This window comes from Brucella pecoris (genome assembly GCF_006376675.1).
GTDB classification, from domain to species: Bacteria; Pseudomonadota; Alphaproteobacteria; order Rhizobiales; family Rhizobiaceae; genus Brucella; species Brucella pecoris.
Map to the genome: position 1 here is coordinate 57,107 of NZ_VEWK01000006.1, position 57,671 is coordinate 114,777.

Consider the following 57,671-nt stretch of genomic DNA (forward strand, 5'->3'; position numbering starts at 1 on the left):
GGAAGAAGGTGCCGTTCAGCTGGTCGACCATGAGAACGAGGATATTCGGCTTTTTCATTGTGCGGGACCGTTGGCAAGTGTGGGAACGCGAAACGGCGGGCGCCGGAACGCCCGCCTTCTATTTTTGTGTCTTTAACGGTCAGAGACCGAGGCTTGCCTTGACGGCTTCCGCGCCCGGTTCGCCCTTGAAAGTGGTGACGCCCGCAAGCCATTTGTCGATCTGGTCCGGATGCGCCTTCAGCCATTCCTTGGCGGCTGCAGGACCTTCAGCGCCCTCATCCAGAATCTTGCCCATCAGCTCGTTCTCGATATCGACGGTGAAAGTGAGGTTCTTGAAGAACGTTGCGGCATTCGGGCACTGTGCGGCCCAGCCGGTGCGGCCAAGCGTGTAAACCTCCGCCCCGCCGAAATTCGGACCGAAATAGTCATCGCCGCCCGCGAGATACTCGATGTTGAGCTTGTTGTTCATGGGGTGCGGCGCCCAGGCCAAGAACACGACCCATGCCTTGTCCTTATTCTTGCGGTCCACCTGCGCGAGCATGGCCTGCTCGCTCGATTCCACCAGCTTCCAGCCATCGAGCTTGAATTTCTGGTCCTCGATGATCTTCTGGATGTTCTGGTTGGCAGGCGCACCCGGCTCGATGCCGTAAATCTCCTTGCCGAATTTGTCCGCATGGGCGGCAAGGTCGGCAAAGTCCTTTACGCCTTCGCTTGCCACATAATCCGGGACGGCCAGCGTGAACTTCGCTCCTTCAAGATTTTTGACGATGACTTCGGCGGCCTTCGCCTTGTCGAGATCGTCGCGGAATTTCTGCTGTGCGGGCATCCAGTTGCCGAGGAAGACGTCAAGATTGCCGGTCTTGAGCGCTTCATAGCCGATCGGCACGGACATGGTCTTCACGTCGGGCTTATAGCCGAGACCTTCCAGCAGCACGCTGGCGACGGAGTTGGTGGAGGTAATGTCGGTCCAACCCGGATCGGACAGGCGGATGGTTTCGCAGGCCGCGGGATCGGCAGCAGAAGCCGCCCCTGAAAGCCCCGCCAGTGCCGTGAAAGCCAGTGCCGCAATCTTCAAATAGCGCATGTGGTGACCCCTCTGATTAATTAAAACCGGTTATGTCTCGTATTCCTACTTTAAGGAGAACATCATTTAGGCTAAGGAAAAACCCATTCATTTTTTATCGAAGCTATAGAGAATATTTATGGTTTCTCCTTCCTGGGAGCTTGGCAGTCTTGGCGTTTTCGAAGCGGTGGGGCGATTGGAAAATCTGACCCTTGCAGCGCGCGAACTCGGCATGACGCAACCGGCGGTCAGCTATCAGATAAAACGTATCGAGGAGCGTCTGGGCGTTGCATTGTTCGCCCGGCGGGCGCGTGGCGTCGAGATATTGCCAGAGGGCCGCATTCTGTATGAAGCGGTGCGCTCCGGTCTCGATGGAATCGACGAGGCCGTGCAGCGGATCAAACGCCGCCAGCGCGCGCCGGGATTACGCATAGCCACCGACTATGGCTTCGCGACGTTCTGGCTGATGCCGCGCGTCGCGCAGTTTCGCCCGAAACATCCGGAAGTGGATGTCCGCATCACGGCATCATCCATGCTTCAACCGCTCGACCGGCGTGATGCGGATATTTCGATCCTGTTCGGCGGACGGGAGGATTTTCCGAAGGATGCCATCGCCTTCATCGGCGAAAAGGTCGTGCCGGTCTGTTCCCCGGCCTATCTTGCTGCGCATGGTCCGTTTCCGGATGGGAAACGGCTCGGTACGGCCTCGCTGCTGCATCTCGATACACTGCAGGGCGATCGCTGGTTCACATGGCAGTCATGGCTCGGTGCTATCGGTGAAGACATTGACGACGGCAATTACGGGCTGGTCTTCAACACTTATAATCTGGTGATCGAGGCAGCCATTGCCGATCAGGGCGTGGCGCTCGGCTGGGCAGGGCTGATCGACGGGGCCGTGCAACGCGGACAGCTTATCCATGCCTGCGAGGTGTCGCAGACAAGCGACAAGGGGTATTGGCTGATTTTCAATCCGGATATTTCCGCCGGGGCGCGCAAGCTCGCACTGGAATTACTGCAGGCAGCAGACGGAAGCTGATGCTTCAATAGACAAGCTAATTTAGTAGAGTTGATCGCAATCAATGAAATCCGGCCCCGATATGGGTTGATGGGGCAGGCGCGTGTTCCATATCGCTTTTGGGATGCGTTGCATTGCCATTCACCAATCACGCAGGAAAGGATGAATCATGTCGGCAAACGGTAAGGTTGCTCTTGTCACGGGCGCAGCACAGGGCATTGGGCGCGGGATCGCGTTGCGGCTGGCCAAGGACGGTTTTGATATCGCGCTGGTCGACCTGAAGGCCGACAAGCTTGATGCGGTCAAGCAGGAAATCGAAGCGCTGGGCGGCAAGGCATCCACCTTCTCTGCCGATGTCAGCAAGCGTGACGATGTTTACGCCGCGATTGACCATGCGGAGAAGACGCTTGGCGGTTTCGATGTCATCGTCAACAATGCAGGTATTGCGCAGGTTCAACCCATAGCCGCCGTCAAGCCGGAAGAAGTCGAACGGATTTTCCGCATCAATGTCGATGGCGTTTTGTGGGGCATTCAGGCGGCTGCCGCCAAGTTCAAGGCGCGCAAGCAGAAGGGCAAGATCATCAATGCGTCTTCCATTGCGGGCCATGACGGGTTTGCGATGCTTGGCGTCTATTCGGCCACAAAATTCGCGGTGCGCGCGCTGACCCAGGCTGCGGCCAAGGAATATGCGAGCGCCGGGATCACGGTGAACGCCTATTGCCCCGGCATTGTCGGCACCGATATGTGGGTTGAGATCGACGAGCGCTTCTCGGAAATCACCGGTGCGCCGAAAGGGGAGACCTACAAGAAATATGTGGAAGGGATCGCGCTTGGCCGTGCCCAGACGCCGGACGATGTGGCGGCACTTGTGTCGTTCCTCGCAAGCCCGGATTCCGATTACATCACCGGTCAGGCCATCCTGACGGATGGCGGTATCGTCTATCGCTGATTGTTCCGGTCCCGCACCTTTCGGGGTGCGGGGCATCCGGCGTTTACGCTGTTCAGCTCTGTGTTAGACTGTCCTTCTTTGAGAGGAAGGGCTGACCATGACACGTCTGACGGCGAAGGATTTTCCGCAAGAACTTCTCGAACTTTATGATTTCTATGCCCATGGCCGGATAACCAAGCGCGAGTTTCTGGATCGGGCCGCGAAATTTGCGGTCGGCACCATGACGGCAACAACCATACTGGCATCGCTCAGTCCTGATTATGCGATGGCGCAGCAGGTCGAATTCACCGATCCCGATATCCATCCCGAATACATCACTTATCCCTCACCGGAAGGAAATGGTGAGGTCCGTGCTTATCTGGTGCGACCGGCCAAGCTGCAGGGTAAGCTGCCAGCCGTCGTAGTGGTGCATGAAAATCGGGGCCTTAATCCCTATATCGAAGACGTTGCCCGCCGCGTTGCAAAGGCCGGTTTCATCGCGCTTGCGCCTGATGGACTCACTTCGGTTGGTGGTTATCCGGGCAATGACGACAAGGGCCGCGAATTGCAGCAGCAGGTTGATCCGACCAAGCTGATGAACGACTTCTTTGCAGCGGTCGATTTCATGATGAAAAGCGATCTGACGACCGGAAAAGTTGGCATTACCGGCTTCTGCTATGGCGGTGGTGTTGCCAATGCGGCGGCGGTTGCCTTTCCAGAATTGGCAGCAGCCGTGCCCTTTTATGGCAGGCAAGCTCCGGTGGATGAAGTGCCGCGCATCAAGGCGCCCATCCTGTTGCACTATGCCGAACTCGATACGAGCATCAACGAGGGCTGGCCCGCCTATGAGGAAGCGCTGAAAAAGAACGGCAAGACCTACGAGGCTTACATCTATCCGGGCGTCAATCACGGCTTTCATAACGATTCCACGCCGCGTTATGACGAAGCGGCGGCGAAGCTCGCATGGGACAGGACCATCGAGTGGTTCAAGCGCTATCTGGCCTGAAGTCAGGCCTTGGCTTTGAACGATTTGAAGGTGTTGACGGCGATCACCACGACAATGCCGATCAGGACGGCAAGCACGGCCTGCATGAAAGATGTGGCGACCCATTCGAAGGCGGCTGAAAACCGGGTGCCTTCGCTCGGCAAATGCGAGACGATGGAATGGATGAAGGCTTCAACGCTGTGGATGCCGATTGAATCGAGACCATGAACGATGATGCTGCCACCGACCCAGAGCATGGCGATGGTGCCGACGGTGCTCAGAACCTTCAATATGATAGGCATGCCCGCGACCAGCCCCTTACCGAGCTGCCTGCCGAAAGCCGTGTGGCTGTTGCGCACAAGCGCAACGCCCATATCATCGAGCTTCACGATAATGCCGACCACGCCATAAACGGCGAAGGTGATCAATATGCCAACGGCGGCGAGGATGGCCGCCTGCGTATAGATACTCGACGGGGCAAGTCCCGCCAGCGTCAGCGCCATGATTTCGGCAGACAGGATGAAGTCCGTGCGGATCGCACCGTTGACGGTCGTTTGCTCGATCTCTTTAGGCGTCGCGCCCTTGCTCTCCTCATGTTCCTCTTCCTTGTGCGGGATGAAAAACTCGACCAGTTTTTCTGTCCCTTCGAAGGCCAGGTAGACACCGCCGATCATCAAAAGCGGCATGATGAAAGAGGGGGCGAAATAGCCGAGAATGAGCGCCAGCGGCAGCAGGAAGATGAGCTTGTTGCGCAGCGATCCCTTGGTGATTTTCCAGATGACGGGTAATTCGCGTTCGGGCTTCAGCCCTACCACATATTTCGGTGTGACGGCTGTATCGTCGATGACGATGCCCGCCGCCTTGGCGCTGGCCTTTGCCGTCTGTCCTGCAACATCATCAAGCGAGGCTGCCGCCATTTTTGCAATGGCTGCGACATCATCAAGAAGCGCGAACAAGCCGGACGCCATGGGGAACCTTTCTATGTTGCTGTTGCAGGTAGCTAAACTTTGAAGGGGCACTACGTCTAGATAGAAATATTCATTCCCTGTGACTGTATCTGGAATCGATACAATCTGTGCATGATTGTCAATATTTCAATGATCATGCCGATGGTTATATTGACGGTAACACAACAGGAGAGATCGCCATGCTTAATCAGATCAAGGGCCTCCACCACGTTACCTCACTTGCCGCCGATGCGCGTTCCAACAACCGGTTCTTCACAGATGTACTGGGACTGCGCCGCGTCAAGAAGACGGTCAATTTCGATGAGCCGAGCGTCTATCACCTCTATTATGGTGATGAAGTGGGAACACCTGGCACGGTCATGACCTATTTCCCGTTCCCAGGCATGCCGCGCGGGCGCGACGGTACAGGTGAAGTGGGGACCACGGTTTTTGCCGTGCCGCAAGGTTCACTCGGTTTCTGGAAGGATCGCTTCGAACAGTCCGCCGTCAAGGTTGAATCCGAAGACGAGGCATTCGGTGAAAAGCGTATCCATTTCCGTGGGCCAGACGGTGACAGCTTTGCTTTGGTGGAAGTGAGGGATGATCCGCGTGCGCCGTGGGCGCATGAAGGGGTCGATGCAGACCACGCCATTCGTGGTTTTCACTCGGTCTCGATGCGGCTTCGCGACGAAGGCGCGACCTCGGAACTGCTCAAATATATGGGATACCAGAAGCTTGATGTGAAAGACGGCATCACCCGCTTGATCATGCCGGAAGGCAATGGTGCGGGCGTCATCGATCTGGAAACCCTGCCATTAGTCGGTCGCAACCAGCAGGGTGCCGGTTCCGTGCATCACGTGGCATTCGCCGTTGATAATCGCGAAAAGCAGTTGGAAGTGCGCAAGGCGCTGATGGATACGGGCTATCACGTCACGCCGGTCATCGACCGCGATTACTTCTGGGCGATCTATTTCCGTACGCCAGGCGGTGTGTTGTTCGAGGTGGCCACCAATGAACCCGGTTTCGACCGCGACGAGGATACTGCGCATCTCGGTGAAGCGCTGAAGCTGCCGGCGCAACACCAGCATTTGCGCAATTATCTCGAAGAACATCTCGACAAGATCTGAGGATGTCGGGACAGGAGATCGAACATGACTATCCAAACCTATGAGCACCGGCTGAAGGCTGGAGCGAACGGAGCACCGCTCTTCATCGTGTTTCACGGCACAGGCGGCGATGAGAACCAGTTTTTCGGCTTGGCGGAACAGCTCTTGCCGGACGCGACCATCGTATCGCCGCGTGGTGACGTTTCGGAATTTGGCGCTGCACGCTTCTTCCGTCGCACGGGCGAGGGCGTCTACGACATGGAAGACCTTGCTCGCGCCACCGACAAGATGGCCGGGTTCATTGCTGGCCTTGTGTCTGAACACAAGCCGTCCGAAGTGATTGGGTTCGGCTATTCCAATGGCGCCAATATCATGGCGAACCTGCTGATCGAGAAAGGCAGAGTGTTCGACAAGGCAGCACTTCTGCATCCGCTGGTGCCGTTCAGGCCGAAGGACAATCCGGCGTTGGAAGGCGCGAAAATTCTTATGACCGCCGGGCGGATGGACCCGATTTGTCCGCCGGATCTGACAGAAGCGCTCGCACATTATTTCGAACGCCAGAAAGCCGATGTCGAGCTTGTCTGGCATCCGGGCGGACACGAATTACGCCAGACGGAACTGGCCGCTGTTCAGTCACTTCTCGGAAATGCGTAAAAACAAAAATGCCGCCATTCGATCCTGAACGGCGGCATTTTTGTTTTGGCCCCTCTTGTAATTTTCATTATATATTATACTTAATTGTATATTGATGATGAGGTGACGAGATGGATGTGATTTCGGGCGGCCTGCCCGCCCATAAAAACAAGATGACGCGGGCGGAAATGGAGGGGCGGGCAACCGAAGTTGCCGAACTCCTCAAGACGCTGTCGCATCCGGCGCGCCTCATGCTGGCTTGTACCCTTGCGGAACGGGAATATTCGGTCGGAGAGCTGGAGGAAGCGCTTGGCATTCACCAGCCGACGCTGTCGCAGCAGTTGGGCGTGCTGCGTGAAGCAGGCATCGTGGAAACCCGTCGCGAAGCGAAGCAGATTTTCTATCGACTGACGGAAGCCAAGGCCGCACAGCTCATCGAGGCGCTCTACGGCATTTTCTGCGCACCGGAGGGCCGGTCATGATCGTAACCTATCTGCAATCGCTGGCGGGCGGCATGCTGCTCGGTCTTTCCGCAGTCCTGCTTCTCGTCTTCAACGGACGCATTGCCGGTATCAGCGGCATTGTCGGGCGGCTTCTGGGTGGCAAACAGGTTCCAGCCAATGTGGTCTTTGTCGTGGGCCTCGTTCTCGGACCGGTCATCTATGCAGCGATTTATGGTTCCTTTCCACCGGTCACGATGGCCATGTCATGGCCTGTTATCGTTGTTGCAGGGCTTCTGGTCGGTATCGGAACCCGTATGGGGTCGGGTTGCACCTCCGGCCACGGCATTCTGGGCATGGCGCGGTTTTCCAAGCGTTCGATAGCCGCGACGCTCACCTTTCTCTTAACCGGCATTTTGGTGGCCAGCATTTCGGGAGCATTGCTATGAAACAGTCGGCATATGCTCGTCTCGCCATGACGCTGCTTGCGGGTGCGATTTTTGGCTTCGGCCTGTCGCTGTCGGGCATGATCGATCCGTCGCGCGTGACGGGCTTCCTGAATATTACCAGCGGTCATTGGGACCCGAGCCTTGCCTTCGTGCTGGGCGGCGCTCTGCTGGTGGCTATCCCCGGCGTGATGCTGCAGCGGCGTATGGCGCGGCCTGTGCTGGACCAGTCTTTCCATCTGCCGGAAAAGACCGAAATCGACCGGCGGCTGATCACCGGCGCTGCCATCTTCGGCGCAGGCTGGGGGCTGGCGGGGTTCTGTCCCGGTCCCGTCGTGTCCGCACTTTCCATGGGGCTGCCGCAGGTATGGCTCTTCGTTGCGATGATGGTTATGGGAATGATTTTCCACGACCGCGTCATAGCAAGGTCCTGACAGGAAAATCATTCCGGGCAGCGAAATTGCGGACAAATGACAGTGGAAGCATTCAAATCTTGAACTCTTTGGTCAAATTACCCTTTTAATAGGGAGATGAATGAGTTAGGCACCCTGTGAATAATCTCGAGGGAGCCCCGCCATGGCTGGATTGCTGAAACGCTTTGCCGGATATTATCGTCCGCATCGCGGGCTGTTCGCGCTGGATTTTACCAGCGCCGTGGCCTCCGGCCTGCTTGAGCTTGCCTTTCCGGTCGCCGTTACGCTTTTCATCGACAAGCTGCTGCCGACGGGTCAGCTTGGCGTGATCGCCATTGCTGCGGTCGGTCTGCTCGCCATTTATGTCGTCAATGCCTTCCTGCAGGTCATCGTGACCTATTGGGGGCATATGCTCGGCATCAAGATCGAGACCGAGATGCGCCGCAAGGCCTTCGATCATCTGCAGAAACTCTCCTTTGGCTTCTTCGACAATCAGAAGACCGGCCATCTTGTGGCGCGACTGACCAAGGATCTGGAAGAGATCGGCGAGGTTGCGCATCACGGGCCGGAAGATGTCTTCATTGCGATCATGACCCTGATCGGCGCGTTCGTCCTGATGCTGTGGGTGCATGAACCTCTGGCGCTGATAACTGCGGTCATCGTTCCGCTGTCGGCCTATGTTACCACCCGCTACGGCGGGCGCATGACGCACACCTGGCATGCGCTTTACCGGCGTGTTGGCGATTTCAATGCCCGGATCGAGGAAAATGTCGGCGGAATCCGCGTCGTTCAGGCCTTTACGAATGAAGACCACGAACGCCAGCTTTTCGCGGAGAGCAACGACAAATATCTGACCACTAAGCTCGCTGCCTACAAGATCATGGCGGCGTCGATGTCGCTGTCCTATCTGTCGATGCGCTTCGTGCAGGTCGTGGTGATGCTGGCAGGTGCATGGTTCGTGGTGCGCGGCGAACTGACGGCTGGCGGGTTTGTCGGCTTCCTGCTGCTGGTGAATGTGTTCTTCCGCCCGATTGAAAAGATCAATTCGGTTATCGAAACCTACCCCAAGGGGATTGCCGGTTTTCAGCGTTATACGGAGTTTCTCGATACACGACCGGATATCGCCGACCGTCCCGGCGCGCAGACCGTTGCCCGTCTGACCGGCGACATCGAATACCGGAATGTCAGTTTCGGCTACAGTGTCGAACGTCCCATTGTCGATGGTCTCGACATTTCCATTCATGCTGGTGAAACGATTGCCTTCGTTGGCCCGTCAGGTGCGGGCAAGACGACGATCTGCTCGTTGCTGCCGCGCTTCTATGACGTGACGCAGGGCGCCATTCTCGTCGACGGTATTGATATTCGCGATATGACCCTGAAATCTCTGCGGTCGAATATCGGCATTGTCAGTCAGGACGTATTTCTGTTTGCCGGAACCATCCGGGAAAACATCGCCTATGGCCGTCTTGATGCGACCGACGCGGAAATCGTCGAGGCTGCGCGCCGTGCAAGGCTTGATGGCGTGATCGCCAATCTGCCGGAAGGTTACGACACGGTTATCGGCGAGCGCGGCGTGAAGCTTTCCGGCGGGCAGAAGCAGCGCATGGCCATTGCGCGCATATTCCTGAAAAACCCGCCGATCCTGATACTGGATGAGGCGACGTCTGCGCTCGATACGGAAACCGAACGCGCCATTCAGCAATCGCTCGCGGAGCTTTCACAAGGCCGCACGACGCTGGTGATCGCGCATCGCCTGGCAACCATCGTCAATGCCGACCGCATTCTGGTGGTGGAAGGCGGGCGAATTGCCGAACAGGGCAGTCATGCCGAGCTTCTGGCTATGAAGGACGGACGCTACAAGCGCCTGCATATTGCACAGGCCAGTCTGGATCAGGGGCATTATTCAGCGGCGGAATAGGCCCGATCTGCATATCAGGACGTATTCACGGAAGACGGCCTTTGGCCGTCTTTTTGTTATCTCGCGGCGAGACGAAGAGTTTCCATTGATATCTGATGTATCAGACATTGACATATCAGTTCCGCTGTTTCAGGATCGTCGTGTTAATTCCGTGACAAACAGGTGTTGCCTTGGGTGATAACGTTTCCCCCCTTTCTCCGATCAAGGTGAAGAGCCTCAGAGACCATGTGCATGACAATCTGCGGGAGGCAATTATTTCCGGTCGGATCAAGTCCGGTGAAAAGCTGAACGAAAGACAATTGGCATCCGATCTCGGTATCAGCACGAGCCCTTTGAAAGAGGCTCTGCGCCAGTTGGAAGGGGAGGGGCTGGTTAGAACGGAGGCGCGTCGTGGGACATTTGTTTCGTTCAGTGCGCGGCAGGCTGAAGAGATGACACTCGCTCGCGCCGCGCTGGAAAGCATCATTGCGCGGCAGGCGGCCAAGCACGGCGACGAGGAGGCGTTCGGCTTTCTTCGCGCAGTGATCGAGGAAATGCGGGCGGCGGTTGAGGCGGGCAATGTCGATCAGTTGATCGAACTGAACGAGAAGTTCCACGATGGCATTCATGAGGCATCGGGATGCGAATATCTGCGCCGGTTGCAAAATGCGCAGCGCATGTACGACCACGCCGCAAGGGTGACTGTCCTGTCACGCGAGGATGTGCGTCGCCAGTCATTCAATGAGCATGAAGCAATCATGCAGGCAATCACGGCGCGCAACGGCGATCTGGCCGAGCGCCTGATGCGCGAACACATCGTGAAAGCGGGAGATACGCATATCGAACTGGTCTTCTGACCGGTACATTGGGAGGGAAGAATGGATTTAGCGGGCTACCGCCGGGTGCTTCGAGGTATTTCGGGCGTGCATGCGACTGCCTATGACGCAAAGGGTGAGGTCGATGCCGATCTGACCGGTAAAATCGTTAAGCGTATTGCTGAAGCGGGTGTTCATAATATCGTCACTGGCGGGAATACCGGCGAATTTTACAGTCTCACCGAGGAAGAAGTCATTCGCCTGCAGGCGATTGCCATTGCTGCGGTCGACGGAAAAGCCGCTGTAACGGCTGCCGCCGGACGTTCGGTGCGTGAGGCGATCAAGGTCGCACGAGCGGCAGGTAAAGCCGGAGCCGATGGCGTGATGATCCATCATCCGCTCGATCCCTTCGCTGCGCCCCATGCGCAGGTGGACTATTTCATTGCGATTGCCGAAGCCATCGACCTGCCTATTGTTGCCTACATCCGGTCGGACCTGATCCCGCTTGATGAGATGGTGCGCCTTGCCACCCATCCGAAGGTCGCGGGCGTCAAGTTTGCATCGCAGAACACGATGCTTTTCTTCGAATGCTGCCGGGCGACGAAGGGCATGGATGCGACCTGGATCTGCGGCTTGGCGGAAAGCTGGGCCTTGCCATTCTATGCCCTTGGTGGGCGCGGGTTCACGTCGGGCCTCGTCAATGTCGCGCCGAAACGCTCGCTTGCTGTCTGGAATGCGCTGGAGGCAGGAGATTTCGCAAAAGCGCGGACAGTGGTCGAGAGCATCGCCGATTTCGAGACCATGCGTACCAAATACCGCAACGGCGCCAATGTGACAGTTGTTAAGGAAGCATTGCAAATTCAGGGATTTGGGGTCGGCAAAGTACGACTTCCCGGATTGCCGCAGCTTGAAACGAATGACCGCGAGACGCTCCAGAAAATCGTCTCGGGCTGGGAGACTGATGGCATTGTCTGACAAATGAAACCTGGGCGTCCTGACAGGGAGAAGAGGGACGCGCCGGAAAACCAAAAAGTGGAGGAGAACATGAATAAGGGAATTTCACGCCGCACATTCATGGCGGGAGCCGGGATTGCGACCGGCATGGGTATCATGCTGCCGAAAGGTGCGTGGGCACAATCGGCGAAACTGCCGTCTTCGCCGGTGGCGCTCAACGTCATCGATGCGGCAGGCAATCTGGCTTTGACCCAGCCGATTTTCGACAATTTCGCGGCTGAGCAAAAGGCGCTTGTTTCGCGCTTCACCTTCAACAAGGCACCGGCACCCGAACTGCCAGGGAAGATCAAGGCGCAGCAGCGCGCCAATCGGATCGATATCGATATGGTGATCGTCGGGCCGGATGCGCTTTCCGCCGGACTTGCCGACGATATATGGACCGACATTATTGCGCTGCCGGATAACGGCCTGCCGAAACTTCAGGATATCTATCTGGAACCCGCGTGGCGCATGCAGGAAATGTCGAAGGGTAAGGGCGTCGTGGTGTCCTATTATCCATCCGGCCCCTTGCTTGAATTTCACCCCGACAAGGTGAAGACGCCGCCCAAAACCGCTGAAGAATTGCTGGCCTGGGCGAAGGAAAATCCAAACAAGTTCATCTATGCCCGCCCGGCCAATTCCGGTCCGGGACGCACCTTCCTGATGGGGCTTCCCTATCTTCTGGGTGACAGCGATCCGAAGGACCCGGTCAAGGGCTGGGACAAGACCTGGGCCTATTTGAAGGAACTGCACAAGAATATCGAATACTACCCGGCAGGCACAGGCGCGCTCATGAAGGAACTGGGCGAGGGCACGCGCGATATGACGGTGACGACCACCGGCTGGGACATCAATCCGCGTGCGCTCGGCGTGGTGCCGAAGGAGATGGGTGTCAGCAAGCTGGAAGGTTTCCACTGGGTTTGCGATGCGCATTATTTCGCCATTCCCAAGGGCGTGTCCGAGGAAAAGGTCGCGGTGCTGATGGAGTTCATCAAGTTCTCGCTCAAGCCCGACCAGCAGGCCTATTCCTATGATGCCGGCTATTTCTATCCGGGCCCTGCGGTGAAGGACGTCACCATCGAAATGGCGCCCAAGGAAAGCCAGAACATTATCGCTGAGTTCGGCCGTCCGGAATATGCCGAGTGGATCGCCAACAATCCGATCGAGCTGCCGCTCGAACCGGAGGCGCTGGTCGCTGCATTCCGTCGCTGGGACGAAGACGTCGCCGCTGGCTGATTGACCAAGGCCGGGTGGGTGGCGAGCCGTGAACGGCTCGCCATTGGCCGCTGATAGTCGCCAATTCTAAATCATGGTGTTTGCGTCAATGTCCTTTCAAGAACTCCGGCTAGACCGGATGAGCCGATCATTCGGAACTTTCAATGCGCTGAGGGAAATCAACCTCACCATTCGGAAAGGCGAATTCATTGCACTTCTCGGCCCTTCCGGCTGCGGAAAATCGACGGCTCTCAATTGCATTGCCGGTCTTCTTGGTACGACGGGTGGTGGTATCTATATCGACAACCGTCGCGTCGACCAGCTTAAGCCGGAGGATCGTGGCTTCGGCATGGTATTCCAGAACTATGCGCTGTTTCCGCATATGAATGTTCTGCAGAATGTCGGTTTTGGCCTCAAGATGCGCGGTCTGGCAAAGAGCGAGATCGAAAAGCGCGCGCGGGCTGCATTGGCTTTGGTGCGCCTGCAAGGACAGGAAGAAAAACTGCCCGGACAGCTCTCCGGCGGTCAGCAGCAGCGCGTGGCGATTGCCCGCGCCATCGTCATCGAACCGCCTGTGGTTCTCATGGATGAGCCGCTTTCCAATCTCGATGCGAAGCTGCGCCTTGAGATGCGGGCCGAAATTCGCCGTATTCATAACCAGCTTGGCTCGACGACGATCTATGTGACCCACGATCAGGATGAAGCCCTGTCGCTCGCCGACCGCATCGTGGTCCTGCGCGATGGTGAAATCCGCCAGGTCGGCAAGCCGCATGATCTTTACGAAGAGCCGCGCTATCGCGATGTTGCCGCCTTCATGGGCTTCCGCAACGCTTTGCCGGGCAAGGTTGTGCGCGTCGAAAACGGGCAGGCGGTTATTGCCGTTGCCGGAAGCGAACTCGTTGGCCGTGCGATGGATGAGCTTAAGCCGGGCGACGATGCCGTGTTGATGGCCCGCGGCGATGATGTCGTGTCGGGTTCTGGTCACCGCAACGATCTGCAGGCGACCGTCGAGACCATCGAATATCGTGGGCGCGAATATGTCGGCACGGCCCGTACCGAAACCGGGATGGAGCTCGTCTTCCATGGGCCGCAGGGCGTGGAACCCGGCAGCCGCATTGTGCTGGGCGTCGATGCTGGCCATGCGCTGGTTTTTCCGGCGGAGGGCTGACCAATGGCGGTAGAGAGTTATGCAGATGCGCCGCTCAAGCCCGATTTGCGGCCCAACTTGCGACAACGCCTCGCCAATCGCGGCTTCGACGGCGTTACCCTTCTGATCCTGCCCGCGCTGCTTTTTGTGGTGGGCGTCTTCATCTACCCGTTTCTTTACGGGCTGGTCCTGTCGTTCAATCCGCTCGATGGCGGTGGGGCGCTGGCCAATTACCGCAAGTTCTTCTCCGATCCCTATCTCTACAAAACCATCGGCGCGACGCTGTGGCTGGCGGTTCCCGTCACCATCATCAGTGTACTTTTCGCGGTTCCCATTGCCATGCGCGTGCGCCTGATGCCGCGCCAGCGCCTGCTGACGACGATCCTCGTTCTGCCGGTAACACTCGGTACTGTTTTGATCGCGGAAGGTCTGCTGAATTACTTGGGGCCGCAGGGCTGGTTCAGCCGCACACTGATCACTATCGGCCTGATCGACAGCCCGTTGAAACTCACCAACAATTACTGGGGTGTCTTTGCGTCGCTGGTCATCACGGTGTTCCCGTTCACCTTCCTGCTGACGCTTTCTTACATAACCGGCATCGATCCCGCGCTTGAACGCGCCGCCGCCACCCACGGCGCCAATAGCTGGCAGCGCTTCCGCCATGTCATGCTGCCCCTGCTGGTGCCGGGACTGGTCGTCGCGGCCTGCCTCACCTTCGTGCAGGCCTTTGCCGTGTTCCCGTCTGCCGTCCTGTTGGGTGCGCCTTCGGGGCCGACGCGCGTGATCTCGATTGCCGCAGCGCAGGCGGCCTTCGAGCAATATGACGACTCCATGGCTTCATCCATCGCCATGATCATGGCAGCGGTGCAATTGCTCGTGGTCGGTGCGCTTCTGGGCGTGCGTTCGCTCTTCTATCGCGGTTCCACCGCCGGCGGAAAGGGATAGGTCATGATCCGCGATACTTCCATACTTTCCAAGCTCTGGATCACCCTTGTCTGGCTTGTGACCGGCTTCTTCGTGCTGAATGTTCTGGCGGTCATCACTGCCGTGGTGGTTTCCAGTTTCGGCACGCGCTGGCTCGGCACATGGCTGCCGGATGCTTTTACCACGCGCTGGTATGCGGCGGCCTGGGCTGAATTCCAGCTCGATCAGGTGCTTCTGGTCACTTTTCAGGTCGTCTTTGCCGTGGTGATCCTGTCGGGCATTCTGGGCGTAATGGCAGCTTATGCCATGGCGCGCCGTGATTTTCCGGGCAAGAAGCTTGTGCTTCTGATCTTCCTGCTGCCGCTTCTGGTGCCGCCGATTACCTTCGGCATTCCGCTGGCGACCGTGCTTTACAAGTTCGGCGTGGGTGGCACGTTCTGGGGCGTCGTTCTCGCCAATCTCGTGCCGACGGTGCCCTTCGTCATTCTGGTAATGATCCCCTTCATCGAGCAGATCGACCCGAAGGTCGAGGCAGCGGCGCGCGTGTTCGGCGCAGGCACGTTCAAGCTCTTCATCCATGTGCTTCTGCCGATGCTGATGCCGGGCGTGCTCGCGGCCATGCTTCTGGTTCTGGTGCGCACGGTGGCTATGTTCGAGCTGACCTTCCTGACCGCGGGGCCGACATCGCAAACGCTCGTGGTTGCGCTTTATTACTCGGTGTTCGCTGCCGGGGTCCGCTCTGTCCAGTCCATCGACGCCATGGCGGTCATTTACATGGTCACCTCGCTGGTGTGGCTGCTTCTGGCACTGCGCTTCGTCAATCCGACGCAGATCGTTGCGCGTAACCGTCAACCATCCGCGCATTGAGGCACAATAGAATGAAAATCACGGCTATCGAAACGGTGCAGCTTCCGCACCTCAACAACATAGTGTGGGTGCAAATCCATACGGATGAAGGCATTGTTGGGCTTGGTGAGACTTTCCGCGGCGCGAATGCGGTCGCGGCCTATATCCACTGCGATATAGCGCCGCTGCTTGTTGGCCAGAACCCGTTGGAGATCGACCGTATCTCTAAATTGCTGCTGGAGCCCTATGTCGGCTTTCGGTCGTCGGGCGTGGAAATCCGCGCTGCCTCGGCAATCGACATTGCGCTGTGGGATATATTCGGCAAGGTGACTGGCCAGCCGATCCACCAGTTGCTCGGCGGCTTGTCTCGACAATCGATCCGGACCTACAACACCTGCGCCGGTTACACTTATAACAAGAGCGGTGCACGCCGTTATATTGGTGATGCCGACGAGGCGAAGGAAGGCCCCTACGAGGACCAGCTTGCCTTTCACAGGGATGCAGGCGCGCTTGCCGAAAGCCTTTTGTCGGAAGGCATCACGGCCATGAAAATATGGCCTTTTGACCCGTTCGCCGTCGCATCCGGCGGAAACTTTATCCATGCTGGCGATCTCGACAAGGCGCTGGAACCGTTTCGCCAGATACGCGATGCGGTGGGCGACCGGATGGAAATCATGGTCGAGTTCCACTCCATGTGGGACCTGACGTCGGCTCTGGCCATCGCGCGCGAATTGAAAGCTTTCAGGCCTTTCTGGTCGGAAGACCCGATCAAGATGATGAACCCGCAGGCGCTGGCCGTTTATGCGCGCCAGTCCGGCATCCCCGTCTGCGCAAGCGAAACCATGGCGACGCGGGCACAATTCCTCGATGTCCTGCGCGCCGATGCTTCCGATTATGTGATGCTCGATATTTCCTGGTGCGGCGGGCTTTCGGAGGCGAAAAAGATCGCCACCATGGCCGAGGCATTCCAGCGCCCCATTGCGCCGCATGACTGCACCGGCCCGGTGGTGTTTGCAGCCTCCATTCACCTGTCGCTCAACGCGCCGAATGCGATCTATCAGGAATCCGTCCGCGCCTATTACACGTCCTGGTATCGCGATCTGGTGACTGTGATGCCGCGTATCGAGAACGGCGTGATCTACCCGTTCGAGGGGGCAGGTCTCGGACTGGAACTCTCCGATTTCGTGCTCGATCATCCCGATGTCATCCGGCGGAAAACAAAGGCTGAATGATGGGGGCTGAATGATGGGACCGTTTCGCTGCATAGCCGATCTGCGCGGGCAATTGATGGAAAGTCCGGTCTGGGATGACCGCAGGCGAACACTTTTCGTCTGCGATATATACGGGCGCCGCATATATGAAATCGATATTGACGCCGACATAGATACCGGTCGGGGCGTGCTTCGTGAATGGACCTTTGTAAGTCAGGTGGCGAGCCTTGGATTGACCGAAAGCGGACGTCTCGTGGTGGCGCTTTCACGCCAACTCGTTCTGTTCGATCCTGAAACCGGCAGTCAGGAACCGCTGTGGTCCGCCTATGACGAGCCAGCCACCTCCCGCCTCAACGACGGCAAGGTCGGTCCCGACGGTGCATTCTGGATCGGCAGTATGGATGGCCGTCCGCAGCGTGAAACTATATCGCGGCTCTACCGGGTGACGGGTGACGGCAATGCATCGGTGAAGGCCGAAGGTTTCGAGATTTCGAACGGTCTCGCCTGGACGGCAGATGGCAGAACCATGTTCCATACGGATTCGCGCGGGCCGTGGATCGATCGTTACAACTTCGATCCGGAAAGCGGCAATATAAGCGGGCGCAAGCGCATTTGTGATCTCGATGAACTGAGCGGCAGGCCGGATGGCGGTGCCTGCGATGCCGAGGGTGCCTATTGGAGCGCGGGCGTGTCTGCCGGTGTCCTGAACCGCTTCGACCGCGAGGGCAATCTGCTTGAAAAAGTCCCGGTCCCGGTTCCGGCTCCGACAATGCCCTGCTTTTGCGGGTCTGATCTGACGCTTCTGGCCATCACCTCGCATCGTCAGTTGCCGGAAGCGACTCTGGAGACGGCCCCTCGGTCGGGGGGCGTGTTTCTGGCGCAGGCGTCTGTTGCCGGGGCTCCGGTGACCCGGATGAAGGGCGTCTAACGTGGTCGCGCGGACGCTTCGGAATGATTGTTTTGAACCGAATTCTATCCGGAGGCCGCTTTGCGCTCTTCGGCATCTATTCTGATCGGGAAGGTAGGGAAATGACCAGGAAGACCTATGGCGATCTGCGTTCGGCGCGCTGGATGCTGCCCGATGACCAACGATCGTTCGGCCATCGTTCGCGAACCATGCAGATGGGATACGACCCGGTTGACTGGGAAGGTCGTCCGATCATCGCCATCATAAATACATGGTCCGAGGCCCAGCCGTGCCACATGCATTTCAAGGATCGGGTGGAGTGGGTCAAGCGCGGCATCCTGCAGGCGGGCGGCTTCCCGATGGAACTGCCTGCATTGTCGCTGTCGGAAAACTTCGTGAAACCGACAACCATGCTTTATCGCAACCTGCTGGCGATGGAGACCGAGGAACTGCTGCGCTCGCATCCGATCGACGGCGCGGTGCTGATGGGCGGCTGTGACAAGACCACGCCGGGCCTCGTCATGGGTGCGGTCAGTATGGGACTGCCGTTCATCTTCCTGCCAGCCGGGCCGATGTTGCGCGGCAATTATGCCGGTAAATATCTGGGTTCCGGTACGGATGGCTTCAAATATTGGGACGAGCGCCGCGCAGGCACCATTTCCAAGGAGGAATGGCAGGGGATCGAAGGCGGCATCGCCCGGTCCTACGGCCATTGCATGACCATGGGAACCGCATCGACCATGACCGCGATTGCCGAAGCCATGGGGCTGACGCTTCCCGGTGCATCATCGATCCCGGCTGCAGATGCCAATCACCAGCGCATGTCCACGCAATGCGGCCGTCGTATCGTCGAGATGGTTTGGGAAGACCTGACGCCGGAAAAGATCATGACGCCCGCCGCGATCACCAATGCGGTCACTGTCGCAATGGCGACGGGTTGTTCGACAAATGCCATCATCCATCTGATCGCGATGGCGCGCCGGGCGGGCGTGCCGCTGGAACTGGACGATCTCGACCGTATCGGACGCACGACGCCTGTGATCGCCAATATCCGGCCTTCCGGCACGACCTATCTGATGGAGGATTTCTATTATGCAGGCGGGCTGCGGGCGTTGATGCGGCAGCTTGGAGACAAGCTTGATCCTTCCGCAGTCATCGTGACCGGCAAGCCGCTGACCGATGGTCTGGAAGAGGCTCACATCTGGAACGAGGATGTGATCCGCCCGCTTTCCAATCCGGTCTATCATGAGGGTTCGCTTGCGGTGCTGAAAGGCAATCTTTGTCCCGATGGCGCAGTGATAAAGCCCGCAGCCTGCGATCCCCGCTTTCATCGCCACAAAGGCCCGGCGCTTGTCGCGGACAGCTACCCGGACCTGAAGAAGATCATCGACGATCCGGATTATCCGATGACGCCGGACACGGTTCTGGTGCTGCGCAATGCGGGTCCGCAGGGCGGGCCGGGCATGCCGGAATGGGGCATGATCCCCATGCCGAAAGCGCTGTTGAAGCTTGGGCTGCGCGACATGGTGCGTATTTCGGATGCGCGTATGTCGGGAACCAGTTTCGGTGCCTGTGTTCTGCATGTTGCGCCGGAATCCTTCATCGGCGGCCCTCTTGCCCTGTTGAAGACCGGCGATATGGTCGAGCTCGACATTCCAGCCCGCAGTCTCAACATGCTGGTTTCGGATGAGGAACTGGCAGCACGGCGTGCAGCCTGGCAGACGCCACCACCCAAATATGAGCGCGGCTACGGCTTTGTCTTTTCCAAGCATGTCGAACAGGCCGACAAGGGCTGCGATTTCGACTTCCTGAAAACCGATTTCGGCCGTCCTGTCGACGAACCGGTCATTTATTGAGAGGCAGCCTCGATGTCAGATTATGTGCTTTCCGAGGAAACGCGGGTGAAGCTGAAGACGGTTTCGACGGCGTCCGTTGCAACGGCGCTTTACAAGCGTGGCCTGCGCAACCAGTTCATTCAAGGCGTGCTGCCGGTGGCGCGAAAGCGCGAGAATATGGTCGGTCAGGCCTTCACATTGCGCTACATCCCGGCGCGGGAGGACCGCAACCCCATCACGGTTTTCCGCAATCCGGACCACAAACAACGCGTCGCGATAGAGACCTGTCCGCCCGGTTGCGTGCTGGTGATGGATGCGCGCAAGGATGCGCGTGCGGCCACAGCCGGATCGATCCTCGTGACAAGGCTCGCCTTGCGCGGCGCGGCGGGCATTGTTTCAGACGGCGGCTTTCGCGATGTCAGCGGGATCGGCGAGCTTGATATGCCGGCCTATTGCGCAAAGCCTTCCGCACCGACCAATCTGACGCTGCATGAGGCGGTGGACATCAATGTGCCGATCGCCTGCGGTGATGCGGCGGTGTTTCCAGGTGATGTGCTGGTGGGAGATGCCGATGGCGTGATGGTCATTCCGGCTCATCTTGCCGATGAAATTGCAGCGGAATGCATAGGCATGGAAACCTATGAGGATTTCGTGCTGGAAGAAGTGCTGAACGGGGCCACCATTGTCGGACTCTATCCATGCACGAAGGAAGAGACCGAGCACAAGTTCCAGAACTGGCGCGAGCAGAACGGTCGCTAACAGAGCATTTCCAGCAAAAGTGCGAAGCGGTTTTGCGTTGGATAATGTGCAAAAACAAAAGGGAGGCTTTCGCCTCCCTTTCACGCATTTAAGCTGCCTTGGCTCAATAAAGCACGTTCTTGGCTTCCGGCTGGTCGATATTGTCCTTGGTCACGACAACGGCGCCCGTATCGACAACCTTCTCGACCTTTTCCTTGTTCAGCACCTTCAGCAGGGTTTCAATGCCCTTTTCGCCCATCTGGTAGGAACCCTGAACGACGATGGCGTTGAGCGTGCCGTCCTTGACGAATTCCTGCAGGTCCTGATTGCCATCAAAGCCGATGGCGGTCAGCTTGCCGGACTTGCCTGCCTGCTTGATCGCGCGGCCCATGCCGATGGCGGTCGGCTCGTTGGCGCCGAAGATGCCGACGAGATCGCCATTGGCCGCCAGAACGTCGGTGGTCTGGTTGAGGGCAGTCGCCATCTGCGACTGCGAATAGTAGGGGCCCACGATTTCCAGCTTGGAATTGGCCTTGATGTAATCCACGAAGCCGCCGACACGACCGATTTCCGAGCCAGCGCCTGCAACATAGGACATGACGGCGATCTTGCCGGTCGTGCCTGCCTTGTCGATCAGGGCCTTGGCTGCGGCTTCACCGGCCTTGCGGTTATCGGTGGCGAGGAACGACTGGTAGTATTTGTCGCTGCCATCGGCGAGCTGCGAGTCGATGATGACGACCGGAATGCGGGCTTCCCACGCCTTCTTTACGGCAGGCGTCAGCGCGTCCGGATCGGACGGGGCAAGCAGGATTGCATCCACTTTGCGGTTCACGGCATTTTCCACCATGTTCACCTGATCGGCGATGGCCGATTCAGCCGCCGGACCCTGAAAGGTCATGGTGTGATCCTTGGAATCCTTGATCGCAGCTTCGGCACCCTTCTGGACGTTCTGCCAGAAAGTCGAATTCACGGTCTTCACGATAACGGCGATTTCGCCCGCCGAAGCGCCTGCCGCTCCAGCAAGCACAAAGGCCGAAGCCATCAATGCAGAAACCAGTTTACGCATGTTTTCCTCCTGTTATCGAGCTCTTGGCTCTACCCTTTTCCGGAATGCCTGACGCATTCCGTCTCCCCTCTCATCGGCGGTTGCGCATCTGGTCGATCCATACCGTGACCAGAATGACGAGGCCGATGATGATCTGCTGTGTGAAAGCGGAAATGCCGTTCATGTTGAGGCCGTTCCGCAAGATTCCGATGACGAACGAGCCGATGAACGTGCCCGAAATCGTGCCGACGCCACCGATCAGCGATGTGCCGCCGATGACCGCGCTCGCAATCGCATCCAGCTCGTAGGCGACGCCTTCATTGGGCTGTGCAGTCACGAGGCGGGACATGAGAACGCAGCCCGTCAGACCCGCCAGCGTTCCCGAAACGACATAAGTGAAGGCCGTCACGCGGGCGACATTGACGCCAGAAAGCCGTGCTGCCTCCGCATTCGACCCGATGGCATAGATGTGCCGGCCGAGCACCGTGCGGTTCAACACGAGCGCTGCCGCAATCGCGATCACGATCATCAGCACCACCGGGTAGGGAATGCCGGGAAAGGTGACGACCGGAAAGCCCTGTTCGTCAATACTCTCGATGCGAAACAGCGAGCCGTTGCCCAGCACGCCGAAGGATTCGCCAAGGCCGGAAACGGCGCGTGCACCGGTGATCTGAAGGGCGACACCGCGCGCGATCAGCATCATGCCGAGCGTGGCGATGAAGGGCGGCAGCTTCAGCTTGGTGATGACGACGCCATTGATGAGACCGCAGAGCGATCCCGTCAATATGCCGAGCAGCATGGCGAGCGGGATGGGCAGCGAAAGGTCCTTGACGGCAAGCGCGGCCACAACACCGGCAAGCGCCAGAACCGAACCGACCGAAAGATCGATGCCGCCGGTAATGATGACATAGGTCGCGCCGATGCCGAGAAATGCGATCGACGTCACCTGCAAGGCGATGGTCATCGCGTTGTTGACGGTCATGAAGGCGCTGCTGGTGACGGAAAAGATCGCTGCCAGAATGATAAGGCTGCCGACAGCCGCAAATTTCTGGATGATATCCTTCTGACGGTCGCTGAGCCCCTTGGATTTTGCCGTCTGCTGGGGCTTGTCCGTAGTGATTTCGGCCATTACTGCGTCCTCATTTGTCCTGCCGGCCCCGACCGGAGGCATAAGTCATGATTTCTTCCTGCGATGTCGCAGCCGTGTTCAGGACAGCAGTGATGCGTCCCTCGTGAAAGACTGCGACGCGATCCGAAAGCCCGAGAATTTCCGGCAGTTCCGAGCTGATCAGCACGATGCCGATGCCCCTTGCCGCCAGTTCATCCATGATCTGGTAGATCGCGAATTTTGCGCCGACATCAATGCCCCGCGTCGGTTCGTCGAAGAACATGATGCGCGGCTCGCGGAACAGCCATTTGCCGATGATGATCTTCTGCTGATTGCCGCCCGAAAGCAGACGAACCGGCTGGGCCAGTCCCGGCGTCTTGATGTTGAGAAGATCGACATAGCGTTGGCTCGCCTGCCGCTGCCGTTCGAAATCAATCACACCATAGGAACTGCTGACCGCTTCCATATTGGCGAGCGTTAGATTGGCATCGACCGGCATCTTGACCGCCAGTCCTTGCGCCTTGCGGTCTTCCGACAGATAGGCGATGCCTGCCTCGATAGCGTCGCGCGGGCTGGATATGGAAAGCGTTTCGCCTTCAAGCACGATTGTTCCGGCGTCATGCGGATCGGCGCCGAAGATCGCGCGTGCCACTTCCGTGCGTCCCGCGCCCATCAGCCCGGCAAAGCCAAGGATTTCTCCGCGCCTGAGTTCAAAGCCGATATTCTCGAAGACGCCGCTCCGTGTGAGCCCCGCAACCGAGAAAATGACTTCCTCCGTTGGTTTTCTTGTCGGTTCCGGAAACTTTTCATCAAGCGAGCGCCCGACCATCCCGGCCACGATTTCATCGACGGTCACAGCGTCAAAGTCCTTAGTCCAGACATAGCGTCCGTCGCGCAGGATGGTGACGCGGTCGACGATCTCCGCCATTTCATCGAGACGATGCGAAATATAGACGATACCGGTGCCTTGCGCTTTCAGTTCACGGATGACCTTGAACAGAAGCTGCGCTTCCTGCTCGGTCAGCGAGGAGGTCGGTTCGTCCATGATAAGGACGGAGGCATTGAGCGAGAGAGCCTTGGCGATTTCAACCATCTGGCATTGGGCCACCGACAGGTTCAGCACCTGCGCAGACGGATCAATCTTGACGCCAAGCCGGTCGAGGCAGTGTTGAGCGTCTTCCTTCAGTTTACGCCGGTCGACAAAGAAGCCGCGTTTCGGCTCGCGGGCGAGATAGATGTTCTCGGCAACGCTTAAGTGCGGAACGAGGTTCAGTTCCTGATGGATGATGGCAATGCCTGCAGCTTCCGATTCAAGCGTTGAGGCAAAGCGAACAGTTTGGTTGCGATAATGGATCGTTCCACCGTCCGGCTGATAGACGCCGCTGACGATTTTCATCAGGGTCGATTTGCCAGCGCCATTCTCGCCGCAGACGGCATGGACTTCGCCCGCCCGCAATTCGAAGCTGACATTCGACAGGGCTTTGACGCCCGGAAATTCTTTGGAAACTGAATCGAGCTTAAGCAATACAGGCGCGGTATCCGCGCGCGCTGTCGCTGACGGTAATGCTCCCATCGCGCTTCCTCCCTCGCGCAAAGTTTCGTCACCTATGAATGAAGGAGTAGAAGGCTGCCGGTTTCTGGTCAAGCCAGTTTTGTGAGGGCGGCGAAAATATCATGCAACGGCGATTGGAATCTGCGGATTTTTTGCGATTGAACGCAATTGGCCTGACCAAACGGCGATTTTAAAGTTTTACCTGCATTGTGAATCATTTACTGGAACGAAGAGAAAAGCCTTTTGCTAACGGCTAGAGCGGTTCCGGTTAAAACGGAGTCGTCGGAACCGCTCTAGCTATTGGTTTCGTCGCATTATCCTACGCAAAACCGCTTCGCACTTTTGCTGGAAATGCTCTAGAAAAGAGCTTATCACTACTGCAAATATCACAGTATCGCAGTATTTTATGCGGCTGCCTCTGGAAAGAGGGGCGGTTCCTTTCTATCATTATATTCCGAATATCTGATCCTGAGGGGCAGTTTTGTATTTTGAAATAATTACGGTCGTGCTGTTGACCATCCTCAATGGCGTACTCGCCATGTCGGAGCTCGCAGTGGTGTCCTCCCGCCCTGCACGACTGAGGGTAATGGCCGACAAGGGTAGCCGGGGGGCCCGCATGGCCATTGAGCTTGCCGATAATCCCGGTCGTTTTCTGTCCACCGTCCAGATCGGCATCACACTGGTAGGCATTCTGTCGGGTGCGTTTTCCGGCGCAACGCTGGGCGCTCGCCTTTCCGGCTGGCTTCTGGGGCAGGGGTTTTCGCCTGCTCTCGCCGATGCGCTCGGCGTCGGTTCGGTTGTTGTGGTCATCACTTATCTGTCGCTGATCGTCGGCGAACTCGTACCGAAGCAGATCGCGTTGCGTGAACCGGAAGCGGTTGCAAGCCGCGTTGCCCCGACGATGGCGCTGCTGTCCAAGGCGGCCGCCCCTCTGGTCTGGCTTCTGGACATGTCGGGACGTCTGGTCCTGAAGCTGCTCGGTCAGTCGGGCAAGTCGAGCGACGGCGTGACCGATGAAGAGATCAAGTCCGTCCTCGCCGAGGCCCATAGTGCAGGTGTGATTGAAACCGGGGAATCCCGCATGATTGCGGGTGTGATGCGTCTGGCCGACCGAACGGCGCGCGGGCTTATGACGCCGCGCATGGATGTCGAAATGATCGATGTAGACGACAGTTTCGAGCAAATCCGCGAGCAACTGCGCAATACCGGTCGCTCCCGTCTTCCAGTGCGCGGCGAGAATTCCGACGAAGTGATCGGCGTTTTGCAAGTGCGCGACTTCTTCAACCAGCTATCCTCCAAGGGCAGTGTCAATCTGCGCGAGATCGTCAGGGATGTTCCGGTCGTGTCGGACTTTTCCGATGCGCTTGATGTGGTGGAGGCTATTCGCGGCACGCCCACCCATATGGTGCTCGTCTATGATGAATATGGCCATTTCGAAGGGGTGGTCACCGCAGGCGATGTGATGGAAGCGATCATCGGCGCCATGCAGGAGGATCATGTCGAGGAGAAAGCCATCGTGCGCCGGGCGGATGGTTCTTACCTCGTCTCGGGCTGGATGCCAATTGACGAGTTTTCGGAATTCCTGCGTTTCCCTATCGATGAGGATGCGGAATACAATACAGTTGCCGGGCTGGCGCTTGAGGAGATGAAGCATCTGCCGGATGTGGGTGAAACCTTCACCAAGAACGGTTGGGTGTTCGAAATAGTCGATCTCGACGGACGCCGGATCGACAAGCTGCTGCTGACCGCGGAAGTCTCGCAGACCGAATAATTTTCTGCGAGAGCCGTTCCGGTTTTGTCTGGATTATTGAAAATGCTCTGAAAGCGGCACGTCGGGCGATGTGCCGCCTCCGCCGAAGTGTCGTATTGCCCCAAGTATCGTATTGATTGAACCATTACGCTATTGGCATTTTAGATTGTATGCATGTTATACTTGCAAGTCGGGGGGCAGGTTTGCTGCCATTCCTTTTCGGCCAGGAACTGGAGGGGCGTTCCCGATTGGAAAAAGCTGAACGTGCTCTGGCCGGTGGTGGCGTATAAATGGGGTCGAGGACAGCATACTGGCTTCAACTGGCCAGGTCGGCATATGGCAGGCAAAACAGCCCGATAACCGACAAGATACTCGCGGACCAGCTCAGGGACATTTGCGAGGGCACACGCTTCTCGATGCCCATCAGCACGATTCTGTCGATGCTCATTTTGCTGGTTCAGGTGGCAGAAGGGCACTTCCGGGTATCCATTGTCTGGTTTGTGCTGGTCAATATCATCAACGCACTGCGCTTCATCGATGCAATAGCCTACTACCGGAGTTCGGCTGCGCCCGTTGAAGATGTTGCTGTTTTACAGCGCCAGCTCACTCGGTTCCAGTTGCTCGCGGCCTTGTCGGGCCTGCTATGGGCCGGCGTTGCAGTTCTTTCCCATGGATACACGGACCCGCAATCGTCGGTATATCTGGTCATTCTTGCCGGTATTTGCGCGGGCGCCGTTACCTACGGTTCCTCCTATGCTGCCGTGGCAATCAATTTCATAACGCTACCGCTTGTCGTGACGGCAGTTTGCCTGGCTTTACAGGCCGATCTGCAGCACGGCGTGCTTGCTTTTTCGGTCGTTCTTTTCTGGTTCGGAATCACCCGCGGCGCACTGCTTGGGCAGCACAGGTTTATCGAAACCAGCCGACTGAAGCACGAGGCCAAGCAGACGGCCGATGAAATGGCGCTCAAGTCCCAGGAAGATCCGCTGACGGGGCTCTTCAACCGACGTGGTCTTGAAACGTCCATTCGCCTGTTTCCGGTGAAGGACGGCCCGTTCATCGTCATGCTGATCGATCTCGACGGGTTCAAATCCGTCAACGATACCTATGGCCACAAGATAGGCGATGATCTCCTTGTCGCCATTGCGCAGCGCATCCGGCAGGTTTCGCCCGAGCGATCCGTTTTGGCGCGCATTGGTGGCGATGAGTTCATACTTCTTTATCCCGAGCCGGCGGCGAAGATCGAGGCTGGACTGGTGGCCGCGCGCATTATCGGTAGTTTGACCGCCCATTATCAGGGTATTCTGTCGGTCGAAATCGGTGCTTGTGTCGGCATCTGCCGGCTTGAGCGTCTTGATCCGGTTGAAATGCTGCTGCGGGCCGATTTCGCACTTTACGCGGCCAAAAAACGCGGCCGCAACGAGTATTACTTTTTCGAGAAGCGCCTTCAGCATGAGTGGGAGCGTAAACAGAGCATCGAGCGTGATCTGCGTATCGCGATCGAAACCGGACAGATACAAACTTACTTCCAACCGGTGGTCGAACTTTCCAGCGGGCGTATGATTGGTTTCGAGGCTCTGCTGCGCTGGGATCATCCACAGCACGGCGCAATCCCTCCACCGGAAATCATCGACGTTGCCTGTGAAGTGGGCGTGGTGCGACAGCTCACGCACAATGTGCTCTTCAATTGTTGCGAGATGATCGACAAGCTCACCGAGGGCGGGCGCAATGATCTGACAGTCGCAATGAACCTTTCCCCTCGTGAATTGGCAGGCGGGCGCATTCCGCATGAAATCCTGTCCCAGATGGAAAGACGCGATCTGCCGATTTCCATGCTTGAAATCGAGATTACGGAGGAGGCCCCCTTCGATCAGCGCGGGATGAGCGACAGCCTCGGCGCCCTGTCGAGCGCGGGTGTTTCCATTGCACTTGACGATTTCGGCACCGGCTTTGCCACCTTTGCTTCCTTGAAGAAGGGCCTCATCACCAAGATCAAGATCGACAAGGTATTTGTGCGAGGTATCGCCGAATCCGAAGGCGATCAGCACATCGTGCGCGCCATGGTGGAGCTGGGAGATGCCCTCGGCATCAAGGTCACTGCCGAAGGGATCGAAACGGAGGAAGACCGCGACACCCTTTGTAAACTCGGCTGCAACAGCGGACAGGGCTTCCTGTTTTCATCGGCTTTGCCGATGAATATGGCTCTGGATGCCCTTGTCAGGTCGAGCGCCGGGGCAGGGATCGATCAGGGTGTCCGCTAGAGCATTTCCAGCAAAAGTGCGAAGCGTCTACGCGGGGAAATCAGTTCACTGGACTGATTTCTGATCCCGCTTCGATGCGTCGGATAATGCGTGAAAACAAACAGATAGAGCATTTCCAATGATTCAATCAAAACAGGAAATGCTCCAGAGCGCCGTGCGTCCATTTGGACGCACAAAGGTCGCTCTAACTTATTGAATCTGCGCATCGTGCTTTGGTTCGATATGGTCCGGACCGAAACGGCTATTGCTCTGTCCCGTCACCCAAAGCTTGGTCCTATACAAAATGAGGTGTTATGGTCGCGTCAATGAGGGGATGGCGGAAGAGGCGCTTTGCGGAGGAAACTGAATGACCGATAAAAAACCCGATGGCCCGGTGCTTCTATCGGGCGGCAATCCCCAGATCGCCAAGGGTGAGGGCGATGCTCCGGTTCAGGCCTATATCGCGGCCATGCCTGGATGGAAAAGCGAAGCAGGTCGCCGCCTCGACGCTCTTATCGTGCGCACGGTTCCCGATGTTCATAAAGCGGTCAAATGGAATTCTCCGTTCTATGGCATGAAGGAAGAGGGCTGGTTTCTCAGCTATCATTGCTTCGAGAAATATATAAAGGTTGCGTTTTTTCGCGGTGCAAAGCTGAAGCCGATGCCGCCGGTCGAATCCAAGAGTCAGGACACGCGTTACGTCCACATCCATGAGCAGGACGACGTGGACGAAGCCCAGCTCGCGGACTGGATCAGGCAGGCAAGCCAGTTGCCGGGCGAGAAAATGTAGAGTGTATCCCGAAAAATGTGAAACGATTTTGGGATAAGATGCGCGTCAAAAAAATGGTTAGAGCACCGATCTGATTGAATCAGATCGAAACGCGCTCTGGCTAGAGGGAGGAATTTCATGGCAGGCGATGACGATGCTTCTCAGCTCATAGATGGGCGTATTGCCGAACTCGGCGACTGGCGCGGAGAGACGCTTGCCAGAATGCGTGCACTTATTAAACGGGCTGATCCAGAAGTCATCGAAGAATGGAAATGGCGGGGTGTCCCCGTGTGGTCGCATGACGGCATTATTTGCACCGGGGAGACTTACAAGAAGGTTGTAAAGCTCACTTTTGCCAATGGCGCAGCGCTTGAAGATCCGACCCGGATCTTTAACTCCAGTCTTGAAGGCAATACGCGCCGGGCGTTCGATATAGGCGAAGGTGAAGAGGTCAACGAAAATGCGTTCATCGCGCTCGTTCAAGCCGCCATTGCGCATAACGAGGCCAAGCAGGCGCGGAAAAAATCCAAACGCGGCTGACCGTCGGTCGTGAAATAGTGACTGACTTTGTAGGATCCGTCGATTTTCGACGGATTTTTTTATGCGTGGTTCGATGGGATTGCGCTGCTGACCGGTGTCTTTACGAGACTCGTGCCGCTGTTCAAAATTGCGAGCACATGAAATCAGGAAGATAAAAAATGCCACTGAGGTTGTAATAATTCATCTTGGGTTCATTGATTTCGCAGTACAGTAAACATCTAATTTAGAAATGCCTAATAAACATAATAATGATATGTATTTAATAATTTATAATTTTGTTGCAATATAATATTGGTACTAAATTTAGTCATCACTTGATCGATGATGTTTTACTTCGGCGGTAATGAAGGGGTATTCGGATGTGTATAGCCTGTAATCCTGGTATGGTGGCCTATCTGCGGTCCACGGCCTCCAGGCGAGATTTCCTGAAATATCTGGGCGCTGCCGCCGCGACTTCGGCCTTTGCCTGTTCCTCGCCGGGTATGGCGTTTGCGCAGCAGGCTGCAGCGCCTGCTGGCGATATCATCTTCAAGGGTGGAACGATCCTCACCATGAATGACAAGGCACCGCGTGCCGAAGCGATTGCCACTCGGGGTAATAAGATATTGGCGGTCGGCAAGCTGGATGATGTTCAGTCGGCTGTCAGTTCCGGAGCGCAGGTGGTGGACCTTCAGGGCCGCACCTTGATGCCGGGCCTGATCGATCCGCATATGCATTTCGTGTTCACGGCTTTCGAGGACTGGATCGACGTCAGCCCGATCACGACGCCGGATTACGCGACCGTCTGGTCGAAGTTGCAGAAAGGCGTCGCTGACGCCAAGCCGGGTGAATGGGTGCGCGCGCAGCAGTTCGATGCCAGCATCACGAAGGACGCCAAAATTCCGACACTGGCCGAACTGGATGCCCTTGCGCCCAACAATCCGTTTTTCATGCAGGAAAGCAACGGCCATATCGCCTATGCCAACAGTGCGGCGTTCAAGGCCGCTGGCATCACCCGCGAAACGCCTGATCCATCCGGCGCGCGCTTTGTGAAGGATGCCAATGGCAACCTGACCGGGCGTCTGGAAGAAATGGCGGCGCAACAGGAATTCCTTGGCGCCATGCCGTCTCCAACGGCAGCAGATATGGTTGGGCGCGTCCAGCGTTTTCTCGATCACGCAAGTTCCGTCGGCTGCACCATGCTGCACGATTGCGGCATTGGCATCATGGCCGGTGCGCAGGACCTGAAAATCCTTGATGCGGTTCTGGGTGAGGGTAAGGCCCCGGTGCGTTATCGCGGCATGCTTGTGTCAACGATCATGGACGAATGGGAGAAGGAAGGGATCAAACCCGGTCGCGGTAACGACCTTTTCCGCGTCGACGGTATCAAGGCCTGGGCGGATGGGTCCAATCAGGCGCAGACTGGCTATCAGCGCGAGAATTATCTGGGCACCGATGCGCGCGGCGCCCTGAACTACAGTCTCGAGCAGGTGACGGAAGTCATTCGTCGGGCGCATGAAGGCGGCTGGCAGGTTGGCGTCCACGCCAATGGCGACGCTGCGATCGACATGGTTCTGGACGCTTATGAATCTGTCCTCGGCAAGTCTTCGAACAGCGATCTGCGCCATCGTATCGAACATTGCAGTGTCTTCCATCCGGACCAGATGGCGCGCATGAAGGAGATGGGGCTTTCACCATCCTTCCTGATCGGCCATGTGCGCTGGTGGGGCAAGGCATTCCGCGACCGTCTTCTGGGGCCGGAGCGTGCGCGCTTCTACGATCCATGTGCGTCGGCTCTGGCGGCGGGCCTCAAGATCTCGCTTCATTCCGACTGGAACGTGACGCCGATCGAACCGCTTCGTTACGTCGAGGATGCCGTCACCCGCGTAATGAACGAAGGTGGCGAAGTGTTCTTCCCTGAAGAACGTATCCCGGTGGATGCAGCGCTGCGCGCCGTCACCATCGATGCTGCCTGGCAGTGCCATATGGAAGATCAGATCGGCTCGCTGGAAACCGGAAAGTTTGCTGACTTCGCCATTCTGGAAGAAGATCCAACCACGCCGGATGTGAAGATCAGCCAGATCAAGGTCAGCGAAACGTGGATGGATGGCACCAAACGTTATTCGGCCTGACCGGAAAATCCGGCGACAGTGTGAAAACTGTCGCCGGATTGGTTCGGCTTCATAGAATATCGGCGGCGCGGTGATCTTTATCGACGCCGTCGATCAGAAACACCTCTCCTTCTGATCCTTGCCTGCGCCATTCGATAATCGCCTGATAGGCGGGTGAGGCATACCAGTTGCGCGCCGTCGCCAGATCGGGAAAAGCGATGACGATCAAATCGTCCGGCGATAGACCTTCCAGTTCATCTTTCGGTCCGCCGTGAATGATGAAATGTCCGTCGAATGGTGCCAGAGTTCCATCGATTGCTTTCAGATAATCGACAATGCCCTGATTGACCCGGACATTGCGAAGCTGTGCGATTGCATAAGCGGTCATTTGATATCCCCGTTCGATCAGAATGCAGCTTGAAGCATACGGCTGGCGCGAATTTCGAGCCCGGTAAGCGCTGTCACCGCCGCGGCCTGACCAACGAGAAAGATCCAGCCGAACAGATTGGGAGCAATCATCCCCGCGACAGGCAGGAAAAGGCTGGCTGCTACCCATGCGCCATTGCCGAGAATGATGAAGTTCACCGCCCATGCCGGTGGACTTGCGATCTGCGATACCCAGGCCATGAAGGCCGCTATCGGCAGCAACAGCACGCCTGCCCAGTAAAGCAATGTTGCGGGAATTCCGGTCAGTTCACCGACCGGTGCCGAGGCTGCGACAAGGGCGACACCCATCGCGGCGCAGGTGATGGCGTCGATGGCGACAAGTGGCTTGAGGGCAATTATGGAAAGTGCGTTTTTCATCCTATCGACCTTTCATGTTGGCTTCCCGTTGTTCGGGCTGGCTGCATATTTGCCGTGTTGCGTTCTGGGGTCGATTACGTGAGAGGTAATTGTTGCTATGAATTTTGCAGCGCATTCCAGAATGCATCTGCCAGCCATGACGCGCGGAGCAAATTGTCGGAGGGATCGGACTGCTTATGACCGGAACGCAACAGACAGTCGGGTCGCTTCTCAGGGAATGGCGGCAGCGTCGCCGTTTCAGCCAGCTCTCCTTGGCGGTGGAGGCCGAGATTTCGCAGCGTCATTTGAGTTTTCTGGAATCTGGGCGTTCTGCGCCCAGTCGCGACATGGTTCTGCGTCTGGTCGAGCATCTGGACGTACCGCTGCGGGAGCGCAACCGGATACTTGTTGCTGCCGGATATGCCCCGGTTCACGGCGAACGAGGGCTGGAAGCGCCGGAATTTGCCGCCGCGCGGACCGTGATCGAAGCCCTGCTGCACGGGCACAACCCACATCCTGCCCTTGCCATAGACAGGCATTGGACCCTGCTTTTGGCGAACAGGGCAGTGGGCGTTCTTACCGAGGGCGTGGCAGACCATCTTCTGCAGGGGGAGGTGAACGCACTTCGCCTCAGTCTGCACCCGGAAGGGCTGGCGCCGCGCATCCTGAATTTCCGGCAATGGCGCAGCCATATTCTTGCACGCCTTGCCCGCGATGCGGACAACTCCGCCGATTCGCGACTGGCAGCACTTCTCGATGAGTTGAAATCCTATCCGGTCCCCTCGCGCGCGGCATCTTTGGGTGGCGGAACTGTCACCGATAATCCGGTCGCCATTCCGCTCAGGATCGAAAGCCGCGAAGGTCCGCTGGAGTTTTTGAGCGCGACGACGGTATTCGGTACCGCCGTCGATATCACGCTGTCGGAAGTGGTGATCGAAACCTTCTTTCCCGCCAATGAGGAAACGGCAGCCGCCATGCGGCGGCTCACCGTCGAGTCATAGTTTAAACTGCGCGGGTCAGACCGCCATCCACGCGCAGGTTCTGGCCCGTGATATAGGCGGCGCCATCCGATGCGAGGAAGGCGATCGTCGCAGCAATTTCCTCGCTCGTGCCATAGCGCTGCATCGGAACACTTGCCCGGCGCTCTTCCACCTTCGGCAGGCTGTCGATCCAGCCCGGAAGAACATTGTTCATGCGGATATTATCGGCTGCATAGGTGTCGGCGAAAATCTTGGTGAAAGAGGCTAGCCCGGCGCGGAACACCGCCGAAGTCGGGAACATGGCGCTCGGCTCGAACGCCCATGCGGTCGAGATGTTGATGATGACGCCCGATTTCTGCTTCTGCATCGTCGGTACGACCAGACGGGACGGGCGAACCGCATTGAGGAAATAGGTGTCCATTCCCTTGTGCCAGTCTTCATCTGTGATTTCGAGGATCGGCGCGCGCGGGCCGTGGCCTGCGCTGTTCACCAGCACGTCAATACGGCCCCATTTTGCCAGAACCTCATCCACAAGGCGCTTCAGATCGTCATTCGACTGGTTCGAACCGGTGATGCCGATGCCGCCCAGTTCCTCGGCCAGTGCTTCGCCCTTGCCGGAAGATGAGAGGATTGCAACCTTGAAACCATCCTGCGCCAGTCTGCGCGCGGCAGCGGCGCCCATGCCGCTTCCGCCGGCCGTTACAATCGCTACTTTTTCTATTGTCATGATGCGTTCCTTTTTCCGGAATGTTGCGCGGGAGGGCAACTGTTAATAACCATTCTTTGACGTTATAGCGGATAGCCATTATTCTGACGAACGAAAATGCGTAACGTTATACAGTAGAAAATCTATTCGGTTCGATTCATGAAAAGACTTCCCTCACTCAATGGTCTGCGTGTGTTCGAAGTCGTCACACGGCATCTGAATTTCCGGCTGGCGGCCGAAGAACTTGGCGTGACGCAGGCGGCGGTGGCCCAGCAGATACGCGGGCTTGAGGCAGAGCTTGGACTGAAACTCTTTGAACGCCAACCCCGTACGCTGGTCATGACCGAACCGGCTCGTGCATACATTGCCAATGTGCGGCGCGCGTTCGACCTGCTTTCGGAGGCGACCGAAATGCTGCGACCCGAGCCGCAGCACCTGACCATCAGCGTGACGCCGACATTCGCATCGAAATGGCTGATCCCGCGACTGGCCGAATTCACGCGTGCACATCCTGATATAGAATTGCGCATTGTTGCCAGTGACAAGGTCGCCAATTTCCAGACCGATGCTGTCGATCTGGCGGTGCGCTACGGCGAGCCGCCATTCGGTCCGGGGCTGAATGCGGAGCTGCTTTTCGAGCATGTGATCGTTGCTGTGGCAAGCCCGGTGCTTGTCGGCAGGCTTGGCGATCCGGGGCTGCCGGAAAATCTGGAGCACTATCCGCTGCTACACGATGCGCATAATTTCTGGCCGCGCTATCTGGAAAAGGCTTTTCCGGGCGGCGTGTCGACTTCGCCGAAGAATATTCGCTTCAACCAGACGTCACTTGCCATCGATGCGGCGATTGCCGGGCAGGGGCTGGCACTGGCAAGCCGTTTCTTCGTGGAAAAGGAAGTTGCGTCGGGCAGCCTCGTTCAGCCGCTGGCCACAGAGTTGCGGGTGGGCGCAGATTTCTATGCGGTTTCCCTTCGAAAGCCGCGCCATCCGGAATCGGTTGATGCCGTCAAAGCTTGGTTGAAAAGCGCATCAGGTTGATGGTTCGGGCACTTCTATCTCAGTCTTTTGACTGCGGGTTGGTATGGTGATGCAGACAAGGCAGATGACGACCAGAAGAACACCAAACCAGCCGAGGGCGGAAAGGCGCTCGCCGACAATCACCACCGCGAAAAACGCGGCGACAACCGGTTCGAACAGCGTGATCGTCGTCGCCACGCTTGTTTCAACACGGCTCAACCCGTAGCCGAAACAGACATAGCCGAGGAACATTGGCACGAAGGCCATGTATAGACCCACAGCCGCATTGTTCCATGAGGCGAGAAACGGCCCACCGGTTGCGATCAGAACCGGCATCAGCAGAAGACCGCCTATGCCGAAGGTTGCGCCCATGGCGGTTGTTGATGATATGCCGCCCTGCATGAGCTGACGCGCGCATGAGGAATAAAGAGCATAGGTAAAGCCCGCCACCAACCCGACCAAGGCACCCATGAGTGTGGAGCCTTCTGCAGACACAGCATGGCCGCCGCCCTCCGACATGCTGAGCAGGACCATGCCGATAATTCCGACCGTCGCACCTACCAGCCAGCGCAGCGAAGGGCGAAAGCCGCTTTGCCGATACTCGATTGCTGCCGAAAGAAGCGGGGCGGAACCAAGCGAAATGACCGTTCCGATGGTCACACCGGCCATTCGCATGGAGGCATAAAAGGCGAGGGGATAAATCGCGACGCAGACCGCGCCCAGTATGAGGATGCGCCATCGATCGGCAAGTGCCTTTCGCGAGGCGATTAGCCCGCGCCAGGCGATTGCCGCCTGTGCCAGTCCGCCAAGGCCCATGGCTGCGGCGCCAATCGCAGCCGCGCCGACCTCGGGCGCAAAGGTTGCTGCGGTGCCGGTCGTGCCCCAAATGGTGGAAGCGACAATGATGGCCGTCACTCCCAGAAGATAGCTTTTCGATGATTGCATTTTATACAGACTTCAAAATCGTCGCGACCATCGCCTTGGCCTCGCCAAGACGCGCACTGTTGCCTTCAAGGCCAGCCCGCATGATTGCTCCTTCGAGAATGAAGGAGAGCTGCGCGGCCAGTTGGTTGACCCGAGGCGGATCGTCGGGGATTAAGCCGGTGAGATGTGTCACAAGCAGGCCCTCGACCTCTTCCTTGTGTTTTCTCACCGCCTCACGACCCGGATCGCCAGCCGGCAACTCTGCTGCCGCATTCAGCAGGCCGCAGCCGCGAAATCCATGTTCATAGGCAAACTCCGCGTGGTCGCGATAGGCGTCGAACACCGCCAGTATCCCGTCCATCGGGCTTGCTGCCTTTTCCAGTCGCTTGTCATAGAGGCCCAGCCATTCGGCATGGCGATGCTCCAGATAGGTGGCCACCAGCTCTGCCTTGGACGCGAAGTTGTTGTAGAGGCTCTGCTTCGCCACGCCTGCGCGCTGGATGATCGCGTCGATTCCGGTCGCCGAAATGCCTTCATCGTAAAACAGTTCCGCTGCGGCTTCTAAAAGCCGCTCGCGTGCCGGTCTTGAGCTTGTCGTTGCAGGATCGCTCATTTTATTTTGCCTGAATGATTAGGTAGACCAGTCTACCTATTTAGGATGCGGAGTCAATTGCAGCAGAAAAACTGTTTGGAAGCCTCAATAGAGGAGAAGTTCTCCGCTGGTTTTGGTTTTAACCCCTTGTCCCTAGGGAGAGATTCACGTATCCGCTTAATTAGGCAGATGGAACGGGAGGTCGTCCGGTGCCGCAGAGACTTTCCCCCCTGGCGCCTTTCCAATACAAAACATTTCGGGCGCTTTGGTCAGCAACATTGGTTTCCAACCTCGGTGGTCTGGTGCAGACAGTCGGTGCGGGTTGGATGATGGCAACCATCGCCCATTCGGACGATATGGTTGCACTGGTGCAGGCTTCGACCACCTTGCCTGTCATGATCTTTTCAGTTGCTGCCGGGGCCTTGGCCGATAATTTCGACCGTCGCCGCATCATGCTGACCGCGCAGGTTTTGCTCCTGATCATTTCGGTCGCGCTGGCGGCTTTTGCCTATCTTGGCATTCTCACGCCGTGGATGCTGCTCAGCTTCACCTTCCTGATCGGTTGCGGCGGGGCATTGCACAATCCGTCATGGCAAGCGTCGATGGGGGACATCGTGCCTCGCACCGATCTGCCTGCAGCCGTGGCGCTCAACAGCATGAGCTTCAACCTCATGCGCAGTATCGGCCCGGCCATCGGCGGCATCATCGTTGCGGCGGCGGGTGCTGCTTTTGCCTTCATTTTCAATGCGTTCAGCTATTGTGCTCTCATTCTGGCGCTGTGGCGGTGGAAGCCGGAAACGGTCAAGTCCACCCTGCCGCGCGAAACGCTCGGGCCGGCCATGGTGGCGGGGCTGCGTTATGTCGCCATGTCGCCGAACCTCCTGAAAGTGATGTTCCGGGGCTTTCTATTCGGCTTGTCCGCTATTGTCATTCTGGCGCTTCTGCCACTGGTCGCGCGCGATCTCGTCCATGGAACAGCGCTCACCTACGGTATCATGCTGGGTTTCTTCGGACTTGGCGCTATTGGCGGCGCGTTGCTTAGCGCCCGGCTTCGCGAGATTCTCGGAAACGAATGGCTGGTGCGGGGTGCTTTCGTGGCCTTTGCAATCAGTTGTGCCCTGCTGTCGATCGGCCGGAATATGTGGCTGAGCTGCATTTTCCTGCTGCCTGCCGGTGTTTCTTGGGTTCTGGCGCTGTCGCTGTTCAACGTCACCGTGCAGCTTTCCACACCGCGCTGGGTGGTGGGGCGCGCTCTGGCGCTTTATCAGACCGCAACCTTTGGCGGGATGGCAGCGGGTAGCTGGCTTTGGGGTTCTGTCGCGGACGAATATGGCGTGCCGGGCGCGCTTCTGGCCGCCGCCGTCGTATTGATGTTCGGCGCGCTGATTGGTCTTCTCCTTCCGCAGCCCGAGTTTGAATCCCTCAATCTCGATCCGCTCAACCGTTTCAGCGAGCCGCAGCTTCGGCTGGATCTGCGTTCGCGTAGTGGTCCGATCATGATCATGGTCGACTACAAGATCGCACAGGAAGATGTTCCAGCCTTCCTTTCCGCCATGGCCTTGCGCCGCCGTATGCGTATCCGTGACGGTGCCCGGCAATGGGCATTGCTGCGCGATCTGGAGAACCCGGAAACCTGGACGGAAAGTTATCACGTGCCGACCTGGGTCGAGTATGTCCGCCACAACCAGCGCCGGACCCAGGCCGATGCGGAAGTGTCGGAACGGTTGCTTGCCTTGCACAAGGGAGACAAGCCGCCGCTCGTCCATCGCATGATCGAAAGGCAGACGGTTTCCATTCATGACGACATGCCGCTCAAGGCACATCTCGACTTGTCGTGAGCACCGTTTTTAAATTGAGGCAAATCCGGGATTTGAGCCTGTTCGGTGCTGAAACGGGAATTGCGGGGCGAAAGTACGCGCATTTCGCATCATATTTTGTGGCGACGGACGGACAAAAGTAAGGCGAAATAAAGACTAGAAGCCCAAACGCTCTCGCAGTGCTTTCCGATAGGATCGCGAGACCGGCCACGATTGATCAATGCCACGCATCCTGACCAGCCATTTGTCGGTCATGCTTCGGTCTATGTCCAAGACGTGCACGACATTTATGAACGTCGTGCGGTGAATACGGGAAAAGGTGCTTGGCGGCAGAATACCTGCCCATATGCCGAGCGGACGGGAGTCGAAAACCGTGGAACCGTCGCCAAGCCATATCTCGCTGTAATTGCCCGCCGAACGCACCCCAACGATTTCTTCAGGTAAAATTCCGCGCATCACCCCGCGTTTGTTGACATAAAGCACCGATGTCGGGTCGGTTTCTTCGTCCGACACCGGCTCATTATAGAGCGTCGCATATTTGGCCTGGGCGATCAGACTGGCGCACTGGAACATGGCTTTGATTTCAGCGCGTGACCAGCGTCTGGCTTCCACCGTCGTGTCGAAGCCCATGATCCCCCGCAACCGGTCCTGGTAAAAGACCGGTATGCTCAAAATGCTCTGATTTCCCTGCCGCAGGAATTCTGCCTGAATGAGGCGTGCAGTGCGCGGCAGGCCTCTGACATCATGGACGGCGACGGCTTGTCCCTCAGTCAGATAGCGATGCAGCCAAGCAATCAATGTGGTGGGAGCTTCCTGAAGTTCGGAAATATAGGCCGTCGTTTCGCCTTTGCACCATTCATGCGTATTGCGAAACCGCAGAAGATCAGGCGCATATTCGATCATCCATGCCCGGTCAGCCTGCGATGCATTGCCGACGAAAGCGAGAAATTCAGAAATAGCGTTTTCAACGGGTTTGCGGAGCAGATGCAGGGCGCAAATATAGGGCCAGTCGAGTGCCGGCGCTTCCGCGCACTCGTTCTCGGAATAGATCCGGTAGGCTCCAACCGCGCTGTCCAAGCCGCCTCCCAAAACGTTACGTGATCGAAATCCGTCATTTTATAATAGCAGGACAGTATATTGAATATAATTACCCGCTATTTGCAATAGAATTCACGCGGCGATTGCAACCGTTATGTCAGGTGATTTACCTAGTCGAGCAGGAAAGCGGTCCGGAATGGAGTGGTCTATGCGGTGTGTGCTGGTCAAAAGCCCCGGAAAGCCCCGGTATGTGTGGTGATAGCATAATCATACCGAGGCTGCGCATTTGCCTGATTCCGCCGAAGCGGTGCGCCGGATCAGATTAATGATCATTGCGACAGAAAGAAGTCTTACTTATTTGCCCTGCGGAATGGCTGTGGATCAGTTAATTTGAATGTAAATTGATTTTATATCGCATGTATTTTATTTCAAATACTTCATGCCGCCGTGCCTTCGATCTCGGCCTTGAGCTCTGATTGCGCCGATCCGGCGATGATGGCCAGATGAGAATAGGCTGCTATGGGTGGCGCGACATTTTCGGGATTGAGAATACAAACGGAGCTTTTTGTTTCTTCTGCCAAAGTCGCCTTTATCTTTGGAGAGCGTTCAGACCCGAAACCAGTCCGGGCCTGAAGCGGACATGAAGCAGACATCAGCCGATATCTTCGACCTGATCGAGATATTGACCATATCCTTCCGCCTCCATCCGTTCTTTCGGAACGAAACGGAGCGATGCCGAATTGATGCAGTAGCGGAGGCCGCCACGGTCGACCGGGCCATCGGGGAAGACATGTCCCAGATGGCTGTCACCATGCGCCGAGCGCACTTCCGTTCGCACCATGCCATGTGAGACATCGCTCAGTTCCGCGACATTGGCAGGTTCAATCGGCTTGGTGAAGCTGGGCCAGCCACAATGAGACTCGTATTTGTCGGCGGAGGCGAACAGCGGTTCTCCAGAAACAATATCGACGTAGATCCCCGGCTCCTTGTTATAGAGATACTCGCCGGTTCCGGGGCGCTCGGTGCCGCTTTCCTGCGTGACGCGATATTGCTCCGGCGTGAGCTTCGCAATCGCTTCCGGATTCTTTTTGTAAGTCATGATGTGCGCTCCCTTGATGCGTATCCTGAATCTAGGACGAAGGAAGCAACTATTCCAGTCCGCAGCAATTGACGAACTGTTGAAGAAGGAAATTTGGTATTAGCCTGTGCGGCGATTGAGCATTTTCAGGGCGTGAGGCGTTAGCATCTCAGCGCCCTGTTATAAGGCCCGATTGGTTCAGCGAACTGAAAAAACGCTCCTCCATCGGAACGGGGTTTCTGTATATGCAAGGAGAGACGCGAAGAACGGGGTGGTTCCCCCAAGTCTCATCTTGGCGAGTGACCCGACGCGGCAGATCGCCAAAGATCAGTCTTGGCATTTCAGTGTCCGAAGGATGTGGTCCATCCGCTTGGCTACAGCGTCGAAAAGGTTGGAAAATGAACAACATTTCCTTCGCCTTTTCTCCTTGTATCCAAACGGATGACTTCACACCATTGTCACCACATTAGAGCGCGTTTCGATCTGATTGGATCAGATCGGCGCTCTAACTTCTTCTATTTCAAGCATAATCTTGATCGTCCTCGTTTCACTCCGGTCGGATTATGCTCTAATAGGTTCTGACCCTAGCCATTCCGGGTCGATTTCCGGCAGCGGAATCGCGTCGAGCAGCGCGCGTGTATAGGCTGACTTCGGGTTGGCGAATACCTGTTCGCAGGGCCCTGCCTCCACTACCTTGCCGAAACGAAGCACATAGACGCGGTCGCAGATGGCTCTGATGACGCTCAGATCGTGACTGATGAAAGCCATGGACAGGCCCATATCGCGTGACAGGTCTTTCATCAGGTTGAGAACCTGCGCTTGGGTAGAGACGTCGAGGCCCGAGACGATTTCGTCGGCCAGAACAAAGTCCGGTTCGAGAAGGGCGGCGCGGGCGATACCCACTCGCTGGCGCTGGCCGCCCGAGAGTTCGTGGGCGTTGCGGCCGAGCACGGCATTGGGCAGGGTAAAGCGGTCGAGAATCCTGAGTACCTTCGCCTCAGCCTCCGTTGCGCTGGCGGCCAAGCCGTGCAGCAGCATTGGCTCTACCAGGATACGACGGATGGAGTGGCGTGGATTGAGCGACGCCATGGGATCCTGGAAGATCATCTGCATGCGCCGACGCAGCGGTCGCATCCTGCTATCAGGCAGACGGGTTATATCCTGTCCGTCGAAACAAATCTCACCGGCGCAGGTATCGACGAGACGGAGCAACGCCCGGCCAAGTGTCGTCTTCCCTGAGCCGGATTCGCCGACAATGCCGATCGTCTCACCGCGATCGATGTCGATATCGACGCCATGCAGCACCTTGTGGCCAGCAGACTTGCTGAAAAGTCCGCCTGCACCGTAAGCAACCTCGATGCTGCGGGCTGTGAGAAGCATGTTGCTCATCAAGTTATTCCGATCTCTGCGCGCAGTTGCTCGAACACCGATTGCGGTACCGGCTCGAGACCAGCATCTGGGCGGTCGTAGCGCGGGCCGGCTGCCATTAGGGCTTTCGTGTAGATGTGTTTGGGCCGCTGCAGGACATCGGCGGTGCTGCGCTGCTCGATCACCTTGCCGGAGTAGAGCAGCGTTACGCTGTCACAAATCTGGGCGACGACGCCGAGATCGTGCGTCACGAATATCACGCCCGTGCCATGAGCGCGCTGCATGCCGCGAATAAGACGCAGGATCTGCTTTTGCACCGTAACGTCGAGCGCAGTCGTCGGCTCGTCCGCGATCACGAGCTTGGGTTCGAGCGCAAAGGCAGAGGCAATCAGTACGCGCTGGCGCATGCCGCCCGACAGTTCGTGGGGATAAGCGCGCAGAACGCGCTCGGGATCGCGGATATGCACTTCCTCGAGCAAGGTCAGCGCGCGTTCACGGGCAGCCTTGTTCGACAGGCCGCGCTTGAGGCGCAAGCCATCGGTGAGCTGTGCCTCGATGCGACGGCCCGGATTGAGTGCCGTCTGGGGATCCTGCGGGATCAGCGATATCTCGCTGCCCATGATCTGGCGCAATTGCGGTGCAGGCATGGTCAGCAGGTCACGGCCCTCGAAATCGATGGCGCCGCTGGTAATGCGGACCGTGCGCGGCAGGATGCCAAGCAGTGCCTTGGCGATGGTCGACTTACCGGCGCCGCTTTCCCCGACGAGTCCTCGGACCTCGCCACGCTCGAGCGTCAGGGCGACGTCGCGAAGAACGGGCGCGCCGCCGTCCCGATCCGAGACCGCCGACAGGTTGTTGATGGAGAGAAGGGGTGCAGTCATCGGCGCATCATCGGGTCAAGGGCGCGGCGCAGACCGTCGCCGAGCTGGTTGAAAGCAAGAACGGTCAGGAAAAGCATTATGAGAGGTGCCACCAGCACCCACCATCCCTGATAGATGATCTGCCGACCCTGCGCGATCATACCGCCCCATGTCGGCGTGTCGGAGGAGACGGAAAGGCCGACGAAGGAAAGAATGGCTTCGACGATTACGGCGATGCCCATTTCCAGGCTGATGAGCGCGATCAGGACAGGACCGACATTTGGCAGGATCTGGCCGATCAGGATCTTGAAGCGGGAGAAGCCGAGAACTTTCGCTGCCGTCACGTAGTCCATCTGCGCCTGCGCCATGGTTTCCGAACGGACGACGCGACAGAAACGTGTCCAGTCGATGATGACGATGGCCGCGATGACGGAATGAACGCCCGCGCCGAAGACCGCGACCAGCAGGATTGATAGCAGGACCGGCGGGAAGGCCATCCAGATGTCGACGAGGCGCGAGATGACGGCATCCACCCAGCCGCGATACCAGCCAGCGAGCAATCCAAGCGCGGTGCCGACAAGTGCTGCAAGTCCTGCGGCGATGAAGGCGACGAGCAGGGCGATGCGCGTGCCGTGGATCAGGCGCGAAAGCACGTCACGGCCTAGATCGTCGGTGCCGAACCAGTAGCCGGGTTCGGTGCCTGCATAGCCTGCGGGGGGCAGAGTGGCGAGCATAAGGTCCTGTTCGAGCGGGTCCTTTGGAGCGAGCCAGGGTGCGAAGATGGCGACCAGTAACAGACAGAGGATAAAGCCCCCGCCGAGGATTACCTTGGGTTCGGAAAGCGCCGCGCGCAGTGACTTAGCCATGACGCAGCCTCGGATTGAATGCGGCGACGAGTGCGTCAACCAGAATATTGATGACAATGAACAGCGCGCCGAAGACCAGGACAAGTCCTTGAATGAGCGGCAAGTCGCGGTTGATGACGGCGTCGATGGCCATATTGCCGATGCCAGGATAGGCGAAGATGCGCTCGACGATGACGGTGCCGCCGATCAGGAAGGTGAACTGGACGCCGGTCAGTGCAATGGTCGGGCCAATGGCATTGCGTAGCGCTTCCTGCAGCACCAGCCGCAGCGAGGACATGCCCTTGAGCTTGGCGAGCAGGATATAGTCCTGCACCATTGCTTCAAGCAGTGCTTCCTTCAGCACGCGGGCGATAATCGCCGCGAGCGGCAAACCGAGCGCGAGAACCGGCATGGTCATATGGGAGGCGATGTCGGCGAACTGTGCAAAGCGCAGGCGTAGCAGGCTTTCGAACAGATAGAAGGGGGTAGCAAAATTGCTTTGTACGCTCGGATCGATGCGTCCCGACAAAGGCAATATGGGGAAGAACACACCCAACATCAGCACAAGCGCCAGTGCCCAGACAAAGTCGGGCACAGCAAGGACCACCCCGTTGACGGTATCGATGACCGGTTCGACCGGCGTGCGGCGCGCGAGAGTGCCAGCAATGGCTACGGCGGTGCCGAGCAATATGGCGAAGACCAGTGCGGCGAAGGCGAGCTCAAGGGTTGCCGGCAGGCGTTCTGAAAGCAGTTCCAGAACATTGCGGCGCAGCGAAATGGATGTGCCGAAATCACCTGAAAGCAGTGACGTGAGCCAGATATGGAACTGGCTGAAGATACTGCCATCGAGTCCATAGTTTGCGCGAAGCTGTGCGATCTGTTCGGGGGTAGCGCCCGGCGAAATCATCATAGCGATAGGGTCGCCTGGAACGACGCGTAGCAGGACAAAAACCACGACCGCGACCCCAAACAGAGTCACTGCCGCGAGAACCAGACGGTTCAGGATTGAAAGAGCAAGCAGTTGCATGAGTATGGAGCCTTACGCAGGCAGACAAAGACGCTATGCGAGCGTGTCCGGCTGGATAAGCCGGACACAAATCAAGCAGTGGAAGGCCGGGACACTGGATGCCCCGCCAACGCGCAATCAGGCCCTCGATATGAGTGTCGGCTGCAGCGCGCCCGAAACGTTCGGAATGGCCTTCAGCGTCGACTTGTAGACGATAGGCTGTGCGTATTGCAGCAATGGCAGCACGTAACCCTGCTCCGCAATATATTTGCAGACAGCTTTCCAGCCGGCGATGCGCTTGGCCTCGTCTTTCTCACCCCATAGCGGTGCGATCATGCCATCAAGGTCATCCGTGTTCCACACCGAGTGCGGGGAAGGGCCAAACATGGCAAACCCTGTTGAGGTGGTCGGATCACCGATTGCATTGCCCCAGTTGTAGAAGGCAGCGGGCGCAAGTTGGTCGGCGGCGCGCAGCTCATAATGCTTGGCGATCTCGTAGACCTCGATCTCGGCTTCGATGCCGACCTTGCGCCACATGCCCACGATGGCCTGAACCATTTCGTAGTCCTTCGGCTTCAGGCCCCGCGTGGTCTGGATCTTGAACTTTACTGGTTTGTCGGTCGAATAGCCGGAGTTGGCCAGCAGCTTCTTGGCAAGCTCGGGATCGTAGGGAACCTTGATAGACGGATCGTAGGCCGAATATTCCGGCGCTTCGAGCGTATCGATCGGTACGCCATAGCCGCGCAGCAGGCGCTTGACGATGGCTTGCTTGTCGATCGCGTGACAGGCGGCCAGGCGCACATTCTTGTCTTCCATAACTTCAATATTGTTCAGGAAGATCATGCCGATATCGGAGATTGGAGTCGCAACGCCTGCCAGACCTGCCTTTTCCTTCAGGCGGTCGAATTCCTCATAGGGGATTTCCAGCGTGACGTCGGACGAGCCGGACTCGATCTCGGCAACGCGGCTGGTGCCATCGGGCACAAACTTGAAGATGACTGTTTCGAAAGCTGGCTTGCCGCCCCAATAGTTGGGATTGGCCTTGAGGCGCAGGAAGGCGTTGCCTTCATAGGCGTCAACCATGTAGGGGCCGGTGCCAATGGGCTTCTTCTCAAAACCTTCCGCGCCCACCTTTTCGTAGTAGGCTTTGGGCAGGATGTAACCGGTGAGGAAAGCCATCCACATGAAATAGGTGGGCTCGAAGCGGAGCACATCGCCGGTGATCTTGTTGCCTTCGATCTTGTAGTTGCCGGCTGTGGACCAGACGAACTGGATCGGGTTGCCGGTCTTGTCGTTGGCGGCACGCTCCAGCGCCCAGACCACGTCTTCCGGGGTGAACGGCGAGCCATCGTGCCAGGTCACGCCTTCGCGAACATCCATCCAGACTTTGGTCTTGTCATCGTTCCAGCCCCAGGCGGTCAGCAGGCCCGGGACAAATTTGAGGTCGGGATCCTGGCCGATATACTGGTCGAAGATCGAGCGGTAAATTGCCTGGATGGTCGGATTGACCGCCGATGGACCGACGGTCGGGTCGAAGGACGGGAGATTGACGTTGAAAGCGATGGTAAGCGTGTCGGTTTCCGCTGCCTGCACCGGCACGCGTCCGGCCAGGATGCTTGAAAAAAAGGCAGCAGCGCCCATACCCAACGCCTGGCGACGGGTGAATTCAGTCATGATTTGCTCCGCGTTCCCCTGATCCCGGCTTTTTTGAGTGTTCCCCCACTCGCCAGGATATTTATTGTTCGGAATACTTTAATCTTAAAATAGCGCCGATTGGCTGGCAAGCGAATTGTACATTCCGATAGCAATTTTAAGTCGAAATATATGCCTATGCATATTGCTTCTTTGTCGGTATCACGCGCTCGCTGGCGTGAGCGCGGGCTTGAAATGTCCATAAATGCGATCTGAGGCATATGCAGATTAAGAAATATGATTCTGCATGTGTTCAATGATGCAGTCTTAGATGTGGTTTTCACATGCCCCAATTAGCCATCCGTCATATCGCAATCCTATTTCAGCGAGGACGCGAGCAACATGCCGGAGCCGCCTCCCAATCCCGGGCCGGGATGGGTCGATGCGCCGATATGATAAAGACCGGGCACGTGGGTGCGGTGATTCACCGACGACTTGAATGGACGCCAGATGAAAAATTGATCGACGCCGCAGAAGCCACCATAGGGGTCGCCACCGACGAGGTTCATATTCATCGCTTCAAGGTCGGCTGGCGAATAGGTCTTGCGGGCGATGACCGTTTCGGCAAAGCCGTCTATGTGCTGGGCGAGGATACGCTCGATACGGTCGGCATATTGTTCGCGCAATTCGTCAGTCCAGCGCCCATCGCCGGGCGTGGTGAGTTCTCCTGCGGCATCGCCTTCGATGTGTCGCGGGGTTTCGGGCAATTGCAGCCAGAGGATCGCCTGACCTTCAGGTGCGCGGGAGGGGTCAAGCGCGGTCGGCTGACCGACACAAATGGTTGGCACCGCTGGCAACATGCCGCGATCACACTCATTGGCCGCGCGGGACACGCCGTTGAGGCCGGGCGTGAGATGCAATAACGCCACTTTCGACAGCTCCTCGCCGCCCTTCCAGCGTGGCGGAGACTTCAGTGCGTAGTGAACCTGCATGTTGCCTTTGCCATAGCGATAGGTTTGTAGCCCATCCGCAACGGCTGAGGGCAGCGGTTTGCCCGAGTTCTTCAGAAGGCGACCATAGAGCTGGCCGGGCGTGACAGAGGCAATGACGCCCTTGCTCGCCTGCAGAACCTCGCCACTGGCAAGCCGAACACCCGCGGCCTGGCCGTTGTGGTCTTCGACTATTGTCTCCACATCCGCGCCGGTGCGGATGGTGCCACCCTGGTCCGTGATGAGTTGCGCGAACGCCTTGACGAGATTGTCGGCGCCGCCTTTGACAATCGGGCAGCCAGCAAGTTCGATGGCAAAGCCGATGACCCGGAGCATTGCCGCAGAATAGGTGCTTTCCGGATTGAGGCCGCAATGGAGCACCCAGGGTGCAAAGAGCCCGCGCATCACGTCGGACCGATAGGTGGTTTCGAGATGATGGCGTCCGTTGACGAGCGCCTCGCCGAACCATGCAGCGAGATTGCGGGGGCCGCGCTTCCACGCCTCCTTCAGCATGGTCTTGAAGATGCCACCGGACCAGAGCGAGCCGCCAAGCAGCGAGAACATGAATGGCGCATCTGCACCCATCCGGTCCATCTCGCGGGCGAAGGCCATGCCGTCGCCGTCGGCCAGCGCGTCGAAGGCCGCGATATTGGCTTTGCGGTCTTTGGTGAGGATCGCATGTCTGCCGTCGGCCAGCACAACGCCCGTCGGCAGGTCGGTATGGGCGAATTCGAGACCGCGGGCCTCCAGATCCTTGCCAAGCGCGCCATAGGCGGGCGAGGTCAGGAACAACACCATAGTGGTTGCCATGACATCGTGGCGGAAGCCCGGTACAGTGATCTCTTCAGTACGCAGGCAGCCGCCGAGCTGGTCGTTGCGCTCGAGCAGCAGTACCTTTTTGCCTTTCTTGCCGAGCACGGCAGCGGCTACCAGTGCATTAATGCCGCTGCCGACCACGATATAGTCATGTGTCGCCATGTGTTGTCGCTCCCCTGAAAATGGCCGGTAGGCCCCGCCACGCTGGCCTTGTATCGATTACTTGGTCAACACTGCGAGTATCGATAGGCCTGTTCCCTGAAATCCAACATAGAATTCTGTGACATGGACTTCCCCTCATGCGCTTCTTGAAAAAGCTTGATATGAATTTCCTTGAAGCTTAAAAGAAACCATATGTGAATGCAACGAAATGCCTGCTCTCAAAGTTGAATTTTTCGACGTATCCGGTCTTCTCGAGTCTTCAGTATTCCCGGAGGCCTCTTGATTTCGACCTGAGACGTCAGAAGCTCTGCCGACATCGAGTTGCGCAATTATATGCATTTGAAAATAACGGGGGCAAAATGGGTGGACACGACAATGAGTTCGATGCTGTCGTCGTAGGTGCAGGGCATAACGGCCTTGCTGCGGCGGTGCACCTGGCGTCAAAAGGCTGGCGCGTTGCTGTTGTGGAGGCAGCGGCGTCTCCCGGCGGGGCGGTAAAGACCCTGGAGTTGACGGAGCCGGGCTTCCGTCATGACTGGGCTGCCATGAACTTGTCGATGTTCGCTGGATCGGCATTTCACGCAACCTACGCCGCAGACCTGGCTGCGCAAGGTCTCGAGTTCGTACCCGCTCAAAATTGTTTTGCCAGCGTCTTTCGCGACGGCACGCATCTCGGCGTGTCCAGCGACGTGACCGTAACGAATGCCAAGATTGCAGAACTGTCGCCTGTCGATGCTAAGGCGTGGGCGGAAATGCTGTCCGATTTCGAGCGCAATGCGCCGCATATTTTCGGCTTGCTTGGCTCGCCGATGCCGTCACTGGCCACAGCAAAGACGGTCTGGAAAGCCTACAGGGCGCTCGGCATGGATAATCTCTGGCGCATCGCGCAGCTTCTGCTGGCGACGCCACGTGATTTTCTTGACGCCAATTTCGAAAGTTCCAAACTCAAAACCATGATGGCGGCTTGGGGGCTGCATCTTGATTTCGCGCCTGACGTCGCAGGCGGAGCGCTGTTTCCCTATCTTGAGTCAATGGCCAACCAGGCGTTCGGCATGGTCATCGGCAAGGGGGGAGCCGATACGATCATTCGCGCGATGGTGGGGCTCCTGCAGAAGAACGGTGGACAGCTTATTCTTGGTCAACGGGTCGAAAAGATCAGCCTCGACAAGGCCGGAAGGGCAACGGGTGTGGTTCTGTCCGATGGACGCGCCTTGAATGCGAAACGGGCGGTGATTGCCAATCTCAATCCCAAAGTGCTGTTTGGCGGTGACATGCTGTCCCAATCAGCCATCCCGCAAAAGGTTCATAAGGCGACAAAAGCTTTTCGTGCCGGACCCGGCACCATGATGATCCATCTTGCCATGGACGAGCTGCCAAACTGGACTGCGGGCGCTGAGCTCAAGCGTTTCGCTTATGTCCATATTGCCCCGGACCTCGCCATGATGGCGCGCGTCTACTCGGAAGCTATGGATGGATTGCTGCCTGGAGAGCCAGCACTTGTCGTTGGTCAGCCAACGGCCGTCGATCCATCTCGTGCCCCGGAAGGCAAGCATGTTCTTTGGGTACAGGTGCGTGTCCTCCCAGCAGAGATCAAGGGTGATGCGATCAGTGAGATCGCCGGTAGGGATTGGAACAATGTGAAGGATGCCTATGCCGACAGGGTCATCGGAATCCTCGAGCGCTATGCGCCGGGGATTAACGGCATGATCCGCGCTCGCTCGGTCTTTTCGCCTGCAGACCTTGAACGTGAGAATGCCAATCTTATCGGTGGTGACAATCTGAGCGGATCACACCATCTCGACCAAAACTTCCTGTTCCGCCCCATTGCGGGTTATTCGCGCTACAAGACGCCCGTCCGGTCGCTGTATATGTGCGGTGCCTCCACCTGGCCCGGTGCCGGAACGGGTGCCGGCTCGGGCTTCATGCTTGCAAAGATGCTCGCCGGAAACTGATGCGTTTCTCATTATACCATTGAACCTATGCATCAATTATCCCTGATAAACTGCTCGACCGTGGTGGCCTTTCAATCACCGGGGGGAATAGTTCTATTTTCAGCCTGCCGACATGCCGATTATGCACTTAATAATCCGTGATTATGAGTGCCTAAACCGGGTGGTACCCGAAATGCATAAAGGGGAATTGGATCAAGATTTTTGTTACAACAAGTCGTTGGTCGCTATCACATTCTGGCTGATTAACTCAGCGACTGATCCGGACTCGCGGGAAAATTTCCATGGTCAGATAGTGCTCGTCGAAGCTCGATATATGAACGAGCGCCGAGCGGTTCAGAAATTCGACCTCATTGTTGCGGAATATCAGAAGATCGTCTTCGCGAAGTTCGCGCAGCATTCGGTTGATGTGGATTGGCGTCAGCCCCAGCGCATCGGCAAGTTCGCTCTGCGTCAGCGGGCAGAAAAAGCTGTTTTCATCGCCGGTTCCGTTGATCCGGGCCCTGTGGCCCAGTTCGAGCAGAAGGTGGGCAATGCGTACAAGCGCACTCCGACGGCCGATGCTGATGAGATGCTCAATCAGGATGGCTCGCTGCCGTGCCATCAGTTCCATAAATGTCATGGCGAGGCGGGGCGATTTGAGCAGGCTTTCGGTAAGATGGTCCAAAGAAATTTCTAGGACGGAAAGCTCCGTAACCGAGATCAGGGTATAGTAGTTGAAGCCGAGCCCCGTTCGAAAACCCAGGAAGTCGCCTTTCATCGGAAAATCGAGGATCTGGCGATCGCCTTCGGGGAGATCACGATAGATGCAACCCCAGCCGTTCTTTATGATATGAACCGAGTTGGCCCAGTCTCCCTGACTGCTCACCACCGTGTGCGGCGCGTAGGTTTTGGAGGAAATTGGCAGAACGGCGAGCGCGCCAAGATCGCTTTCATCGAAAACCGCACCAATGGGCGCGCTTTCCAGGAAATGGCGCAGCGTTCTTGCTTCGTCGGCATTTACCACCATAGAGCCTACCTGCCGTTTCGCCCAGCACAAGAGAAGATAAGTTTTAAGTCTGGCCCCCGCGATTCGTTTCCCCAGCTCATCCCCCAAGAGATTGGGCTTCAAAAGAGTTTCAGCGAGGGCAATTGTTTTGGCAAGGTAGTAATTTCTACCACTAATTGGGTATATATCTTAGCTTCGCCTAAACCATATTTTGCCGAACCCCTTAATCTAGGTTAATGACACTCAAAGAAATTTCGGGCAGTCTTTTTATCAAATTAAGAACAAAAACAAGAATTGCTTCCGGGGTTTTATCTAGATCTCATGAAGATAAATAAAACAGGCAACCGATGCGCTTCATTGATTGTGACGTGCAAGCAATGGGTTCATGCGCATAAGTCGGATTAGAGGGCGAGCAAATGAACATTTCTCCACAATTCAGTAGCAGGACGAGTGAATTAAAGAATAACGGCTTTGGGGCATCAAAAGACGCTTCCTTTAAACCTGAACAGCCGAGCGACAGTATGCTGCCGCTACTGGTCATCATAGACAACCGTGCGTTGGATCGCGAATGCCTCGCACATGGACTGACGAACCACAGCATCGAAATGGCGATTGCCACATTCAGCTCGTTCGAACAGTGGCAGCATCAACGTCGCGGCCGCACGGCGGGCGCGGTGCTTTTCAACATCGGCGGTCAGAAGGTTTCGGACCCGACTGTTGGCAATTATCTCAATCGCATCGTCACCGATTGCGCTCCGGCGCCTGTCATTCTTCTGGCTGACAAGGAGGAAATCTCACAGGTGCTCAAGGCGCTCGACCATGGCGTGAAGGGGTATATTCCAACATCCGTGAATGTGAATGTCTGTGTTGAAGCATTGCGTCTCGCCATGGCGGGAGGAACCTTTGTTCCGGCCAGCAGTGTGCTCGCTCTGCGTCATGCCACCGATCCGAATTCGCAGCGCCTGCAACCTCTGGGCGGCATGTTCACCCAGCGTCAGGCCGAAGTGGTCAATGCGCTGCGCCGGGGCAAGGCGAACAAGATCATCGCTTATGAACTGAAGCTGCGGGAAAGCACCGTGAAGGTTCATATCCGCAACATTATGAAGAAGCTGAAGGCGTCCAACCGCACCGAGGTGGCTTGTATCATCAACGAGCTGTTCCCATCGGAAACATCCTTTTCCGATTTGCAGTAGGGCGGAACGGAGATCAGCGCATGTCTCCCGAAAGCGGGAACCGATCTTGGGGTCCAGGCATGCGCAAAAGCGAATAGATAGAGCATTTTGAATGTTTTGGGAAAACTGGAAATGCTTTGGCGGGAGCCGCCGGCCGGCGGATTGAATTATTCCGTAAAGGAGAATTTTGGTGATTATCTCCGACGTTTCATCAGCAAACGGGCGGCAGCCGGTTGCTGACCTGCTCGACACTATAAAACGTAGAAGAATGATGCTGATCGTGCCGGTGCTTGCAGGCATTGGCGTCGGCTTCGCAGGCTATCTTACCGCGCCGGTCAGTTATGTTTCGGAGTCCGTGCTGGTGCTGGACATGCGGCGATTGCAGGCACTTCCGAATGAAAGCGCGATCACGCCATTGCCGCAGGACAGCCCGGTTCTGCGCTCTGAACTCGACATCATCAATTCACGCATGATGGCGCGCAAGGTCATCGACATCCTGCAAGCGGAAAACATTGTCGTGCCAACGGAATTCCGTTCGCGCACGGTATTGTCTTCCGCTCCCGATGCAGGTTCGCAGGCAAAAGGCGCACGCGATGTCGATCCTGCTATGCGGGAACGCCAGCAGATCGATCTTCTTCTTTCGCGGCTGCGGGTCACCAATGACGGACGCTCCTATACGATCTTCATCTCATACCGTGCTTCCGATCGGGTTTATGCGGCTCAGGTCGCCAACGCCTTTGCTACCGCCTATCTCGATCACCAGATCGACGTGCAACAATCGGCCACGCGGCGTATCAGCGAATGGCTTGGCGAGAAGCTGGTTACCTTGCGCAGCGATCTTGAAAGCGCTGAAAGAGCTGCGGAAGAGTTCCGACAGAAATCGAAGCTTGCCGGTGATCAGGGACAGATCAGCTTTCAGGCCCAGCGGGTGGCGGCACTGAATAACGAGATCGTTGCCGCGACGGGAGCGGTATCACTCGCGGAAGCGCGGTTGCGTACCGCAGAAGAACTGAAAAACAACGATGAGGCGCCTGCGCTGACTGAAGTTCTGGCTTCGCCCGCGATTCAGACCCTGCGCAGCGAAGCTGCACGTGTCGAGCGCCAGCTTGACGAGTTGCAGTCGAATGGGGCGCTGAAGAGCGCCGAAATTCCGGTGCTGAAGGCTGAACAGGAAGCGTTGAAACAGCAGATTTCGAACCAGGTCGGTGAAATCGTCAAGAGCCTCGGCAATGAGATCCAGATCGCGCACCAGCGGCGCAGCGGCCTGGAAAATGCGTTGAAGAGCGCGGAAGCCGACCTTGCCGAAGCCAATCAGGCACAAGTCAAGGCTGTGCAGCTCGATCGTGAGGCCAATGCCAGCCGCACGGTCTATGAAAGCTATCTGACGCGCTTCAAGCAGCTCATCGAACAGGACGGTATTGCCGCGCCCGAAGCTCAAATGATTTCTCCTGCTGAACCGGCAATGGCAAAGGCAAGTCCGAACCTCGCCAACTGGTTGTTGCTGGGGCTGGGGTTGGGCGGGCTGATTGCCCTTGCAGGCACCGTGCTGAAAGAAACCTTCGACAAGATCAGACCCGCGCAGACGGCATCTCTGGTGCTGCAGGGCATTCCGGCGGCAACACTGCTTCCGGTTCCGTCGCAGCTCACCGTGCCGCTCCTCGTCAATCGCGGCCTTGATCCGGCAAGCCCTTTCGGTCGCGCGATCAAATCCGTTCATGAGCGTCTGCGGGTGCTGACACGCGGTCGGGATTCACTTGCGCTTTCCATTGTCTCTTTGTTCGATGGAGAGGGAAAGACCTTGCTGATCACCGCGCTCGCGCAGCAGATCGCCGCGACCGGTGTAACGGTTGCGGTTATCGATGCGACGAACAAGCGGTCGGGCCTGTCTGAGGCCTTCGGGGTTCCGCAAAGTGATCACAGCGTTGTGTCCACCGGGCGTCCGCTTGCCGGCGCAACGCTCGTGCACGACCATGGTTCGGGGATCGATATCATCACACCCAACAGACAGATGCGCCAGGGGGACTGGCTGGCCGAACTGATTGCCCATTTGCGATCCGATCACAAGATCATCCTCGTGGACCTTCCGGCAGTCATGGAAGACAAGCGCTCGGTTCTCCTGTCACGGGCAACGGATACGGCGCTTCTCGTGGTGCAGTCTGACCGCCAGGACCAGAATGCGGCCAATGCGCTGATACAGACGATGGCATCTTTCGGACGCAAGCCCGCGCTTGCGGTGGTCAATCAGAATTCTTCTTCCTATCGCGGCTGGATAACGCTCTCCATCGCGCTTTGCGGGCTGGGCTTGCGGAAGGCACGACAGGGCATAGGCGCCATGTTCTCGCGGCGGCGCAAACCGGCTGCGGACGGCGCACAAGAGCAGGCTTAAAGGGGCACAGATCATGTCAAATAAAGCGATCAGCGGTCGTGGCAAATATCTTCGCGCAACAGTGCTTTCGGGGCTTCTGCTCTTTGGCGGAGGCTTCGGGGCGCTTGCGGATGGGCAACCCTATCGTGTTAGCGCCAATGATGTGCTTCAGGTAACCGTCTACGGACAACCGTCTCTCACAGGGCTCTATCCTGTCGATGTGGACGGCAATATTGGCTATCCGATCGTAGGTAACATTCCGGTAGACGGGCTGACCACCAATGAGATCAGCGAGAAGATTGCGGGATCACTATCCCAGCACATTCCGGGACTGACTGTCACCGCAACGATCAATCAGTATGCGCCGGTGTTTGTCGTCGGTGATGTGAAAGTACCGGGTAAATACCAGTTTCGGCCCGGCATGGTGGTGCTTGAACTCATGGCGCTGGGTGGCGGAGCGGGAAAAGCTGAATCTCCGGCCCTGACCGCTGGCATGCAGCTTATTTCCGCGCAGCAGGAATATGCGGATCTGCAGCTCCAGCTAACCGCCATGGCAATCCGGCGCGCGCGCTTCGAGGCAGAACTCAACGGCACGGAGTTCAACTACGCCCTGCCGGAGCAGGCAGCCGCGAACAAGGAAACGGTGGCCTTGACGCAAAAGATGCTGGAAGGTGAAAAGACTGTGTTCAACGTTCGCCGCAATAATCTTGCCGCCGAACGTAAGGCGCTTGAGGCGCAGGTAGCAAGCTATGGCGATGAGATTGAGACTCTGCAGCAGAGTATCAAACTGCACGATGCCGAAATCGGATTATTGCAGGAGAACGTGGATTCCAGCAAGTCGCTGGTGGATCGCGGCCTTGCGGCAAAATCCAATCTTCGCGACATGGAGCGCGATTTGTCGGCTACACGGCGTGCTGCGCTGGAGCTTGCTTCCTTTCTCGCGCGGGCAAGGCAGAACCAGCTCGCCATGCAGCAGCGTATCGCCAATCTGGACGAAATCCGTAAGAGCGAAGCGGCCACCACTTTGCAGGATATCGATCTCAACATCGCCCGCATGGAGCATCGTAGTAACTCACAACTCCAGAGTATGGCTGAGATCGCCAAGTCGTCCGGTAATATCTCGTCGTCGACCTTGCGCCAGAAACTGGTCTTGTCGATCAGCCGTAATGTCAACGGCAATTTCCAGGATATCACCGCCGATGAGCGCACAGAAATCAGGCCGGGCGACATCCTGCGCGTCGAACTGGATATGAGCAGGATCGGCGGCTCGCCCTCCTAGAGCATTTCCAGTTTAAATTGAAGCGTTGGAACTGCTCTAATTCTTTGTTCTTACGCATTGTCCTACGCAAAACCGTTTCGCACTTTTGCTGGAAATGCTTTAGGTCCAGGAAGGCGCTGTGTCTCCTCCTGCTTCGAGACAACGCTGCGCGTCTCCCCAGCTCGAGGGAAGCTGAGGAGACTTATCCCGGATTGAAAATGTCGAAGAGAAACGTCGCGCCTTAATCAGAAAAGCGGGTTTCGCTTTTCCGGGGGCATTTTTAAGCCGCGACAGGATCGGCGGTTTTCTCCAACCAATCACGATAGACTTCACGCAGGCCGTCCTCCAGACGAATTTGTGATTTCCAGCCGAGCGCCCGCATCCGCGATGTATCGAGGAGCTTGCGCGGGGTGCCGTCGGGTTTGCTGAGATCATGCTCGAAACGACCTTCATAACCGACAACCGCAGCGACGGTCAGTGCCAGCTCTTTGATCGAGATTTCGTCACCAGTCCCGATATTCATTGGCTCAGTGCCGTCGTAGAAGCGCAGCATGTGCAGGCAGGCATCGGCCAGGTCGTCCACATGGAGGAACTCCCGCAAGGGCTTGCCGCTGCCCCAAAGCGTGACATGGTCGATCCCTCGCACCTTGGCCTCGTGGATTCTTCGGATCAGTGCTGGCAGGACATGCGAGCTGTTGGGATCAAAATTGTCGTTTGGACCATAAAGGTTGGTCGGCATCGCCGTCATGAAATGATTGCCGTATTGGCATGCACAGGCCTCAGCATATTTCAGCCCTGCAATCTTGGCGATGGCATAAGCTTCGTTGGTCGCTTCCAGAGGCCCCGTCAACAAGGCTTCCTCTGTCAGAGGCTGGGCCGCGTCGCGCGGATAGATGCAGCTTGAGCCAAGCCACAGCAGGCGCTCGACGCCGTTCTGCTGCGCAGCGCGAATGATGTTCATGCCGATGGCGAGATTGTCATAGAGAAAATCCGCCGGATATTGCGAATTGGCCAGAATGCCGCCGACGCGGGCGGCAGCGATGATGATGACATCCGGCTTGCGGCCGCTGATGAAATTCTCCGTCGGTCCCTGCCGGGTCAGATCGAGAGCGCTATGCGCTGCGGTGATGATGTCGCAATTCGTGCCGTGCAGGCGACGCAGTATGGCCGAACCGACCATGCCCGTATGCCCAGCAATGAATACTTTCTTGCCGTCAAGCGAATAGACGGGGACAGGCGTGATTTCAGCCGTAGAAGTCATTGCGTCCAACCTCCCGCATGATGTTGCGCAAATCCCAGTCGACCATCTCGGTAACGAGATTGTCGAAGCCCGTCGTATGCCGCCAGCCGAGGCGATTTTTTGCCTTGGAAGCGTCGCCGAGAAGGAAGTCGACTTCGTTTGGACGGAAATAGCGCGGATCGATCTCGATCAGGCAATTGCCGGATTTGCGGTCGCGGCCAATCTCTTCCACGCCATCGCCATGCCATTCGATCTCCTTGTCGACAGCCTTGAAAGCGTGTTCGACAAATTCCCGCACCGTATGCGTTTCGCCGGTCGCCAGCACGTAATCGTCTGCAGTGTCTTCCTGCAGGATGCGCCACATACCCTCGACATAATCACGGGCATGGCCCCAGTCGCGGCGGGCATCGAGATTGCCGAGCCGCAGCTTGTCCTGAAGGCCGCGTTCGATTGCCGCGACGGCGCGGGTGATCTTGCGGGTGACGAAGGTT

At 57.3% G+C, this 57,671-nt stretch carries 54 protein-coding genes (2 of these 54 running past the window's edge); 31 read left to right on the forward strand and 23 right to left on the reverse strand.

Translation table 11 applies throughout. The annotated features are described in order from the left end of the window. Positions 1-58: the 5' end (the start) of a choline-sulfatase gene (gene betC, locus FIB18_RS12725; protein ID WP_140021070.1), read on the reverse strand. 1,451 nt of this gene lie to the left of the window's left edge; the window shows 58 of its 1,509 coding nt (coding positions 1-58); the start codon lies at positions 56-58; its stop codon lies beyond the left edge, outside the window. Between the two features lie 81 nt (positions 59-139). Next, positions 140-1,084, reverse strand: coding sequence for a choline ABC transporter substrate-binding protein (gene choX / locus FIB18_RS12730; protein WP_140021071.1), 945 nt, complete (start codon positions 1,082-1,084; stop codon positions 140-142). A gap of 118 nt (positions 1,085-1,202) precedes the next feature. Between choX and FIB18_RS12735 the strand changes: the two genes are divergently transcribed. From FIB18_RS12735 to yghX, 3 genes are all read left to right on the forward strand, one after another. Beyond that, on the forward strand, positions 1,203-2,099 hold the full coding sequence (locus FIB18_RS12735) for a LysR substrate-binding domain-containing protein (RefSeq protein ID WP_140021072.1): 897 nt from the start codon (positions 1,203-1,205) through the stop codon (positions 2,097-2,099). 148 nt (positions 2,100-2,247) lie between these two features. Continuing rightward, entirely contained in the window at positions 2,248-3,027 is a 780-nt protein-coding gene (locus FIB18_RS12740; RefSeq protein ID WP_140021073.1) for an acetoin reductase, read from the forward strand. A 97-nt stretch (positions 3,028-3,124) separates the two neighbouring features. Next, positions 3,125-4,012, forward strand: coding sequence for a YghX family hydrolase (yghX, locus tag FIB18_RS12745; protein WP_140021074.1), 888 nt, complete (start codon positions 3,125-3,127; stop codon positions 4,010-4,012). 2 nt (positions 4,013-4,014) lie between these two features. Here the strand turns inward: yghX and FIB18_RS12750 are convergent, their stop codons facing one another. Beyond that, the gene (locus tag FIB18_RS12750) at positions 4,015-4,959 is read right to left on the reverse strand and encodes a DUF808 domain-containing protein (RefSeq protein ID WP_140021075.1); all 945 of its coding nucleotides are present in this window, start codon (positions 4,957-4,959) and stop codon (positions 4,015-4,017) included. A gap of 179 nt (positions 4,960-5,138) precedes the next feature. Between FIB18_RS12750 and FIB18_RS12755 the strand changes: the two genes are divergently transcribed. The 16 genes from FIB18_RS12755 to FIB18_RS12830 all read left to right on the forward strand — a co-directional run bounded on the left by FIB18_RS12755 (position 5,139) and on the right by FIB18_RS12830 (position 20,525). After that, positions 5,139-6,065 carry a VOC family protein gene (locus tag FIB18_RS12755; protein ID WP_140021076.1) on the forward strand — a complete coding sequence of 309 codons (927 nt, stop codon included), beginning with the start codon at positions 5,139-5,141 and terminating at the stop codon, positions 6,063-6,065. Between the two features lie 24 nt (positions 6,066-6,089). Next, entirely contained in the window at positions 6,090-6,698 is a 609-nt protein-coding gene (locus FIB18_RS12760) for an alpha/beta hydrolase (RefSeq protein WP_140021077.1), read from the forward strand. Between the two features lie 110 nt (positions 6,699-6,808). Continuing rightward, the gene (bigR, locus tag FIB18_RS12765; RefSeq protein ID WP_140021078.1) at positions 6,809-7,159 is read left to right on the forward strand and encodes a sulfite-sensing transcriptional repressor BigR; all 351 of its coding nucleotides are present in this window, start codon (positions 6,809-6,811) and stop codon (positions 7,157-7,159) included. Beyond that, entirely contained in the window at positions 7,156-7,566 is a 411-nt protein-coding gene (locus FIB18_RS12770; RefSeq protein ID WP_140021079.1) for a YeeE/YedE family protein, read from the forward strand. The genes bigR and FIB18_RS12770 overlap by 4 nt, the downstream gene beginning before the upstream one ends. Next, positions 7,563-7,997 carry a YeeE/YedE family protein gene (locus FIB18_RS12775; RefSeq protein ID WP_140021080.1) on the forward strand — a complete coding sequence of 145 codons (435 nt, stop codon included), beginning with the start codon at positions 7,563-7,565 and terminating at the stop codon, positions 7,995-7,997. The genes FIB18_RS12770 and FIB18_RS12775 overlap by 4 nt, the downstream gene beginning before the upstream one ends. A gap of 142 nt (positions 7,998-8,139) precedes the next feature. After that, positions 8,140-9,894 (forward strand): ABC transporter ATP-binding protein, encoded by a 1,755-nt coding sequence (locus FIB18_RS12780; RefSeq protein WP_140021081.1) that lies wholly within the window; start codon positions 8,140-8,142, stop codon positions 9,892-9,894. Positions 9,895-10,121: 227 nt separating this feature from the next. Next, positions 10,122-10,730, forward strand: coding sequence for a GntR family transcriptional regulator (locus FIB18_RS12785; protein ID WP_140021238.1), 609 nt, complete (start codon positions 10,122-10,124; stop codon positions 10,728-10,730). 21 nt (positions 10,731-10,751) lie between these two features. Then, positions 10,752-11,663 carry a dihydrodipicolinate synthase family protein gene (locus FIB18_RS12790; protein WP_140021082.1) on the forward strand — a complete coding sequence of 304 codons (912 nt, stop codon included), beginning with the start codon at positions 10,752-10,754 and terminating at the stop codon, positions 11,661-11,663. 99 nt (positions 11,664-11,762) lie between these two features. Continuing rightward, positions 11,763-12,917, forward strand: coding sequence for an extracellular solute-binding protein (locus tag FIB18_RS12795; protein ID WP_235894895.1), 1,155 nt, complete (start codon positions 11,763-11,765; stop codon positions 12,915-12,917). A gap of 73 nt (positions 12,918-12,990) precedes the next feature. After that, complete coding sequence (locus tag FIB18_RS12800) at positions 12,991-14,064, forward strand: ABC transporter ATP-binding protein (RefSeq protein WP_174977423.1); 1,074 nt, start codon at positions 12,991-12,993, stop codon at positions 14,062-14,064. A 3-nt stretch (positions 14,065-14,067) separates the two neighbouring features. Next, positions 14,068-14,988: an ABC transporter permease gene (locus tag FIB18_RS12805; RefSeq protein ID WP_140021085.1), complete on the forward strand. Its 921-nt coding sequence runs from the start codon at positions 14,068-14,070 to the stop codon at positions 14,986-14,988. Between the two features lie 3 nt (positions 14,989-14,991). Continuing rightward, complete coding sequence (locus FIB18_RS12810; protein ID WP_140021086.1) at positions 14,992-15,834, forward strand: ABC transporter permease; 843 nt, start codon at positions 14,992-14,994, stop codon at positions 15,832-15,834. Positions 15,835-15,845: 11 nt separating this feature from the next. Further along, complete coding sequence (locus FIB18_RS12815; RefSeq protein ID WP_140021087.1) at positions 15,846-17,045, forward strand: mandelate racemase/muconate lactonizing enzyme family protein; 1,200 nt, start codon at positions 15,846-15,848, stop codon at positions 17,043-17,045. 10 nt (positions 17,046-17,055) lie between these two features. Then, positions 17,056-17,952 carry an SMP-30/gluconolactonase/LRE family protein gene (locus tag FIB18_RS12820; RefSeq protein ID WP_140021088.1) on the forward strand — a complete coding sequence of 299 codons (897 nt, stop codon included), beginning with the start codon at positions 17,056-17,058 and terminating at the stop codon, positions 17,950-17,952. A 101-nt stretch (positions 17,953-18,053) separates the two neighbouring features. Then, entirely contained in the window at positions 18,054-19,787 is a 1,734-nt protein-coding gene (araD, locus tag FIB18_RS12825; RefSeq protein ID WP_140021089.1) for an L-arabinonate dehydratase, read from the forward strand. A 12-nt stretch (positions 19,788-19,799) separates the two neighbouring features. Continuing rightward, positions 19,800-20,525, forward strand: a complete 726-nt coding sequence (locus tag FIB18_RS12830; RefSeq protein ID WP_140021090.1) for a ribonuclease activity regulator RraA — start codon at positions 19,800-19,802, stop codon at positions 20,523-20,525. A 103-nt stretch (positions 20,526-20,628) separates the two neighbouring features. Here FIB18_RS12830 and FIB18_RS12835 read toward each other — a convergent pair whose 3' ends face one another. The 3 genes from FIB18_RS12835 to FIB18_RS12845 form a co-directional block, all read right to left on the reverse strand. Then, positions 20,629-21,570 (reverse strand): ABC transporter substrate-binding protein, encoded by a 942-nt coding sequence (locus FIB18_RS12835; RefSeq protein WP_109987463.1) that lies wholly within the window; start codon positions 21,568-21,570, stop codon positions 20,629-20,631. A gap of 70 nt (positions 21,571-21,640) precedes the next feature. Further along, positions 21,641-22,678 (reverse strand): ABC transporter permease, encoded by a 1,038-nt coding sequence (locus tag FIB18_RS12840; RefSeq protein ID WP_140021091.1) that lies wholly within the window; start codon positions 22,676-22,678, stop codon positions 21,641-21,643. Positions 22,679-22,688: 10 nt separating this feature from the next. Then, complete coding sequence (locus tag FIB18_RS12845; protein ID WP_140021092.1) at positions 22,689-24,230, reverse strand: sugar ABC transporter ATP-binding protein; 1,542 nt, start codon at positions 24,228-24,230, stop codon at positions 22,689-22,691. 460 nt (positions 24,231-24,690) lie between these two features. Between FIB18_RS12845 and FIB18_RS12850 the strand changes: the two genes are divergently transcribed. From FIB18_RS12850 to FIB18_RS12875, 5 genes are all read left to right on the forward strand, one after another. Then, positions 24,691-25,980, forward strand: coding sequence for a hemolysin family protein (locus FIB18_RS12850; protein WP_140021093.1), 1,290 nt, complete (start codon positions 24,691-24,693; stop codon positions 25,978-25,980). A 395-nt stretch (positions 25,981-26,375) separates the two neighbouring features. Continuing rightward, positions 26,376-28,220: a putative bifunctional diguanylate cyclase/phosphodiesterase gene (locus tag FIB18_RS12855; RefSeq protein WP_235894889.1), complete on the forward strand. Its 1,845-nt coding sequence runs from the start codon at positions 26,376-26,378 to the stop codon at positions 28,218-28,220. Between the two features lie 346 nt (positions 28,221-28,566). Then, a complete protein-coding gene (locus FIB18_RS12860) occupies positions 28,567-28,989 on the forward strand; it encodes a DUF1801 domain-containing protein (protein WP_140021095.1) in 423 nt (140 codons plus the stop codon). A 117-nt stretch (positions 28,990-29,106) separates the two neighbouring features. After that, the gene (locus FIB18_RS12870; protein ID WP_140021097.1) at positions 29,107-29,508 is read left to right on the forward strand and encodes a DUF1801 domain-containing protein; all 402 of its coding nucleotides are present in this window, start codon (positions 29,107-29,109) and stop codon (positions 29,506-29,508) included. Positions 29,509-29,867: 359 nt separating this feature from the next. Beyond that, the gene (locus FIB18_RS12875; RefSeq protein WP_140021098.1) at positions 29,868-31,619 is read left to right on the forward strand and encodes an amidohydrolase; all 1,752 of its coding nucleotides are present in this window, start codon (positions 29,868-29,870) and stop codon (positions 31,617-31,619) included. 49 nt (positions 31,620-31,668) lie between these two features. Here the strand turns inward: FIB18_RS12875 and FIB18_RS12880 are convergent, their stop codons facing one another. Continuing rightward, positions 31,669-31,986 (reverse strand): DUF1330 domain-containing protein, encoded by a 318-nt coding sequence (locus FIB18_RS12880; protein WP_071630907.1) that lies wholly within the window; start codon positions 31,984-31,986, stop codon positions 31,669-31,671. Between the two features lie 17 nt (positions 31,987-32,003). Beyond that, positions 32,004-32,402, reverse strand: a complete 399-nt coding sequence (locus FIB18_RS12885; RefSeq protein ID WP_140021099.1) for a hypothetical protein — start codon at positions 32,400-32,402, stop codon at positions 32,004-32,006. Between the two features lie 176 nt (positions 32,403-32,578). On the opposite strand from FIB18_RS12885, the gene FIB18_RS12890 reads away from it, so the two are divergent. Beyond that, entirely contained in the window at positions 32,579-33,382 is an 804-nt protein-coding gene (locus FIB18_RS12890; protein WP_140021100.1) for a helix-turn-helix domain-containing protein, read from the forward strand. A gap of 1 nt (position 33,383) precedes the next feature. Here FIB18_RS12890 and FIB18_RS12895 read toward each other — a convergent pair whose 3' ends face one another. Further along, the gene (locus tag FIB18_RS12895) at positions 33,384-34,088 is read right to left on the reverse strand and encodes an SDR family oxidoreductase (RefSeq protein ID WP_140021101.1); all 705 of its coding nucleotides are present in this window, start codon (positions 34,086-34,088) and stop codon (positions 33,384-33,386) included. Between the two features lie 138 nt (positions 34,089-34,226). Between FIB18_RS12895 and FIB18_RS12900 the strand changes: the two genes are divergently transcribed. Next, positions 34,227-35,102 carry a LysR substrate-binding domain-containing protein gene (locus FIB18_RS12900; protein WP_140021102.1) on the forward strand — a complete coding sequence of 292 codons (876 nt, stop codon included), beginning with the start codon at positions 34,227-34,229 and terminating at the stop codon, positions 35,100-35,102. Here FIB18_RS12900 and FIB18_RS12905 read toward each other — a convergent pair. Then, positions 35,094-36,026, reverse strand: a complete 933-nt coding sequence (locus tag FIB18_RS12905; protein WP_140021103.1) for a DMT family transporter — start codon at positions 36,024-36,026, stop codon at positions 35,094-35,096. The two genes, FIB18_RS12900 and FIB18_RS12905, sit on opposite strands and share 9 nt — an antisense overlap. 1 nt (position 36,027) lies before the next feature. Next, on the reverse strand, positions 36,028-36,618 hold the full coding sequence (locus tag FIB18_RS12910) for a TetR/AcrR family transcriptional regulator (RefSeq protein ID WP_140021104.1): 591 nt from the start codon (positions 36,616-36,618) through the stop codon (positions 36,028-36,030). Positions 36,619-36,806: 188 nt separating this feature from the next. Between FIB18_RS12910 and FIB18_RS12915 the strand changes: the two genes are divergently transcribed. Further along, complete coding sequence (locus FIB18_RS12915; RefSeq protein WP_140021105.1) at positions 36,807-38,435, forward strand: MFS transporter; 1,629 nt, start codon at positions 36,807-36,809, stop codon at positions 38,433-38,435. Positions 38,436-38,570: 135 nt separating this feature from the next. On the opposite strand, the gene FIB18_RS12920 is transcribed toward FIB18_RS12915, so the two are convergent. From FIB18_RS12920 to FIB18_RS12960, 9 genes are all read right to left on the reverse strand, one after another. Continuing rightward, on the reverse strand, positions 38,571-39,491 hold the full coding sequence (locus FIB18_RS12920) for a LytTR family transcriptional regulator DNA-binding domain-containing protein (protein ID WP_140021106.1): 921 nt from the start codon (positions 39,489-39,491) through the stop codon (positions 38,571-38,573). A gap of 398 nt (positions 39,492-39,889) precedes the next feature. Continuing rightward, positions 39,890-40,033, reverse strand: a complete 144-nt coding sequence (locus FIB18_RS25195; RefSeq protein WP_235894890.1) for a hypothetical protein — start codon at positions 40,031-40,033, stop codon at positions 39,890-39,892. A gap of 71 nt (positions 40,034-40,104) precedes the next feature. Continuing rightward, complete coding sequence (gene msrB, locus FIB18_RS12930; protein WP_140021107.1) at positions 40,105-40,551, reverse strand: peptide-methionine (R)-S-oxide reductase MsrB; 447 nt, start codon at positions 40,549-40,551, stop codon at positions 40,105-40,107. A gap of 540 nt (positions 40,552-41,091) precedes the next feature. Further along, on the reverse strand, positions 41,092-41,919 hold the full coding sequence (locus FIB18_RS12935; RefSeq protein ID WP_140021108.1) for an ATP-binding cassette domain-containing protein: 828 nt from the start codon (positions 41,917-41,919) through the stop codon (positions 41,092-41,094). Further along, positions 41,919-42,779: an ABC transporter ATP-binding protein gene (locus FIB18_RS12940; RefSeq protein ID WP_140021109.1), complete on the reverse strand. Its 861-nt coding sequence runs from the start codon at positions 42,777-42,779 to the stop codon at positions 41,919-41,921. Before FIB18_RS12940 ends, FIB18_RS12935 begins: the two co-directional genes overlap by 1 nt. After that, a complete protein-coding gene (locus FIB18_RS12945) occupies positions 42,776-43,624 on the reverse strand; it encodes an ABC transporter permease (protein ID WP_140021110.1) in 849 nt (282 codons plus the stop codon). Before FIB18_RS12945 ends, FIB18_RS12940 begins: the two co-directional genes overlap by 4 nt. Continuing rightward, positions 43,617-44,624, reverse strand: coding sequence for an ABC transporter permease (locus FIB18_RS12950; protein WP_407921858.1), 1,008 nt, complete (start codon positions 44,622-44,624; stop codon positions 43,617-43,619). Before FIB18_RS12950 ends, FIB18_RS12945 begins: the two co-directional genes overlap by 8 nt. Positions 44,625-44,747: 123 nt before the next feature. After that, a complete protein-coding gene (locus FIB18_RS12955) occupies positions 44,748-46,283 on the reverse strand; it encodes an ABC transporter substrate-binding protein (RefSeq protein WP_140021112.1) in 1,536 nt (511 codons plus the stop codon). 335 nt (positions 46,284-46,618) lie between these two features. Then, positions 46,619-48,208 carry a phytoene desaturase family protein gene (locus FIB18_RS12960; RefSeq protein ID WP_140021113.1) on the reverse strand — a complete coding sequence of 530 codons (1,590 nt, stop codon included), beginning with the start codon at positions 48,206-48,208 and terminating at the stop codon, positions 46,619-46,621. A 359-nt stretch (positions 48,209-48,567) separates the two neighbouring features. Between FIB18_RS12960 and FIB18_RS12965 the strand changes: the two genes are divergently transcribed. Next, positions 48,568-50,160, forward strand: a complete 1,593-nt coding sequence (locus tag FIB18_RS12965; RefSeq protein WP_140021114.1) for a phytoene desaturase family protein — start codon at positions 48,568-48,570, stop codon at positions 50,158-50,160. Positions 50,161-50,407: 247 nt separating this feature from the next. Here FIB18_RS12965 and FIB18_RS12970 read toward each other — a convergent pair whose 3' ends face one another. After that, complete coding sequence (locus FIB18_RS12970) at positions 50,408-51,166, reverse strand: Crp/Fnr family transcriptional regulator (RefSeq protein ID WP_140021115.1); 759 nt, start codon at positions 51,164-51,166, stop codon at positions 50,408-50,410. Between the two features lie 395 nt (positions 51,167-51,561). Between FIB18_RS12970 and FIB18_RS12975 the strand changes: the two genes are divergently transcribed. The 3 genes from FIB18_RS12975 (at position 51,562) to FIB18_RS12985 (ending at position 55,961) form a co-directional block, all read left to right on the forward strand. Then, a complete protein-coding gene (locus FIB18_RS12975) occupies positions 51,562-52,338 on the forward strand; it encodes a response regulator transcription factor (protein WP_105544595.1) in 777 nt (258 codons plus the stop codon). A gap of 169 nt (positions 52,339-52,507) precedes the next feature. Next, positions 52,508-54,703 (forward strand): GumC family protein, encoded by a 2,196-nt coding sequence (locus FIB18_RS12980; protein ID WP_140021116.1) that lies wholly within the window; start codon positions 52,508-52,510, stop codon positions 54,701-54,703. A 13-nt stretch (positions 54,704-54,716) separates the two neighbouring features. Then, positions 54,717-55,961, forward strand: a complete 1,245-nt coding sequence (locus FIB18_RS12985) for a polysaccharide biosynthesis/export family protein (RefSeq protein ID WP_140021117.1) — start codon at positions 54,717-54,719, stop codon at positions 55,959-55,961. Between the two features lie 259 nt (positions 55,962-56,220). Here the strand turns inward: FIB18_RS12985 and FIB18_RS12990 are convergent, their stop codons facing one another. Next, positions 56,221-57,201 carry a GDP-L-fucose synthase family protein gene (locus tag FIB18_RS12990; protein WP_140021118.1) on the reverse strand — a complete coding sequence of 327 codons (981 nt, stop codon included), beginning with the start codon at positions 57,199-57,201 and terminating at the stop codon, positions 56,221-56,223. Next, positions 57,185-57,671 carry the final stretch of a GDP-mannose 4,6-dehydratase gene (gene gmd / locus FIB18_RS12995; protein ID WP_140021119.1) on the reverse strand. The gene runs 584 nt beyond the window's last position, so 487 of the gene's 1,071 nt are visible here — the last part of the coding sequence; its start codon lies off the right edge, out of view — the gene reads right to left on this strand; its stop codon occupies positions 57,185-57,187. Before gmd ends, FIB18_RS12990 begins: the two co-directional genes overlap by 17 nt.

Coding starts and splice junctions, on each gene's coding strand:
- FIB18_RS12955 (WP_140021112.1), bottom strand. CDS start 46,283: ATGACTGAATTCACCCGTCGCCAGGCGTTGGGTATGGGCGCTGCTGCC.
- FIB18_RS12960 (WP_140021113.1), bottom strand. CDS start 48,208: ATGGCGACACATGACTATATCGTGGTCGGCAGCGGCATTAATGCACTG.
- FIB18_RS12740 (WP_140021073.1), top strand. CDS start 2,248: ATGTCGGCAAACGGTAAGGTTGCTCTTGTCACGGGCGCAGCACAGGGC.
- FIB18_RS12940 (WP_140021109.1), bottom strand. CDS start 42,779: ATGACTGCACCCCTTCTCTCCATCAACAACCTGTCGGCGGTCTCGGAT.
- FIB18_RS12855 (WP_235894889.1), top strand. CDS start 26,376: ATGCCCATCAGCACGATTCTGTCGATGCTCATTTTGCTGGTTCAGGTG.
- FIB18_RS12885 (WP_140021099.1), bottom strand. CDS start 32,402: ATGAAAAACGCACTTTCCATAATTGCCCTCAAGCCACTTGTCGCCATC.
- msrB (WP_140021107.1), bottom strand. CDS start 40,551: ATGACTTACAAAAAGAATCCGGAAGCGATTGCGAAGCTCACGCCGGAG.
- FIB18_RS12835 (WP_109987463.1), bottom strand. CDS start 21,570: ATGCGTAAACTGGTTTCTGCATTGATGGCTTCGGCCTTTGTGCTTGCT.
- FIB18_RS12775 (WP_140021080.1), top strand. CDS start 7,563: ATGAAACAGTCGGCATATGCTCGTCTCGCCATGACGCTGCTTGCGGGT.
- FIB18_RS12945 (WP_140021110.1), bottom strand. CDS start 43,624: ATGGCTAAGTCACTGCGCGCGGCGCTTTCCGAACCCAAGGTAATCCTC.
- FIB18_RS12795 (WP_235894895.1), top strand. CDS start 11,763: ATGGCGGGAGCCGGGATTGCGACCGGCATGGGTATCATGCTGCCGAAA.
- choX (WP_140021071.1), bottom strand. CDS start 1,084: ATGCGCTATTTGAAGATTGCGGCACTGGCTTTCACGGCACTGGCGGGG.
- FIB18_RS12985 (WP_140021117.1), top strand. CDS start 54,717: ATGTCAAATAAAGCGATCAGCGGTCGTGGCAAATATCTTCGCGCAACA.
- FIB18_RS12810 (WP_140021086.1), top strand. CDS start 14,992: ATGATCCGCGATACTTCCATACTTTCCAAGCTCTGGATCACCCTTGTC.
- FIB18_RS12935 (WP_140021108.1), bottom strand. CDS start 41,919: ATGAGCAACATGCTTCTCACAGCCCGCAGCATCGAGGTTGCTTACGGT.
- yghX (WP_140021074.1), top strand. CDS start 3,125: ATGACACGTCTGACGGCGAAGGATTTTCCGCAAGAACTTCTCGAACTT.
- FIB18_RS12750 (WP_140021075.1), bottom strand. CDS start 4,959: ATGGCGTCCGGCTTGTTCGCGCTTCTTGATGATGTCGCAGCCATTGCA.
- FIB18_RS12735 (WP_140021072.1), top strand. CDS start 1,203: ATGGTTTCTCCTTCCTGGGAGCTTGGCAGTCTTGGCGTTTTCGAAGCG.
- FIB18_RS12890 (WP_140021100.1), top strand. CDS start 32,579: ATGACCGGAACGCAACAGACAGTCGGGTCGCTTCTCAGGGAATGGCGG.
- FIB18_RS12760 (WP_140021077.1), top strand. CDS start 6,090: ATGACTATCCAAACCTATGAGCACCGGCTGAAGGCTGGAGCGAACGGA.
- FIB18_RS12870 (WP_140021097.1), top strand. CDS start 29,107: ATGGCAGGCGATGACGATGCTTCTCAGCTCATAGATGGGCGTATTGCC.
- FIB18_RS12990 (WP_140021118.1), bottom strand. CDS start 57,201: ATGACTTCTACGGCTGAAATCACGCCTGTCCCCGTCTATTCGCTTGAC.
- FIB18_RS12860 (WP_140021095.1), top strand. CDS start 28,567: ATGACCGATAAAAAACCCGATGGCCCGGTGCTTCTATCGGGCGGCAAT.
- FIB18_RS12845 (WP_140021092.1), bottom strand. CDS start 24,230: ATGGGAGCATTACCGTCAGCGACAGCGCGCGCGGATACCGCGCCTGTA.
- FIB18_RS12770 (WP_140021079.1), top strand. CDS start 7,156: ATGATCGTAACCTATCTGCAATCGCTGGCGGGCGGCATGCTGCTCGGT.
- bigR (WP_140021078.1), top strand. CDS start 6,809: ATGGATGTGATTTCGGGCGGCCTGCCCGCCCATAAAAACAAGATGACG.
- FIB18_RS12880 (WP_071630907.1), bottom strand. CDS start 31,986: ATGACCGCTTATGCAATCGCACAGCTTCGCAATGTCCGGGTCAATCAG.
- FIB18_RS12780 (WP_140021081.1), top strand. CDS start 8,140: ATGGCTGGATTGCTGAAACGCTTTGCCGGATATTATCGTCCGCATCGC.
- FIB18_RS12830 (WP_140021090.1), top strand. CDS start 19,800: ATGTCAGATTATGTGCTTTCCGAGGAAACGCGGGTGAAGCTGAAGACG.
- FIB18_RS12755 (WP_140021076.1), top strand. CDS start 5,139: ATGCTTAATCAGATCAAGGGCCTCCACCACGTTACCTCACTTGCCGCC.
- FIB18_RS12840 (WP_140021091.1), bottom strand. CDS start 22,678: ATGGCCGAAATCACTACGGACAAGCCCCAGCAGACGGCAAAATCCAAG.
- FIB18_RS12875 (WP_140021098.1), top strand. CDS start 29,868: ATGTGTATAGCCTGTAATCCTGGTATGGTGGCCTATCTGCGGTCCACG.
- FIB18_RS12910 (WP_140021104.1), bottom strand. CDS start 36,618: ATGAGCGATCCTGCAACGACAAGCTCAAGACCGGCACGCGAGCGGCTT.
- FIB18_RS12820 (WP_140021088.1), top strand. CDS start 17,056: ATGATGGGACCGTTTCGCTGCATAGCCGATCTGCGCGGGCAATTGATG.
- FIB18_RS12965 (WP_140021114.1), top strand. CDS start 48,568: ATGGGTGGACACGACAATGAGTTCGATGCTGTCGTCGTAGGTGCAGGG.
- FIB18_RS12815 (WP_140021087.1), top strand. CDS start 15,846: ATGAAAATCACGGCTATCGAAACGGTGCAGCTTCCGCACCTCAACAAC.
- FIB18_RS12895 (WP_140021101.1), bottom strand. CDS start 34,088: ATGACAATAGAAAAAGTAGCGATTGTAACGGCCGGCGGAAGCGGCATG.
- FIB18_RS12975 (WP_105544595.1), top strand. CDS start 51,562: ATGAACATTTCTCCACAATTCAGTAGCAGGACGAGTGAATTAAAGAAT.
- FIB18_RS12905 (WP_140021103.1), bottom strand. CDS start 36,026: ATGCAATCATCGAAAAGCTATCTTCTGGGAGTGACGGCCATCATTGTC.
- FIB18_RS12970 (WP_140021115.1), bottom strand. CDS start 51,166: ATGGTGGTAAATGCCGACGAAGCAAGAACGCTGCGCCATTTCCTGGAA.
- araD (WP_140021089.1), top strand. CDS start 18,054: ATGACCAGGAAGACCTATGGCGATCTGCGTTCGGCGCGCTGGATGCTG.
- FIB18_RS12805 (WP_140021085.1), top strand. CDS start 14,068: ATGGCGGTAGAGAGTTATGCAGATGCGCCGCTCAAGCCCGATTTGCGG.
- FIB18_RS12800 (WP_174977423.1), top strand. CDS start 12,991: ATGGTGTTTGCGTCAATGTCCTTTCAAGAACTCCGGCTAGACCGGATG.
- FIB18_RS12900 (WP_140021102.1), top strand. CDS start 34,227: ATGAAAAGACTTCCCTCACTCAATGGTCTGCGTGTGTTCGAAGTCGTC.
- FIB18_RS12790 (WP_140021082.1), top strand. CDS start 10,752: ATGGATTTAGCGGGCTACCGCCGGGTGCTTCGAGGTATTTCGGGCGTG.